Raw genomic sequence first — 43,463 nt, 5'->3', positions numbered from 1 at the left:
TTTGAAAATGATTGAGTATAAAAAAACAGCTTGCAGGTAGAACTGTAGGCGAGAGCCTAGTAGGTCAGGAATTGCCAGACCTACTCTTTTATTACAATTTAGGAAAGGTGTAACACAAAATGGATACTACAAAATTAACAGCATTTGCGCAGGCAGTGGGGGAAGATAACAAAAAGGTAAACGAAGAGCTGAAAACGAAAGTCAGCACGTCTGACATGAACCAAGCAATCTCTCAAGCTAAATCAGAGGTCAAGGCTGAAATCTTGGGTGAAGGAACGCCTGAGAATTTGGACACACTGAAAGAAATCGCGGAAAAAATCACAAGTATGGGACAAGATGAAAATAGCGCACTTCTTGGCAAAGTAACTGAAGTCAGCGGACGTGTAGACCAGATTGCCAATGTTGACTTGGTCGCAACCTATAACGCAGCGAAAGCGTGAGTGCTATGAGTAACCTTGAAAATCTAGCAAGAGCAATCGGTGAGGATGTCAAGGCTATCAAAGAAGACTCAGAGCTAAAGGATAGGGAGGTTAAGAAAAGACTGGACACCCTTGAGAGTAGACCGAAAGTCCATCCAGAAACCCTCGTTACAAAAGCGGAGCTGGAAGAGAAAGGCTACTTGACCTCCCACCAAGACTTGTCTACTTATGCCCAAAAATGGGAGTTGTACAATGATATCCCCATCAAGGCTAGGATTTCCGCCTTAGAAAATCGTCCATCATTCGATACGCTGACACCGACTCAACGGGATAGCTTAAAAGGGGATAATGGGCATAGTTTGAATGCCAGCGTTCGTATTGAGGGTTCTTATAAGAATGGCTCTACTAGCCGATTGAATTTGTTTGCGGATGTATTCTACGATGGCGAAGCAGTCACGAGCGGCTATACTCTTGATTATTACTACCGTGGTTTTGGCTATACAAACTGGCGTTCTTTGAGAAATCAGACCCCTGATTCAGCAGGAAAATTTGGCACATGGAGTGCTTCTCAGCGTTCTGGTGGTTGGTTTGAAGTTCGCATTGAAGTGAATTACAGAGGATTGAGAGCCTCTGCTTTTACCCATTTGGATAATGTCAACGATGGTGAACAAGGGCGAAGTGGAGTTCCAGGTCAGAACATTGTCAATCAGAACGGTTCGCAGGCACTCAACTATTGGGCCGGTACGCAAGAGCAGTACGATGCTATTACTACCAAAGACCCTCACACGATTTACGATATTTTTAAGTAGGTGAAGCTATGAGAGATAGAGTAAGAATCATGTTAGGAAGTAGAGAGATTGTCAAGCGCTATATTGGCGATAGGTTGGTGTGGTCGAGTGGACCGTCATTATTATTGGAAGTGTTAAACACAAGAATGTGGCAGTACTGGGGTGGGTACAATATTGATATTAAAGGTAATGATATTAAGGTTGCTGCTATACGATATGTACAACTCAATAATAGCAGATTAATAAGAATTCAGGCTGATATGTATAACCGAGGAGTCATATATCTAACTGGTACAAACTTAAGGGAGTATATAGGTACCGTTAATGTTAAGTTTTATAGAGAATAGAAAGGAAACAACACATGACACAATTTAATGAATTTATTATCGCTTTTGCGACAGGCTTTTTAGCGGTAGTCGCAGGCAGCATGGTAAAAACAGTAAAAGATTATCTTTTGCGAAAAGGCGGAGAGAAAGCGGTGATTATCGCTGAAATCCTAGCCAAGAATGCAGTGAATGCCGTGGAGCAGGTGGCTCAAGAGACAGGTTATAAAGGTGATGAAAAATTGGCACAGGCTCGCACTAAAATCCGGGCAGAGCTGACCAAATATAAGATCAGCATGACCGATAAGGACTTGGATACCTTTGTGGAGTCCGCAGTGAAGCAGATGAACGACGCTTGGAGGGAGTAGAGATGGATATCGATACAAGCAGACTACGTACAGGCTTGCCCCAGGTTGGGGTACAGCCTTACCGACAAGTACATGCCCACTCAACAGGCAACCGCAACTCAACCGCTCAAAATGAGGCAGACTACCACTACAGAAAGAACCCTGAGCTTGGTTTCTTCTCTCATGTGGTTGGTAACGGTCGTGTCCTGCAGGTCGGTCCTGTAAACAATGGTGCCTGGGACGTTGGGGGCGATTGGAATGCGGAAAGCTATGCGGCAGTTGAATTGATTGAAAGCCATTCAACTAAAGAAGAGTTCATGACAGACTACCGTCTCTATATCGAACTCTTACGCAATCTAGCAGATGAAGCAGGTTTGCCGAAAACGCTTGATACAAGCAGTTTGGAAGGTATCAAAACGCATGAATACTGTACCAATAACCAACCTAATAACAACTCAGACCATGTTGACCCGTATCCTTATCTAGCCAAATGGGGCATTAGCCGTGAACAGTTCAAGCAGGATATTGAAAGTGGCTTGACAATTGAAACAGGTTGGAAGAAGAACGATATAGGCTATTGGTATGTACACTCAGACGGCTCTTATCCAAAAGATAAGTTTGAGAAAATCAATGGAACCTGGTATTACTTCGACGGCTCAGGCTACATGCTTGCGAACCGCTGGAAGCAGCACACAGACGGTAACTGGTACTGGTTTGACAATTCAGGCGAAATGGCTACAGGCTGGAAGAAAATCGCTGAGAAGTGGTATTATTTCGACGTAGAGGGCGCTATGAAGACAGGCTGGGTCAAGTATAAGGACACCTGGTATTATCTTGATAGTAAAGAAGGTGCCATGGTTTCAAATGCCTTCGTCCAGTCCGCAGACGGAACAGGATGGTACTACCTCAATGCAGACGGAACAATGGCAGACAAGCCAGAGTTCACAGTAGAGCCAGACGGCTTGATTACGACTAAATAGAAAGGCTTCAAAATAGATTACACCAACCGCAGGCTCAGGCTTGCGGTTTTTTTATTGTGCAAAAACACATATTTTGAACGATTAGAAAGCAAAATCACAATCCTATTGTTCAAAAAAGCGTTTACATGAAGAATATGGAGAGGAAATCGTGGTGTATTATTGTCAAAAACGGTGTTTTGTTAAAAATAAAAAACAGTGACCGAAATCACTGCTTATCAGTTGTAGCAAATTCATAAAGTTTTTCCGCTGTGAGAAGTGCCATTTTGTCCATGCTTGTTTTTCCTTTTCTGAGATCAGAAACAGTAGTCCATGGAACTCCAGCACCTTGCGAAATAGTAGATGTAGACATCGAACTGTCTAGCAATTCTTGAATAACTTTTCTCATCTTATTTGTCCTTTTTGTTTTTTAGATAAATATATACATTGATTGCAATTATAAAAATAGCTATTGCGCTGACCATTGCATTTCCTCTTTTCATTTGATAAAATAGAGGTGTGAGGGGCTTTCGCCCCAACCTCTTAGCGTTTACCTTTTTCTTTGACGGGATTTCGGTTTACGCTTTTTGTTTTGCCTTGCGACCGTTATTGCGGTCACTAGACTTGCGATAGCAGTTACCGTTTCAGGAATATTGTCTATTGCCTTTTCAAGTAACCTAAGCCAATCTTCTTTGTTCAATTTCATCACCCCCTTTCCTTATCTTGATTATATTATATCACGGTATACCGAGAAAGTCAAGAGTTTTGATGAAGTTTTTTAAAAAACAGGGGGCAAAAAAGGGGCAAAAGTGTCGTAAATCTCTGTAAAATGATGTAAAAACATTTATTTAAAAGCTCAAAATATAGCTATTTTAAAAGGTATTGTAAGATATAGTAAAACGATGTAAAGGTATTTGTAAAGCCGATGAATTATAAAACCACGCATCCTATGTGACTCGTGGTTCTTTTTTATAAACTAGTAGAGTGTTTTGGTTGTACTTTTTGTTCAGGGTCTATGTAGTTGATAGCATTATTGACAGCAGTTGGAGCTTCTCCGAGACCTGTCGCAATCAAGTCAATTTTTCCGTCATAGTAGCAGCAGTCACCAATAGCATAGATACCTGCTTGGCTGGATTCCTGTTTGCTGTTGACGATAATCTTGTGTCGGTTGAGTTCCAACCCCCAGTTTTTAAGATTACCGACAGAAGATTTGAAACCATAGTTGACAAAGAGGTGATCTAAGTCAATCGTTTCGGTTTCATCAGATTTGACTTTTGTGATTTCAAGTTTATCAATCGTGTTTCCATCTCCAAGGAGTTGGCTAGGGACGAATGGTGTCTTGATGGTCACAGATGATTCTTGCAAGGCTTGAACGCTGTGTTCCAAGGCACGGAAATTATCTCTGCGGTGAACAAGGGTAGTTGGTGCGATTTTTTCAAAAGCCAAAGTCCAATCCACAGCCGAATCTCCCCCACCAAGAATGGTCACTTTCTTACCAGCGTATTGCTGAATGTTAGAAACGTGGTAGTGGATATTTTCATAGCTCTCAACCCCTTCAAGTTCCAGCGGACGTGGTTTGAAGGCACCGCCACCCATAGCGATGATAACTGTTTTAGTCAGGTGACTTCCTTTAGAAGTTGTGATGGCAAATTCTTCTTCTTGTTTGTCAATCTCAAGAACCGTTTCATTGAGATGAATAGGGGTATCAAAGCTGTTTAGCTGTTCAATCAAGCGGTTAGTCAACTCTTCTCCAGTCAGGTTTGGGAAGCCTGGTACGTCTAGGATTTCCTTTTCAGGGTAGAGAATAGCAGGTTGTCCACCTAGCTGGGGAAGAGAGTCGATGATTTGAACCTTGGCTTGGCGTAGGTGGGCATAAAAGGCTGCAAAAAGCCCGACAGGACCACCACCCACAATGGTAATATCATAGAGTTGAGACATAGTTTCTCCTTTGTTTTTTCTAGTCAGTTTATTTTATCATATTTTTGTTCAATGTAAAATGGACTAGGATAGGGAAAAAAATGCCAGAAAATGGTATAATAGGATGAAAGTGTTTTGATAGGGAGGATATCAGGGATGAATTTTCAACAATTATCCAATCTGCAATATTGGACCAGTTTGTTTGCAAGTCCATGGACGATAGCTATCAATCTGATTGATATTTTGATTGTTGCTTATATTTTATACCATTTTACAAAAGCTATTGCAGGAACCAAGATTATGATTTTGGTACGTGGAGTTTTGGTGTTTATTTTAGCTCAAATCCTTGCAAATATGATTGGTTTGACTACGATTTCTTGGTTAATCAATCAAATTATTACTTATGGGGTTATTGCGGCGGTTGTTATCTTCTCTCCAGAGATTCGGACTGGTTTGGAACGTTTGGGAAGAGCGACAGATTTCTTTTCCAATGCCCCTATTAGTGCTGAGGAACAGATGATTCGTGCCTTTGTTAAGTCTGTTGAATACATGAGTCCTCGTAAAATCGGGGCCTTGGTTGCTATTCAGCGTGTACGTACCTTGCAGGAGTATATTTCGACAGGAATTCCCTTGGATGCTAAGATTTCTGCAGAACTTCTCATTAACATTTTTATTCCCAACACTCCCCTACATGATGGTGCGGTGATTATCAAAGAAGAACGTATTGCTGTGACGTCTGCCTATCTGCCCTTGACAAAAAACACAGGGATTTCCAAGGAATTTGGGACCAGACACCGGGCGGCTATCGGTTTATCAGAAGTCTCAGATGCCTTGACTTTTGTCGTATCAGAGGAAACGGGAGGAATTTCGATAACCTATAATGGAAGCTTTAAGCACAACCTAACACTTGATGAATTTGAAACAGAATTACGTGAAATCTTACTTCCAAAAGAGGAAGCGGGTCTTAGTTTTAAAGAACGATTGCTAGGAGGATGGAAACATGAAAAAAAATAGTTTATATATCATATCCTCACTCTTTTTTGCTTGTGTCTTATTTGTCTATGCTACGGCGACGAATTTTCAAAACAGTACCAGTGCTAGGCAGGTAAAAACGGAAACCTATACGAATACAGTAACAAATGTTCCTATTGACATACGCTATAATAGTGATGAGTATTTTATTAGCGGTTTTGCTTCAGAAGTCTCAGTGGTCTTGACTGGTGCAAATCGCCTATCGCTAGCTAGTGAAATGCAAGAAAGCACACGTAAATTCAAGGTTACTGCTGACCTAACAGATGCCAGTGTTGGAACGATTGAAGTTCCTTTGAGCATTGAAGATTTACCCAATGGGCTGACCGCTGTGGCGACTCCGCAAAAAATTACAGTCAAGATTGGGAAGAAGGCTCAGAAGGATAAGGTAAAGGTTGTACCAGAGATTGACCCTAGTCAAATTGATAGTCGGGTACAGATTGAAAATGTCACGGTGTCAGATGAAGAAGTGTCGATTACGAGTGATCAAGAGACATTGGATAGAATTGATAAGATTATCGCTGTCTTGCCAACTAGCGAACACATAACAGGTAATTACAGTGGTTCAGTACCTTTGCAGGCAATCGACCGCAATGGTGTTGTCTTACCGACAGTTATCACTCCCTTTGATACAACAATGAAGGTAACTACAAAACCAGCAGCACCAAGTTCAAGCACATCAAATTCAACTACAAGCAGTTCATCGGAGACATCTTCGTCAACGAAAGCAACTAGTTCAAAAACGAATTAAAAATAGAAAAAGGATTTTATAAAAATGGGTAAATATTTTGGGACTGATGGAGTCCGTGGAGAAGCTAATGTGGAACTTACTCCAGAATTAGCTTTTAAGCTAGGACGTTTTGGAGGCTATGTTCTTAGTCAACATGAAACGGAAGCACCGAAAGTCTTTATAGGACGTGACACACGTATTTCAGGGGAAATGCTAGAATCTGCCTTGGTAGCTGGTCTTCTATCTGTAGGAATTCACGTATACAAACTAGGTGTTCTGGCGACACCAGCAGTAGCTTACTTGGTAAAAACTGAGGGAGCAAGCGCCGGTGTCATGATTTCTGCTAGCCACAACCCAGCCCTTGATAATGGAATCAAGTTCTTTGGCGGTGATGGCTTCAAACTAGATGACGAAAAAGAAGCAGAAATTGAAGCCTTGCTAGATGCTGCGGAAGACACTCTTCCTCGTCCAAGTGCAGAAGGCTTGGGAACCTTGGTAGATTATCCAGAAGGCTTGCGTAAGTATGAAGGCTACCTTGTTTCAACTGGAACTCCTCTTGAAGGAATGAAGGTTGCCTTGGATACAGCTAATGGTGCAGCTTCTACAAGTGCCCGTCAAATCTTTGCAGACCTTGGTGCTCAGTTGACTGTTATAGGGGAAACACCAGATGGTCTTAACATCAACCTTAATGTTGGTTCAACCCACCCAGAAACCCTTCAAGAAGTGGTCAAAGAAAGCGGCTCAGCTATTGGTTTGGCCTTTGATGGAGACAGTGACCGTTTGATTGCTGTTGATGAAAATGGCGACATCGTCGATGGTGACAAGATTATGTACATCATTGGGAAATACCTTTCTGAAAAAGGACAATTGGCTCAAAATACAATTGTGACAACTGTTATGTCTAACATTGGTTTCCACAAGGCCTTGGATCGCGAAGGTATTAACAAGGTAGTCACTGCAGTTGGCGACCGCTACGTTGTTGAAGAAATGCGAAAATCAGGCTACAACCTCGGTGGTGAACAATCTGGGCACGTTATCTTGATGGACTACAATACAACAGGTGATGGTCAATTATCCGCTGTCCAATTGACAAAAATCATGAAGGAAACTGGTAAGAGCTTGTCAGAGTTGGCAGCAGAAGTAACCATCTATCCACAAAAATTAGTCAATATCCGAGTGGAAAATGCCGTGAAGGAAAAGGCTATGGAAGTGCCAGCTATCAAGGCTATCATCGAGAAGATGGAAGAAGAAATGGCAGGGAATGGTCGTATCTTAGTACGCCCAAGTGGAACAGAGCCCCTCTTGCGTGTTATGGCAGAAGCGCCTACCACAGAAGAAGTTGACTACTATGTTGATACCATCGCAGACGTAGTTCGAGCTGAAATTGAGATGGACTAAAACTTAGAAAACTAGATGAAAATAAAAAATTATGGTACAATAGCTTATAATATTGTAGCCGAGGGAGAAAGATATGAATCTTAAACGTGAACAAGAATTTGTTAGTCAGTATCATTTTGATGCGCGTAATTTTGAATGGGAAAATGAAAATGGAGCTCCTGAAACTAAGGTGGATGTGAACTTCCAATTGCTCCAACATAATCAAGAAAATCAAGTGACTTCCTTGATTGTCATCTTGACATTTATGATTGTATTTGATAAGTTTGTCATCAGTGGAACCATTTCACAGGTAAATCATATCGATGGCCGTATTGTCAATGAACCAAGTGAATTGAGCCAAGAAGAAGTGGAAACTTTGGCTCGTCCATGTTTGAATATGCTCAACCGTTTGACTTACGAAGTAACTGAAATTGCATTAGACTTACCAGGAATCAATTTGGAGTTCTAATATGAAACTAGCTGTTATCACAGATTCTTCTGCCTATCTCAGTGCAGAGACCTTGCAAAGAGAAGATTTGTATGTCTTGGATATTCCTGTCAATATTGATGGTGAGGAGTATGTCGAAGGCATCAATCTGACTGCTGAGGAATTTTACCCAAAAATGGCTCAGGCTTCTGAATTGCCTAAGACCAGTCAACCAAGTATTGCCAAGTTAGATGAGATCTTAACTTCGCTCAAAGAACAAGGTTATACACATGCCTTGGGGCTGTTCCTATCTTCTGGAATTTCAGGTTTTTACCAAAATATTCAGTATATGGTGGATGACTATGAAGGTTTAACCATTGCTTTCCCAGACACTTTGATTACAAGCGCTCCCCTAGGCATCATGGTTGAAAGCGTCTTTAACTGGCGAGATCAGGGCGATGATTTTGCTATCATTCAGGATAAGCTAGCTATTCAAATCAGCCGTACGTCAGCTTTTATCATGGTAGATGACCTGGATCATTTGGTAAAAGGTGGGCGCCTTTCAAATGGGGCTGCCATTTTGGGCAATTTGCTTAGCATTAAGCCAATCCTTTATTTTAACGATCAAGGTGTGATTGAAGTTTACGAAAAAGTTCGTACGGAAAAGAAAGCAACCAAGCGCTTGATTGAAATCATCAAGGAAACAACGGCTTCAGGCCAATATCGGGTCATTGTCATTCATGGGAATGCTCCTGAAAAGGCTGAAGAATTGCGTCAGCACTTGATTGAATCTGGATTAAGTTCAGATGTTTCGCTTGCTACATTCGGTAGTGTCATTGGAACCCACCTAGGAGCAGGAAGTATTGCTCTGGGTTATATTCCAGTGATTTAGTTGGCACTTTTAGGCTAGTTAAGATGCCTTGTATCTTAGCAATTGAACACGGACTACCTGCCTCTTGAAAAAAGATGCCTGTCTTGCCTTTCGTGGCAAGTCAGCGTCATTCCCTATTTTTCATGGGCAGCTAAGGTCCTTTGTATCTTGATAATTGAACACGCCTGGGACCCTGTGTGAAAAAGATAGTTCTTCCAAGGAGTAGACACTTCTTGATCAGAATTCCTATTTTCACTTTGTGTTCTTACAGGCCTTGTATCTTAGACAGGAGTAGAGATGAGTATTCGAGTAATTATTGCTGGTTTTAAGGGAAAGATGGGTCAAGCTGCTTGTCAGATGGTCTTGGCTGATCCAGACTTGGACTTGGTAGCAGTTTTGGATCCTTTTGAGTCTGAGTCAGAATGGCAGGGAATTCCTGTTTTCAAGGATAAGGCTGATTTAGCAGGCTTTGAAGCGGATGTTTGGGTAGATTTTACAACTCCAGCTGTTGCCTATGAAAATACACGCTTTGCTCTTGAAAATGGCTTTGCTCCAGTAGTTGGAACGACTGGTTTCACGAGTGAAGAAATTACAGAGCTAAAAGTATTTTCTCGTGCCCAAGATTTGGGTGGCTTGATCGCTCCAAATTTTGCCTTGGGTGCTGTCTTGCTTATGCAATTTGCAAGGCAGGCTGCTAAATATTTCCCCAATGTGGAGATTATCGAGCTCCATCATGACAAGAAAAAGGATGCTCCGAGTGGAACAGCTATTAAAACGGCTGAGTTAATGGCAGAAGTTCGAGAGTCTATTCAGCAAGGTGCGCCTGATGAGGAAGAATTGATTGCAGGTGCCCGTGGTGCTGACTTTGATGGCATGCGGATTCACTCAGTTCGTTTACCAGGCTTGGTAGCCCATCAGGAAGTCATCTTTGGCAATCAGGGAGAAGGATTGACGCTCCGTCATGACTCCTATGATCGCAGCTCCTTCATGACAGGGGTGAATTTGGGAATTAAAGAAGTTGTCAAGCGTCATGAGCTTGTCTATGGATTAGAACACTTATTATGAGATTAACGCAAATGCCTTCTGAATTTCAGAAGGCTTTACCAGTATTAGAAAAAATTAAAGAAGCAGGTTTTGAGGCCTATTTTGTTGGAGGTTCTGTTCGAGATGCCCTTCTCAATCGCCCTATCCATGATGTGGATATTGCGACGTCTTCTTATCCAGAAGAGACCAAGCAGATTTTTCCGCGAACAGCCGATATCGGAATCGAGCATGGAACCGTCTTGGTCTTAGATGGGGATGAGGAGTATGAGGTAACCACCTTTCGGACAGAGGATGTCTATGTGGACTATCGCAGACCCAGTGCGGTTTCTTTTGTTCGCTCGCTAGAAGAAGACCTTAAGCGCCGTGATTTTACAGTCAATGCCTTTGCCTTGGACGAGACAGGGGAAATCATTGACTTGTTTCATGGTTTAGAAGATTTGGAAAAGCAAGTCTTACGAGCGGTTGGAGTGGCTAGTGAGCGTTTCAACGAAGATGCTCTACGAATTATGCGTGGTTTCCGTTTTCAGGCTAGTCTTGGCTTTGAACTTGAGCCAGAAACCTTTAAAGCTATGAAGACATTGACGCCACTTTTGGAGAAAATTTCTGTGGAGCGTATCTTCGTTGAGTTTGATAAACTCTTGCTGGCTCCATTTTGGAGAAGGGGCTTGGCTTCCATGATTGAGAGTCAAGCTTATGACTATCTCCCTGATCTGGCATCTAGCCAAGACAAACTTAACAGACTGTTTGACTTAGAGACTGATTTCACCTTTGAATCTTCAGAGCAAGCTTGGGCGGCTCTACTGTGGGCTTTGGAGATTGAAAATGCGCAGCCATTTTTGAAAGCTTGGAAGACCTCACGTCAGTTTGCCAAGCAAGTTCAGGATTTGCTGACTATTTTGGCCTTGCGTGAAAAGGGAGAATTGAGCAAGCGCGATTGTTATCGCTTTGACTTGGAGTTGCTTTTACAGGCTGAAAATCTTCGTCAGACCCAGGGAAAACCAGTCAACCCACAAGTCATAACAGAAACCTATCAGAGTTTGACCATTCATGACAAGAAAGAAATTCAGATTAATGGTGGCATTTTGATCAAGGAATATGGTTATCAGCCGGGACCAGACTTGGGAGAGATTTTAACAGAGATTGAGTATGCCATTGTCGATGGAGAATTGGAAAATGACCGACAAGCCATCCATGCTTATCTGAGGGAGAAGAAATGAGTGATTTTATCGTTGAAAAACTAAGTAAATCTGTCGGTGATAAGACCGTTTTTAGGGATATTTCCTTTATCATCCATGACCTAGACAGAATTGGTTTGATTGGTGTCAATGGAACAGGGAAGACCACCCTTTTAGATGTTCTTTCTGGCGTTTCTGGCTTTGATGGGGATGTCAGTCCCTTTTCGGCTAAGAATGATTACCAGATTGGTTATTTGACTCAAAATCCTGATTTTGATGATAGCAAGACGGTCTTGGATACGGTTCTTTCCAGCGACCTCAAGGAAATCCAGCTCATTCGTGAGTATGAGTTGATCATGCTCAACTACAGTGAGGACAAGCAGGCTCGTTTGGAACGGGTCATGGCTGAAATGGACTCTCTCCAAGCTTGGGAAATCGAGAGTCAGGTCAAGACTGTTCTCAGCAAGCTGGGGATTCAGGACTTATCTACTCCTGTTGGGGAATTGTCAGGTGGTCTAAGAAGACGGGTCCAGTTGGCGCAAGTTCTTCTTGGTAATCACGACCTCTTGCTTTTGGATGAGCCGACCAACCATCTGGACATTGCGACCATCGAGTGGCTGACCCTCTTTTTGAAAAATTCTAAGAAGACCGTCCTTTTTATTACCCACGACCGTTATTTCCTAGACGCTTTGTCAACTCGGATTTTCGAGTTGGATCGAGCTGGATTGACCGAGTATCAAGGGAATTATCAGGACTATGTTCGCCTTAAGGCGGAACAGGACGAGCGCGATGCAGCTCTTCTCCACAAAAAAGAACAACTCTATAAGCAGGAATTGGCCTGGATGCGTAGACAACCGCAGGCGCGTGCAACCAAGCAACAAGCTCGTATCAATCGTTTCCACGACTTGAAGAAAGAAGTTTCAGGCAGTACTGCTGAGACAGACTTGACCATGAACTTTGAAACCAGTCGGATTGGGAAGAAAGTCATCGAGTTTCAGGATGTTTCCTTTGCCTATGATGATAAGCCAATTTTACAGAATTTTAATCTCTTGGTGCAGGCTAAAGATCGTATTGGAATTGTTGGGGACAACGGTGTTGGGAAATCGACCCTGCTCAACCTGATTGCAGGCAGTCTTGAGCCGACAACAGGACAAGTTGTGATTGGGGAAACTGTTCGCATTGCCTATTTCTCTCAGCAAATTGAGGGCTTGGATGAAAGCAAGCGAGTTATCAATTACTTGCAGGAAGTGGCAGAAGAGGTCAAGACCAGCGGTGGTTCTACGACTTCGATTGCAGAGTTGCTGGAGCAGTTCCTTTTCCCACGTTCGACGCATGGAACCTTAATTGAGAAATTGTCTGGGGGAGAGAAAAAACGTCTTTATCTCCTCAAACTGCTTTTGGAGAAACCAAATGTTCTTCTCTTGGACGAACCGACTAATGATTTGGATATTGCAACCTTGACAGTTTTGGAGAATTTCTTGCAAGGCTTTGCTGGTCCAGTTTTGACTGTTAGTCACGACCGCTATTTCTTGGATAAGGTAGCGACTAAGATTCTCGCTTTTGAGGATGGCAAGATTCGTCCTTTCTTTGGTCATTATACCGATTATCTTGATGAAAAAGCCTTTGAAACAGATATGGCCAATCAAGTTCAAAAGTCTGAAAAGGAGAAGGTCGTCAAGGTCAGAGAAGACAAGAAGCGCATGACCTATCAAGAAAAGCAGGAGTGGGCAAGTATTGAAGGTGATATTGAAACCTTGGAAAACCGTATCGCTGCTATTGAAGAGGAAATGCAGGCTAACGGCTCTGACTTTGGTAAGCTGGCTACTCTCCAAAAAGAATTGGATGAGAAAAATGAAGCACTCCTTGAAAAATACGAACGCTATAAGTATCTCAGTGACTTTGATAGTTAGAAGAATAGAAAAAGCCCGTCTCATGACAGGATTTCTCTATTCTTTTTTTGTTTCCTGGTGGAAGACATTTTGCCAAGTTTCGTGGCGACGCCAGATACTGGTATGGACGATACCATCTAATTCATAGCAGATGAGTTTGGTCTTTTGACTGATGGAAGTGATTTGGATGTCCTTGATAGCTGAATTCAAGTCTTTTTCTGCTTTATAGGCCTCTTTATCCATCTGCTTTCCGTCTTGGCGAATATAGACAAAATCGTCAGCTAAGAGTTCTTCCAGTTGATTTCCTTGGTCAATCAATTGTTCACGCATGAGCAATTTTTTATAGACATTGTCTAAAATTTCATCCTCAGGGATAGGCGCTGGCTCAATATGGACATCGGTATCAAAAACCCCAAAACGTTCCTCCAGCATAGACTCGACCTGATCCGCGATTTCATGACTCTCAAAAACAGACAGGTCAGGGTTCATCTCTAGCGTAATATCCAGGTAGATGTTGCTACCGTAGGTACGACCTCTTTGGGACTTAACCTTGCTGATTTTGGGAATTTCCATGATGGCCTTTTGATAATCCTCAAGCAGACGGTCGTCAAAGCCATCCGAAAGGCTAAAGGAAGACTCGATGAAGATATCATAGGCAGTCTTTAAGATAAAGAAAGTGATGATGATAGCAACCAGTTTATCCACAATGGGATAATTGAAACTACTAGCTAGGATGGCAATGGTGGTTCCAAGTGAGGTGACAGCATCAGAAAGATTGTCCTTTGCTGCGGCCTTCAGTGCCTTGGAGTTGGATTTCTTACTGAGGCGAGTATTGTAGAGATAGACCACAAACATGATCGCTGCAGACATAATTCCTAGAGTTGCACCCAGAGGATCAATGACCGTTTCTTCACGACTGAGAATCTTTTGAATGGTATCCCTTAGAACATCAAAGCCAACATAGAACATGATGATGGAAGTGATTAAGCTAGCCAAATCCTCAATCTTCCAGTGGCCAAAACGGTGGTCTTGGTCAGCAGGCTGGCGTGCCATCCTGATTCCAATCAAGAGGGCCACATTTCCAATGATGTCCGACACGTTGTTGAAACCATCGGCCACCAAACTGGATGAATGAAGAAGATGGCCAGTAGCCAATTTCGCTGCAGACAAGAGCAGGTAGGTTGAAATACTGATAATGGCACCACGTTCAGCTAACTTGAGATTTGAGATAGATTGCTTCATTCAACTTCCTTTCTAGTCATATAGCATTCTACCATTATACTGGTTTTCAAGGGAAAATTCAAATAAGGTAGTTTTTACTCTTTTAAAACTACCCAAAATTTGGTATAATAGTACTACTCAAGGGAGTAGCTGGCAGAAACCTGTGATAGTGTCGTCATTCCGAATTTTATACTGAAAAGTATGTTTTCCGGCCCTATCTTAAATAGCGAGACTTGTTATGATTAACAGGTCTCTTTTTGTTTGTCGTGAAAAGATGCGATGAGGGAAAAGAGAGTCTGTTTTGCACACAATGTCAAGGAGGAGACACATGTCAAAAGAACAAGAACGCCAAGCGTTTTACACTCAGAGTCCTGAAGAGGTCTTGAAGGCTGTGGATGCGACCGAGCAAGGTTTGTCATCAAGTGAGGCGGAAAAGCGCCTTGCCGAATTTGGCCACAATGAACTCGAAGAAGGCGAGAAACGATCAATCCTGGTCAAATTCATCGAGCAATTTAAGGATTTGATGATTATCATCCTAGTTGCAGCAGCAATCTTGTCAGTCGTGACTTCTGGTGGGGAAGATATCGCAGATGCCATTATCATTTTAGCCGTGGTTATCATTAACGCTGCCTTTGGTGTTTACCAAGAAGGAAAAGCAGAAGAAGCTATCGAAGCCCTCAAATCCATGTCTAGTCCAGCTGCCCGCGTTCTGCGTGATGGGCACATGACTGAGATTGACTCTAAAGAATTGGTACCTGGAGATATCGTTGCCCTTGAAGCTGGTGACGTAGTACCAGCAGACCTACGTTTGCTAGAAGCCAACTCTCTTAAGATCGAAGAGGCTGCTCTGACAGGTGAGTCTGTACCGGTTGAAAAAGACTTGACAGTCGAGCTTGCGACAGATGCTGGTATTGGTGACCGTGTCAATATGGCCTTCCAAAACTCAAACGTAACCTACGGTCGTGGGATGGGAGTTGTTGTCAATACAGGTATGTACACGGAAGTTGGTCATATCGCGGGCATGCTTCAAGACGCTGATGAGACGGATACACCCCTCAAACAAAACTTGAACAACCTTTCTAAGGTCTTGACCTATGCAATCTTGGTCATTGCCCTTGTTACTTTTGTAGTGGGTGTCTTCATTCAAGGGAAGGATCCACTTGGTGAGTTGTTGACTTCTGTTGCCCTTGCCGTTGCAGCCATTCCAGAAGGACTTCCTGCTATCGTGACCATCGTTCTTTCCCTTGGTACTCAAGTTTTAGCCAAACGACATTCCATCGTTCGTAAGTTGCCAGCAGTTGAAACACTTGGTTCAACTGAAATCATCGCTTCTGATAAGACTGGTACGCTGACCATGAACAAGATGACAGTTGAAAAAATCTTCTACGATGCAGTCCTACATGACTCAGCTGATGACATTGAACTGGGTCTTGAAATGCCCCTCCTTCGTTCAGTTGTCTTGGCCAATGATACGAAAATCGATGTGGAAGGCAACCTGATTGGTGATCCAACCGAAACAGCCTTTATCCAGTATGCCTTGGACAAGGGCTACGATGTCAAAGAATTTTTAGACAAATATCCTCGTATGGCGGAGTTGCCATTTGACTCTGACCGTAAGCTCATGTCAACAGTTCATCCACTTGCAGATGGACGCTTCCTCGTAGCTGTTAAAGGTGCGCCAGACCAACTCTTGAAACGTTGTGTTCTTCGTGATAAGGCTGGGGATATTGCTCCGATTGATGAGAAGGTCACAAACCTCATTCATACAAACAATTCTGAAATGGCCCACCAAGCCTTGCGTGTCCTTGCAGGTGCGTATAAGATTATCGATAGCATTCCAGAAAACCTCACTTCTGAAGAGCTGGAAAATAATTTAATCTTCACTGGTTTGATTGGGATGATTGATCCTGAACGTCCTGAAGCCGCTGAGGCTGTTCGTGTGGCTAAGGAAGCTGGAATTCGTCCAATCATGATTACAGGTGACCACCAAGACACCGCAGAAGCTATTGCCAAACGTTTGGGAATCATTGATGCAAACGATACAGAAGACCACGTTTTAACTGGTGCTGAGCTCAACGAATTATCTGATGAAGACTTTGAAAAAGTTGTTGGTCAATACTCTGTTTATGCCCGTGTGTCTCCAGAGCACAAGGTTCGTATCGTCAAGGCTTGGCAAAAACAAGGTAAGGTCGTTGCCATGACAGGTGACGGTGTCAATGATGCCCCAGCTCTGAAAACAGCAGACATCGGTATTGGTATGGGAATCACTGGTACAGAGGTTTCTAAGGGGGCTTCTGATATGATTCTTGCAGATGATAACTTTGCGACTATTATCGTCGCAGTGGAAGAAGGACGTAAGGTCTTCTCAAACATTCAAAAGACTATTCAGTACCTACTTTCTGCCAATACTGCTGAAGTATTAACCATCTTCCTATCAACCTTGTTTGGTTGGGATGTCTTACAGCCGGTTCATCTTTTGTGGATCAACTTGGTAACGGATACCTTCCCAGCTATCGCTCTTGGTGTTGAACCTGCGGAGCCTGGTGTCATGAATCATAAACCACGTGGACGCAAGGCAAGCTTCTTCTCAGGTGGTGTTTTGAGTTCTATCATTTATCAAGGTGTACTCCAAGCAGCTCTTGTTATGAGTGTTTATGGCCTTGCGATTGCTTACCCAGTTCATGTGGGTGACAATCATGCTATTCATGCAGATGCCCTAACGATGGCCTTTGCAACCCTTGGTTTGATTCAGCTCTTCCATGCCTACAATGTCAAGTCTGTCTACCAATCCATCTTGACAGTTGGCCCATTCAAGTCTAAGACCTTTAACTGGTCCATCTTGGTATCCTTTATCCTTCTCATGGCAACAATCGTTGTAGAACCGCTTGAAGGAATCTTCCACGTAACCAAACTAGACTTGTCACAATGGGGAATTGTTATGGCTGGAAGCTTCTCAATGATTATCATCGTCGAAATCGTTAAGTTTATTCAACGCAAACTCGGTTTTGACAAGAATGCGATTTAAGGGAGGTTTCGGATGTCAGCATATCAATTACCGACCGTATGGCAGGATGAAGCTAGTAATCAAGGAGCCTTTACGGGCTTAAATAAACCAACAGCAGGTGCCCGTTTCGAACAAAACTTGCCAAAAGGAGAACAAGCTTTTCAGCTTTATTCACTGGGAACACCAAATGGTGTGAAGGTCACTATCTTATTGGAAGAATTACTAGAGGCTGGTTTTAAGGAAACGGCTTACGACTTGTATAAGATTGCTATCATGGATGGGGATCAATTTGGTTCAGACTTCGTAAAGCTCAATCCAAATTCCAAGATTCCAGCCTTGTTGGACCAGTCAGGAACTGAAGAAGTAAGAGTCTTTGAATCTGCTCATATTCTCCTTTATCTTGCTGAGAAATTTGGAGCCTTTCTACCAAGTAATCCTGTGGAAAAGGTAGAAGTTTTGAATTGGCTATTCTGGCAAGCTGGGGCTGCACCTTTTCTAGGTGGGGGATTTGGACATTTCTTTAATTATGCCCCTGAAAAATTGGAATATCCTATTAACCGTTTTACGATGGAAGTGAAACGCCAGTTGGATTTATTGGATAAGGAATTGACTCAGAAACCTTATATTGCAGGCAATGACTATACGATTGCAGATATTGCCATCTGGTCTTGGTATGGACAGTTAGTTCAAGGAAAACTTTACCAAGGTTCTGCAAAATTCTTGGATGCCTCAAGTTACCAGAATTTAGTAAAATGGGCAGAAAAAATTGCCAATCGTCCAGCTGTTAAGCGTGGGATGGAAGTAATTTATAAAGAAATTAATACTCTTTGAAAATCTCTTCAAACCACGTCAGCGTCGCCTNNAGTGTTTTGAGCAACCTGTGCTAGCTTCCTAGTTTGCTTTTTGATTTTCATTGAGTATAAGTAGCAAAAAAGTCATCTTCGGATGGCTTTTTGCTACAGTTGAGGGAAAGGGCTTGCAGTTATCGGCTTTTGTGCTATAATTGTTATAATATAGTAAAAAACAAGAGGAGTGTGAGGAAGTGGAAAAGAAAATTGTAAAAGATATTTTGTTTTTATCTCAGGTATCTCAGCCGGCAAGTCAGGAAGACCTTTATCTTGCCAGAGATTTGCAGGATACACTCTTAGCAAATCGTGAGACCTGCATTGGTCTAGCTGCCAATATGATTGGGGTGCAAAAGCGCGTGATTATCTTTAATCTTGGCTTGGTTCCCGTGGTCATGTTTAACCCAGTGCTTCTGTCCTTTGAAGGATCCTATGAGGCAGAAGAAGGCTGTTTGTCCTTGGTAGGTGTGAGATCAACTAAGCGTTATGAAACCATAAGGCTTGCCTATCGTGACAGCAAGTGGCAGGAACAGACCATTACCTTGACAGGCTTCCCAGCTCAGATTTGCCAGCATGAGCTGGATCACTTGGAAGGACGAATCATTTAGGAGGAAAGCAAATGAAACGAATAGTCTTTGAACTTATTTTTATCGCAACGACCTGGTATATCTTTTTACCGCCCCTTAACCTGACCAGCTGGGAATTTCTCTTCTTCCTCTGTGGGCATTTGTTAGTTGTGGCAATCTTATTTGGCTTTGGCAAGGGGATAAACCTTGTCAAAACGGTTCATGTGCGCCACGGTAAGGCGGAAGCTGCCTTAAATCTTGAGGGTTTCAAAATCAATCGGTTAGGGAAAATTCTGTTAGCTTCGATTGGAGGAATTCTTCTCTTGGCAGCTTTGGTTTCCTTGGTAACTTCCAGCATGTTTCAGGCTAAAAATTATGCCAATGTAGTCACGGTTACGGAAAAAGACTTTACTGAATTTCCTAAGAGTGACACCAGTAAGGTTCCTATCTTAGATAGAAGTACTGCTGAAAAAATTGGTGACCGCTACTTGGGTTCCCTAACAGATAAGGTGTCGCAGTACGTAGCGGCAGATACCTATACCCAATTGACAATTGATGGGAAACCTTATCGAGTGACGCCACTAGAATACGCAGACCCTATCAAGTGGTTTAACAATCAAGCTAAGGGAATCGGTGAGTATATCAAGGTGGACATGGTAACTGGAAATGCGGATTTGGTGGACTTGAAGACACCAATCAAGTATTCAGACTCGGAGTATTTTAACCGTGATGTCAAACGTCACCTGCGCTTGAAGTACCCGACCAAAATCTTTAAAACTCCATCTTTTGAGGTGGACGATGAGGGCAATCCTTTCTATGTAGCAACGGTTTACCAAAAGCAATTTGGACTTGCGGTTCCTCGTCCTGCTTCAGTCATTATCTTGGATGCTACAAATGGAGAAACCAAGGAATACAGCTTATCAGATGTTCCAGAATGGGTGGATAGGATCTATCCAGCAGAGGAAACCATTGAGCAAATCAACTACAACGGCAAGTACAAGGACGGTTTCTTGAATGCCATGATTTCCAAGAAAAATGTGACCCAGACTACCAATGGCTATAATTACTTGTCTATCGGTAATGACATCTATCTCTACACAGGTGTGACGTCGGCTAATGCGGATGAGAGTAATCTTGGTTTCATCCTTGAAAATATGCGAACAGGAGAAATTACTAAGTATAGCTTGGCTTCTGCGACAGAAGAATCAGCCCGTGAATCAGCAGAAGGTGCTGTTCAGGAGAAATCCTACAAAGCAACCTTCCCAATCCTCATCAACCTCAATGACAAGCCTTTCTACATCATGGGTTTGAAGGACAATGCTGGCTTGGTCAAAGAGTATGCTCTAGTAGACGCAGTCGAGTACCAAAATGTTATCGTAGCTACTACAGTGGAAGAGATGCTCAGCAAGTATGCCAATAAAAACGACCTTGAAATTGACAATGCAACGACAGAAAGCATCAAGGGAGTAGTAGCAGACCTCAAATCAGCTGTTATCAAGGGCGACACCGTCTACTTCTTTAAAGTTGATGGCAAGATTTACAAGGTTAAGGCCTCAGTATCAGATGACCTTCCTTACCTTGAAAATGGTAGAACCTTCGAAGGTCAAGTAGGAAAAGACAGCTATCTCAAGACCTTTAAAGTACAGTAATACTCTGCGAAAATCTCTTCAAACCACGTCAACTTTATCTGCAACCTCAAAGCTGTGCTTTGAGCAACCTGCGGCTAGTTTCCTAGTTTGTTCTTTGATTTTCATTGAGTATAAAAAAGGTTTATTTAAGAAATATATGTTATAATAAAATAAATTAAGACTAATGGAGGACAAAGAAATGGGTTTTTATTTGATGCTTGCTTCAATGCTACTTGGACTGCTCGCTTTGAAGATAGGTTTTTCTCAGTTCAAGGAGAAAAAAGATAAATTCTTATCTATCTTAACAAGTTTAGCTGGCGCAGCCCTTGTTCTCGTGGCTATCTGGTTAGGATGGCCCAAATAAATAGAGAAGCCTCGGTCAAACCGAGGTTTTTCATACTCTTCGAAAATCTCTTCAAACCGCGTCAGCTTCACCTTGCCGTACTCAAGTACAGCCTGCGGCTAGCTTCCTAGTTTGCTCTTTGATTTTCATTGAGTATCAAATCTGTCTTTTCCCTCTTTTATGATATAATAGAAACATGAACTTAAAAACTACTTTGGGCCTTCTTGCTGGACGTTCTTCCCACTTCGTTTTAAGCCGTCTTGGACGTGGAAGTACGCTTCCAGGAAAAGTCGCCCTTCAATTTGATAAAGATATTTTACAAAACCTAGCTAAGAACTACGAGATTGTCGTGGTCACTGGAACAAATGGAAAAACCCTGACAACTGCCCTCACTGTCGGCATTTTAAAAGAGGTTTATGGTCAAGTTCTAACCAACCCAAGCGGTGCCAACATGATTACAGGAATTGCAACAACCTTCCTAACAGCCAAATCTTCAAAAACTGGGAAAAATATTGCCGTCCTCGAAATTGACGAAGCCAGTCTATCTCGTATCTGTGACTATATCCAGCCTAGTCTTTTTGTCATTACTAATATCTTCCGTGATCAGATGGACCGTTTCGGTGAAATCTATACTACCTATAACATGATATTGGATGCCATTCGGAAAGTTCCAACTGCTACTGTTCTCCTTAACGGAGACAGCCCACTTTTCTACAAACCATCTTTCCCAAATCCTATACAGTATTTTGGTTTTGACTTGGAAAAAGGACCAGCCCAACTGGCTCACTACAATACCGAAGGGATTCTCTGTCCTGACTGCCAAGGCATCCTCAAATATGAGCATAATACCTATGCAAACTTGGGTGCCTATATCTGTGAAGGTTGTGGATGTAAACGTCCTGATCTCGACTATCGTTTGACAAAACTGGTTGAGTTGACCAACAATCGCTCTCGCTTTGTCATAGATGGCCAAGAATACGGTATCCAAATCGGCGGGCTCTATAATATCTATAACGCCCTAGCTGCTGTGGCCATCGCCCGTTTCCTCGGCGCAGATTCCCAACTCATCAAACAGGGATTTGACAAGAGCCGTGCTGTCTTTGGACGCCAAGAAACCTTTCATATCGGTGACAAGGAATGTACCCTTGTCTTGATTAAAAATCCAGTCGGTGCAACCCAAGCTATCGAAATGATCAAACTAGCACCTTATCCATTTAGCCTATCTGTCCTCCTTAATGCCAACTATGCAGATGGAATTGACACTAGCTGGATCTGGGATGCAGACTTTGAGCAAATCACTGACATGGACATTCCTGAAATCAACGCTGGCGGTGTTCGTCATTCTGAAATCGCTCGTCGCCTCCGAGTGACTGGCTATCCAGCTGAGAAAATCACTGAAACGAGTAATCTGGAGCAAGTTCTCAAGACCATTGAGAATCAAGACTGCAAGCATGCCTATATTCTGGCAACTTATACTGCCATGCTGGAATTTCGTGAACTGCTGGCTAGTCGTCAGATTGTTAGAAAGGAGATGAACTAATGGTTTATACTTCACTTTCCTCAAAAGCTGGCAATTACCCCTATCAGCTCAACATTGCCCACCTCTACGGAAATCTCATGAATACCTACGGGGACAATGGAAACATCCTCATGCTCAAGTATGTTGCTGAAAAACTGGGAGCCCATGTGACCGTTGACATCGTTTCTCTCCATGATGATTTTGATGAAAATCACTACAACATCGCCTTTTTCGGAGGCGGTCAAGACTTTGAACAAAGTATCATTGCAGACGACCTACCTGCTAAAAAAGAGAGCATTGACAACTACATCAAAAACGACGGTGTGGTTCTCGCTATCTGCGGTGGTTTTCAACTATTGGGTCAATATTATGTTGAAGCTTCAGGCAAACGCATCGAAGGACTAGGGGTCATGGGCCACTACACTCTCAACCAGACCAATAACCGTTTTATCGGGGACATCAAGATTCACAATGAAGATTTCAATGAAACCTACTATGGATTTGAAAATCACCAGGGACGTACCTTCCTCTCTGATGACCAAAAACCACTGGGACAGGTTGTCTATGGAAATGGAAACAACGAAGAAAAGGTCGGCGAAGGGGTTCATTATAAGAATGTCTTTGGTTCCTACTTCCACGGGCCTATCCTCTCTCGTAATGCCAATCTGGCTTATCGCCTAGTCACTACAGCCCTCAAGAAGAAATATGGTCAGGACATCCAACTCCCTGCCTATGAAGATATTCTCAGCCAAGAAATCGCTGAAGAATACAGTGATGTCAAAAGCAAGGCTGACTTTTCTTAAACAAAGTGAAACTATATCAAAGAACTCCGTTATCTTGTCGGAGTTTTTTTGTCTTTTCTTTTACCCTTCTCCCTTGCATTTTCTCTCTTTTTTTGCCAAAATAGAGGGGTAGAAAGAAGGTAGCATATGTCTAAATTACAACAAATCGTAACATATCTTGAATCAGAAAAACTAGACGTCGCTGTCGTATCTGACCCCGTCACAATCAATTACCTCACTGGTTTTTACAGTGATCCCCATGAACGCCAAATGTTCCTCTTTGTCCTAGCGGATCAGGAACCTCTCCTCTTTGTCCCAGCTCTTGAAGTAGAACGTGCAAGTAGCACCGTTTCCTTCCCAGTAGTGGGCTATGTCGATTCTGAAAATCCATGGCAAAAAATCAAACATGCTCTTCCACAACTTGACTTCAAACGTGTCGCTGTTGAGTTTGACAATCTCATCTTGACCAAATACCATGGTTTGAAAACAGTTTTTGAGACTGCTGAGTTTGACAACCTCACTCCTCGTATCCAACGCATGCGCCTCATCAAATCAGCTGATGAAGTGCAAAAAATGATGGTTGCAGGTCTTTATGCTGACAAGGCTGTTCATGTTGGTTTTGACAATATTTCTCTTGATAAGACTGAGACAGATATCATCGCACAAATTGACTTTGCCATGAAACGTGAAGGTTACGAAATGAGCTTTGATACCATGGTCTTGACTGGTGATAATGCTGCGAATCCACACGGCATTCCAGCAGCTAATAAGGTTGAAAATGATGCTCTTCTCCTCTTTGACCTGGGTGTTCTGGTCAATGGCTATGCGTCAGATATGACTCGTACAGTCGCTGTCGGCAAACCAGACCAATTCAAGAAAGATATTTACAACTTGACTCTTGAAGCCCAACAAGCTGCTCTTGACTTTATCAAGCCAGGTGTGACTGCTCATGAAGTGGACCGCGCTGCCCGTGAGGTCATCGAAAAAGCTGGTTATGGTGAGTACTTCAACCACCGTCTCGGGCATGGTATCGGTATGGATGTCCATGAATTCCCATCTATCATGGAAGGAAACGACATGGTCATCGAAGAAGGCATGTGCTTCTCTGTTGAACCAGGTATCTATATCCCTGGTAAAGTCGGTGTTCGTATTGAAGACTGCGGTGTTGTTACCAAGGATGGCTTTGACCTCTTTACAAGTACCAGCAAAGACTTGCTTTATTTTGATTAAGATAGCAACAAACCCTAGTTAGACAAGAAGAATCACTTCTGTTTTATGACGTCCATTCTGAATGAAATTCTTCATTGTTCCCCTATGATTGGTTACAAGTCTCTCAATATTTTTAAGCCCCCATCCCTCTGTCTGACGTTCCTTTCGTATTACCAATTCATTCTCATCAAATGAATTCTCGATAGCAATAAAGAGTTTCTTCTGAAAATATCGTATTCCTAAGATCAAGACCCTATCTTCTTTATTACTCAAGCGCATACAGGCTTCAAGACTATTGTCCAACAAATTACCAAGTAAAACCGCTAAAATATCTGGATTGATTTCTAATCGTTGAGGTACAAAACAATCAATTTCCAATTGTATGTCCTCTACCTTATCCTGTAATTTTTGATTGAGTAAAAAGTTAATTGTTGTATTCTTGGAGTAACAGACAGTTTGGTTCTCTATACTATTTGTCATGCTTTGGAGATAAGACTTCGCTTGTTCAGGATCTTCTTTTAAAAGTGCAAGGAGGATTAAATGTTGATTTTTCAAATCGTGTTGAATCCTTTGAATCCTCCTATAATCTTTTTTAGATTGTTTCATTTCTCTCAGTTGAAAGGTCATCTGTTCCGTCTCTAGTATGCTTTGATAATACCTCTGTTGTTGCTGAGAAAGATATAGGGTGAAATAGAGAGAAGAGAACGTTAACACAATGAGGGCTAATACAGAAACAAAAGAAAGATAATCCTTCTCAAACACTTGCCCTTGAATCGCTGATACTGTAAAAGCAAAACAAATGGACAAAAATGGTACAATAAACTGGTATAACCAAGTCCCTTTAGAAACAGTATAAACTAACTTTTGATGTGCACGAAAAAGTTGTCGAAGAACCAGGGTCACTAGCAATGATAAAAGAAAAGCTACAGCGAGATAAAAAAGCATGGCTATTAGATTTTCTGAAATGACTGATAAAGGGGAAAATAGTTGCACTGCTTGATTGAGTATAGTACCAGCTAGTAAAGTTAGACTCATCTGACAAAAAATCCAAAACGAAGATTCTTGAACAGCATATCCAAAATAAAGACCTAAAAAATAATACTCTGCGATACTGAGAATAAGATTCCCTACTAAGAAAAGATTAGCTCCTGAAAATAATATCGTCAACAAGGCATGGAAAAATAAAAGGAGAGAAGTAAAGATACAAATTCTCCTAGACTTTTCTTTTTGGGACAGAGGTCTATAAAAGAAAATAATTCCCAAAAATAAATCAAACAGAATACTCACAATCCGCAAACTGACTAACATTAAAAATTCCTCTCACTCAGATAATAATAATACTTTTCTCTAAAAGACGTTTGAAATTTTCGGCTAATTGGAAGGTGATTTTCATCCATTCCATTTAAAATTGTGACTATTTGCGAATCAAACTCTGTCACATATCTAGGATTGATAATATAGGAAGAATGAATTTGAATAAAGTAATCAGGTAATTTCTCTAAAATATCTTTCGTTTTAAGCAAAGCTTTGTAAGTCTGATCTTTAGTGTAAATAAAGACAGCACGCTTATCCTTTTCAAAAAATACAATGTCATTTAAAGGCAGTGAATAATGCTGCTTTCCAAAAGTAAACGTAAATACAGCTTGCCCTAAATTCAAAAAACGTACCACTCTATCCAGAGTTTTATATAATTTTTTAGAAGTCACTGGTTTAAGTAAATAATCAAAAGTCTGCACTTCAAAAACCTGCTCCATATAATCTCGATAACTGGTAACAAAGATAATCGGGATAAAAGGGTTTACCTTACGGATTTTTTGTGCCATATCAATTCCTGTTATCTGTGGCATCTCGATATCCAAAAAAACACAACTGTACTTCTCTGTCAATTGTTCTAATAGTTTTTGGGGATTCGTATAAACACTCGTTTCTATTTTGATGTCCTTATAAGATAAGAGTAAGTTTTCTAGCTGACTACCATCCCTATTAGAATCATCACAAATCGCAATTTTTAACATCAAATTCCTCACTACAAGCATGATTTTGCCAATTATAACGTCAAATACGTCAATTATGACATGCTGATAAAAAAATCGTTAATTTATTATACAATATTCTTATCAAATATGAAAGGAGTTACAAAAATGAAAAATATTCAAGTGCGTAAAGTTATTGCTAAAACTGATATTAGCTGGGGTGTTTTCTAAATTTTGGGCACCTCTAAAAACTACCGGTTTTCTATGTTTAGTAACCAGAAAAGGTTGAAAAATTAGCATTTTAAAATTGAGTTTTTAGAGGAGTTCTTTTCTATTTATTCCTACTGTTGGAATTGAGTAGATAGGTTCACCATTTTCTTTCTACTTATTTCCATTTGTAATAGGAACTGGGAGTTGCAAGACGAGGATATATGATTTATAATCACCTCGTCTTCCTTTTTTAATAAAATAGTGAGGTTAAAATGAAATTCTATCATCCAAGAATAAAAGAAATATATCCTGTTTATAAACTTCATAAAAATTTATTTAGGATTGGGCTACAAATTGGTATAACCACAGAAATTAAGGATGATAATAATAAAATGTGGAATTTAGTCAATATTTTGGACGGACGTCCTTTTCAAGATATTCTCAATATCATACTAACAAAATATGATGATTTAACTGAAGAAGACATCACAGGCGCTCTTGAACTCTTAGATAATGAGGGGGTTCTCGAAGAAGCGGGCGAAATTCAGGATATTAAAGAACGTTATCATTCAAATATATATTATTTCAGTCGCTATTTAAATAGCTTCCAAGATAGTATTGCAACACAGAAAAAAATTCATCAGTCTACTATCCTTTTACTAGGTCTTGGTGGTGGGGGTTCTAACATACTGACATTACTAGCAGGCTTGGGACCTAAAAAGATAAAAATAGTGGATTTTGACATTGTTGAGCAAAGTAATCTAGGAAGACAATTTCTATACAAGGAAGATGATATTGGCTTATCTAAAGTTCAAATTGCCCATAGAGAAGTTACAAAAATGAATTCCGATATTGAAGTAGAAACCCATAATATACGTATCACCTCTGTAAGTGACTTGATTCCTTTACTTGATGATGTTGATATTACGATATGTGTGATTGATGAACCTCAATATGATATTCAACGTATCGTAAATAAAGCAATCGTTACAAAAAATATTCCCTGTATATTTGGCGCCAGTCAAGTTAGTCGTGGTCGTGTCTATTCAGTTATCCCTTACCAAACAGGCTGTTTTGATTGTTTAAATATTTATTATACAAAAATTGACACTCTATTCCTTGAACAATTCCACGGTGTTCGTACGATTACAAAAACAATCCCTACAATAGCCTATGGTCCAGCAATATTTCAACTGACTTCTGCCATTGTTGATGAAACTATCCGATTATTAACTCAATATACGGAACCAATTAGCCTTAACCATCAATACGAAATCAATTATGAAAACGGAGCCTCATTCACACACGATTCTTGGGGACGCTATCTTGATGAATGTCCAACATGCGGCACAGGTAAAGAAGACGATTGGGAAATTTTTTCTAAGTACGGAGAATTAAAGTTATGACAACTGCAAAACTCGTAATTGATAATTTGACTAAATCTTTTGATGGTCAGCACTTAGCCAATAATCATATTTCCTTAGAAATATCACCAGCAAAAATCACGGCTTTTTTGGGACACAATGGAGCTGGAAAATCTACTCTATTGAATCAAATGATTGGTTTTACTAAACCTGACCAAGGAGATATTTTGTATGGTGATATTTCTTTTATATACAATCGTAAACAAGCACGTACCTTAATTAGTTATATGTCTCAACAATATGCCCCACTCGACAAATTAACCGTAGAACAAAATTTAGAAATACTTGGAAAAATGCGAGGATTGAGTTCCCAAGAACTAGAAAAAACAATCAGCCAGCTTCTCACTGATTTAGAAATTGAAGACTATCGTTACAAAAAAGGTAAGGATCTTTCGGGCGGTCTCAAAAGACTAACTTCCTTCGCTATGACACTAATCGGTAGCTCAGACATCATTCTTCTTGACGAACCAACAAATGATGTTGACCCCATTCGTCGTGAAAAGCAATGGCAATTATTGCAAAAGTTAGCTAGCAAGGGGCATACCATTATTATCGTTACTCATAATCTTCTGGAGGTTGAAAAATATGCAGATAATTACGCCCTCTTTAATAATGGTAGATTGCTCAAATCAGGAAAGGTTAAGCAAATCATCCATGACAAACTGTATCAGATAAGCTTTGATTTTAAGACTAAAAGTATATTAGACAAAATAGAAGATTATACAATTATCAATAGTGTTAGTTGTCAATTAGAGATTGAGGAAAGAAGTCTAGCTCCATTGATAGCACAACTGACAGAAGAACTTGGTCAAAAAACAATTTCCAATCTCTCTCTTCATCAAAAAACATTGACTATTTCTGACCTTTATAGAGAGGAGCTAACCAACTAATATGACTCAATTTTTTTACTTACTTCATTGGAACTACTTGCGCCAAAAAGAGCTTTTCATCCTTTTTACACTAGCACAGCTCCTCTTATCCATTTCTCTTCTTTTTGGCTACCCTCTAGTTATTGGCGATATCGATTCGACTACTGCCTACTATCTTTCGTCTGGTTCTGTTTTAATTGGAATTATCTCCATGGGTTGTACAATTTCCTCCCCTGTTATAGCAAATGATAAGTTGGAAGGGCATTTTGATTATATTCGTGCCTTACCCATCCCTAGGATATTCATTTCTCTCGCTGACTTGTGGATGTGGTTAATTGCCATTTTGCCGGGAGTTTTTATTTCTATTCTACTTGGGTATGTCCGTTTTTCTGTTCGTCTCCATCCATCTTTTCTTGGTGTTTTTATTGTGCTTCTGATTTGTCTTACTATGATTAGTCTGGGATTTGCTATAGCCTACACCTTTTCTCCAAATACAGTAACCCTTATGTCGCAGCTAATTCTTATGATTGGACTCATGTTCTCACCACTCATGTATCCTGCAGATCGACTACCTGAGTGGGTAAACCATCTTTACCGTGCCCTCCCTTTCGTCCCTTCCTCAAATCTTCTGCGAGCCAGCCTTTACGACTACGGAAATGTTTCTCTATTGGACATGAGTATTCTCATTCTTTGGATTATGTCAACACAGTTAATTATTTTAAGAACTCTTCATAAAGAAAAATGATTGCCCCTAAAGCTTTTCTTATAGACTAAGCCAATAAAAAGAACCTTCATGACTATTCGAAAAGCTAAACAAGAAGATATTCCTAAATTACTCGATTTATTACAACAAATCCTTACGCTTCACCACCAAGCTCGACCAGATATTTTTAAGCAAACTGGGACTAAATATAGTTCCTCTGAGTTGCAAAATATTCTCTCTCAAGAACATACCCCTATTTTTGTTTTTGAAGATAAGAAGGGACAAGTTCTCGAACACCTATTTTGTACCATAAAAGATAAAACAGATAATCCTGTTCTCCAAGAAATCAAAACCCTTTTTATCGAAGATTTATGTGTAAGCTCAAAATGCTCGTGGTCAAAAAATTGGTAATCAACTCTGTCAATTCGCTCTCAATTATGCTAAAGAAATTGGCTGCAATAATCTAACCCTAAGTGTCTGGAATGATAACGAGGGTGCTCTCCGCTTTTATCAAAGACAAGGGATGAAACCCCAAGAAACAACAATGGAAATGATAATTGATTAAGAAGTAATCTATAAAAAGATGTTAGAAAAAGTTTAATTTCACTAGAAAATGAGGAAAATCTTCCCACAATAAAACGCATAGTATCAAGGTTTCAACACCTGATACTATGCGTTTTTTCTAATTCTTAGGACTTTCTCCACAGCCTCTTTACTTAATCTTCTTGATACTTTGACTAAGGATAAATCCTACAATCATCCCTACCATATTTTGTATGAAATTTGGTAGGATTTCTGGTAGAGCTGCAGCCCAGCCATTCATCAATGTAGAACCCAAGGCGTAACCCCCTACCATGGCAATCGTTGCCAAAACGAGGCCTAACCACTGAGTTTTTCCTTTAAATCCTGCGAAAAATCCCTGTAAGCCATGGTTGACCAAGCTAAAGAACATCCACTGAGGATAGCCTGATAAGAGGTCAATCAAGAAACCTGCTAGTCCTCCGACTACAGCTCCTTCACGACTACCAAAGTAAAAGGCCGCAAAGAAGACACCCGCATCTAAAAGAGTTAGGATGCCTGTCGGTGTTGGGATTTTTAAGAAATAACCTAGAACCACAGAAAGGGCGGTTAATAGGGATACAAGGGCGATTTTAGTTGTTTTGGTTTGCTTCATATTGTCTTACTCCATACTGATCTGCTTGTGCAATAGCACGATAAACGAAAGCCTTAGAGCTTTCTACTGCTGGCAAAAGTTTATCACCTTTAACCAAGTGACTGGCAATGCTGGAAGCAAAGGTACAACCTGCACCAGCATTTTGCCCTTGAATGACAGGATTTTCTAGAACTGTAAAGTTTTGTCCATCATAAAAGACATCCACAGCCTTGTCCTGACTAAGGCGATTGCCTCCCTTAATAATGACTGCTGGCGCTCCTAAATCATGCAATTTCTGCGCTGCAGTTTTCATGTCTTCCAAGGTTTTGATTTCTTGACCAGCTAATAATTCTGCTTCTGGGAGGTTAGGCGTAATCACACTGACATAAGGGAAAAAGCGAATCAACTCTTGGCAAAGTTCACTAACTGCTACGTCGTGCGTTTCCTTGCAGACCAAGACAGGGTCCAATACCACAGGCACTCCTGGGCGTTTCTTGATAAAGTCCAATGCCTTCTCAGCCACACTGACAGTAGGGAGAAGACCAATCTTAATTCCCCCAAACTCCACATCACGCAAGCTATCCAATTCATGTTGAAAAATGGTATCGTCAGTTGGAAAGACTTCAAATCCTTTTTCTGTCAAGGCTGTCAAACAAGTCACTGCTACAACGCCATGCAAGCCGTTCAAAGTATAGGTAGCCAAATCAGCTGACAGGCCACCACCACTAAAAATATCATTTCCAGAAAGTGCTAAAATACGATTATTCTTCATAACGAATCTCCTTTAAATATAAACCATTTGGTGCTGCAGTGGGACCTGCAAGCTGCCTGTCCTTTTTCTCCAAGATGAGGTCAATCTGCTCTACTGGCATACGCTTGTTGCCGATTTTGAGCAGTGTCCCCACCATATTGCGAATCTGTTTATACAAGAAACCATTTCCTGAAAAGGTAAAAGTCAAAAACTGGCCTGTCTCATCAACCCTAAGACTGGCTTCTGTAATAGTGCGAACCTTATCCTCTACACTAGTCCCAGAGGCTGTAAAGCCAGTGAAATCATGGGTTCCTTCTAGCTTTTTGACGGCCTCCTGCATCCTCTCCACATCAAGTGGGTAAGGGAAGTGGGTGGCATAGTGACGGCGCATGGGATTTTTGGGACGTCCTCTATCCACGATAAACTCATAGGTCTTGCTATGCTTAGCATAACGGCAATGAAAATCATCCGCTACCAGATCAATCGAAATCACATCAATATCTTCAGGGGACTGGGTGTCCAAGGCAAAGCGAAGTTTTTCCTCATCCATTTGATAGGGCAAGTCAAAATGAAGCACCTGTCCCAGAGCATGAACCCCACTATCTGTCCTACCAGCACCGTGAACAGTAATAGCTTGCCCTTTATTTAACCTGGTCAAGGTTTTTTCAATTTCTTCCTGAACGCTACGCGCATGAGGCTGGCGCTGAAAGCCAGCAAAGGCATAACCATCATAGGAAATAGTTGCTTTATATCTCGTCATAACCTCTATTTTATCAAGAAATTAGTCTGTAAACAAGGACCTAAAACAAATATTGTATGGGTATAAAAATCTCATACTCTTCGAAAATCTCTTCAAACTACGTCAGTTTCCATCTGCAACCTCAACACACTATTTTGAGCAACCTGCGGCTAGCTTTCTATAGTAGATTGAAATAAGATATGAATAATTCTATTAGGAAAGTCAAATTAATTTCTAGAAATATTTTAGCAGCTACAGCGTACTATTCCAAACTCAATCAACTATGCTCTTTGATTTTCATTGAGTATCAAAAGAAAAACTTAGGAATCAATCCTAAGCTCTCTTCTGAAGTAGGTACATGACAAAGATAGAGATTACAATCAACCAACCTCCTAAGATACTAAAGACCAACATCCCATTGTGAGTTAGTAAGCCAATTGCACCTAGAACGAATGGGGTCGTAAAGGCTCCGAAACTACAGCCTAATACAGCAAATGAAGTTGCTTGATTGAGGAGTTTAGCTGGAATTCGTTCAGAGACAAGTTGAAAGACCGTCGTCAAGACTACACTATAGGCAAATCCAGCCAGAACACTTCCTGCTACTACCACCCACAAGGATGGAGACAAGGCAATCACGATTTGCCCCAAGCCAAATGTAATACCAGACCAGAGGAGCAGTTTCTCTTTAAAGATAGAAATCAAGAAAGAAAAACTCACTCCAGCCACAATCCCGATTAACTGCATGAGACTAAGAACAAAACTAGATAACTGGGCATCCCCCAATCCTCTTTCCACCATCAAACTTGGAATACGGATGGTAATAGCTGTATTGGTACAAACTACAGCTGCCGCTTCGATAGCTAGGGTAAAAATCAAGCCTTTCATTTCTCGAGTTAAACGACTTGCTTCCTTCGCTCTTTTCTTGACTTCTTTCTTTGATTTTCCATAAGGGACAAAGAGCAGATAAAGGGGCAGCACCAAAAATCCAGCACTATAGGCTAGAAAGATAGCTGTCCAACCAAAGGCCAACAACTGACCGACGGCCAAGGTAATGAGAGAAGCTCCAACGACCTCTGCAGAAGCGCGTAGCCCTAACATCTGAATTCGCCTTTTTCCTTGATAGCGTTCACTGATAATAGAAATGGCCTTGGCATTGATCATCCCAACACCTAAACCAAAAAGAAGCCGTGTTCCAAAGACAAAGGAATAGGCTTGGTACCAGAAGGGAGCTGTACCGCTCAATGATAAAATCAGCAAGCCCAAACTAATCTGTAAGCGCTCAGGAAATATTTTTTCTAAGAAACCATTTAGCAGTAACATCATCATGATTCCAAAGGAAGGCAAGCTCACCAAGAACTCAATTTGTTCCTTAGAATAACCCTGATAATAGTCAAACATGGCTGGTAGGGCACTCGAAATGGAAAAGGAGGTAATCAAAACGAGGGAGAGAGCCAAAATGCTGGCCCGTTCTAAAAATTGTTTCATGAAATCTCTTTCTATATTTCTCTTAATCTTCTACTTTTTTGATAGTTATCAAAAAAGCAAGAAAAGAAGAAGCCTCATTGGTACACAGACTCCTTCTCAAACTCGAAAATGAATCCCTTGTGTCTTATACTCAATGAAAATCAAAGAGCAAACTAGGAAGCTAGCCGCAGGCTGCTCAAAACAGTGTGTTGAGGTTGCAGATGGAAACTGACGTGGTTTGAAGAGATTTTCGAAGAGTATTAGAATGACTTTCTCTTGATTTGCTTAATAAAGTAGAAGATAAATCCTGCTACCATATAGGCAACAAAGATAATCAGACACCACTTGAATACGACATCCCAACCCTTGTTCACATTTAAAAAGAAGTAAGGGAAAGGATTATCCTTGGCATTTGGAATATTGAGTTTTAGAACCAAGCCATTAAAAAGAGCAAACATCATATACAGCAAGGGTAAAATGGTCCACACTGCTGGATCCCAAATCTTATATTGACCCTGTTTGTCAAAAAAGAGGGTATCCGCTAAAAACCAGATGGGAACGATATAGTGGCAAAGGAAATTTTCTAGGGTATAGAAATTAGTCGCAATGGGCGCCAAGAGGAAATGGTAAATCACACAGGTAATCATGATACTCATGGTGACCCCACCTTTTAAGCGCAAGAGACTTGGCCTTTGCCAATTTTCACCTACACGGCTCATAACCTTTAGAAGATAAAGGGTAAAAATAGTTACCAAGAGGTTGGACAGAACCGTGTAATAGAGAAGCATCCCAAAACCACCATGCTTAGTAATTTCAAGATAAACTCCCGTAAAAGCCGCTAGAAACAAGAAGATACGGCTATAAAATACAAGTTTATAGTGTTTTGACATGCTTAAATCTTCCTCACAAACTCTGATTTAAGTTTCATGGCACCAAAACCATCAATCTTACAGTCGATATTGTGGTCGCCTTCTACGATGCGGATATTTTTCACGCGCGTCCCTTGTTTCAAATCTTTTGGCGCACCTTTTACTTTCAAGTCCTTGATGAGAGTTACTGTATCACCATCAGTCAATTTATTTCCGTTGGCATCGATAGCGACAAGACCTTCTTCTACTTCTGCAACTTCAGCAGGATTCCACTCATGAGCACACTCTGGGCAAACCAGTAGAGCACCGTCTTCGTAGACATACTCTGAGTTACATTTTGGACAATTTGGTAAATTGTTCATGGTTTCTCCTTATCATCATTCACTATTCTTTGAAAATCAAAATTTCTCGAACAGCAACTATTATACCCTAAAATCAGCATTTTGACAAATTTAGAAAAAAACCGATATCAATCTATCGGCTTTTCTACATTTACATTCTTTTTTCAGCTTCTGCTTTGATTTTTTCAACTACTTCTTGAATGTTCAAACCAGTTGTATCAAGGTAGACAGCATCCTCTGCTTGTTTGAGAGGAGAAGTCTCACGATGACTATCCTTGTAGTCACGCGCAGCAATTTCCTTTTTTAGGGTTTCAAGGTCTGTTTCAATTCCCTTGGCAATATTTTCCTTGTAACGACGCTCTGCTCTCTCATCAACAGAAGCTACTAGGAAAATTTTCAATTCTGCTTGTGGCAATACAACAGTTCCAATATCGCGACCATCCATGACAATCCCGCCTTGCTGGGCAATTTCTTGTTGGAGAGAAACCAGTTTCTCACGCACTTCAGGAATTGCTGCAATAGCAGAAACATGATTGGTCACTTCATTTTCACGGATAGGATGGGTAATATCCACATCTCCTACAAAAACAAGCTGGTCTCCAGTTTCTGAACGTCCAAAGCTGATTGGATGCTGGTCCAACAAGGCTAGAAGGGCTTCGACTTCTTCAACTCCTAATTGGTTCTTAAGAGCCATATAGGTCGCTGCACGATACATAGCTCCTGTATCAAGGTAGGTGAATCCAAAATCCTTAGCAATAATCTTTGCGACCGTACTCTTACCGCTGGAAGCAGGACCATCAATAGCAATTTGAATTGTTTTCATATCGGCTCCTATTTTATTTTTATAACATCACCTGGATTAGCAAACCAAGATCCTGTAGCCATGTGCCCAGGATTCAAGGCCTCTAACTGAGCAATGGAGATTCCTGCACGAGCGGCAATAGCTGCTTCCCCTTCTCCTGCGAGAACTTTAATCGTTCCTTCAGGATTAGCAGCTTCTTCTGAACTACTAGAAGTAGATTCTGGCTCTGAACTCTGCTCAGGCTGAGAACTGCTTGAAGATGAGATTTGTACTACACTTGCATCAGAATCATGAAAGTCTTTTAAGGCTGCTGTGCGATTACTTCCCCCCGATGATAGATAGATGAGAACGATGACCATCACCACCACAATTACAAAGAAAATACTAGCTAGGATCGTCAAAATACGATTAGCCATCCTATCAGCCCCTCCGTGGTTTCGATGCCGACGCTCTGCTCTTGCTTCTTCTTGATCATAAATATCTTCTTGCCACGGTTCTTTTGCCATACCTTACTCCTTGTTTTTTTTTACTTTTCTTATTACAATATAAATATGAACATGAAAATCACACTTATACCTGAACGATGCATCGCCTGTGGGCTTTGCCAAACTTATTCTGACTTATTTGATTACCACGATAATGGAATCGTGCGTTTTTACGATAATCCTGACCAACTGGAAAAAGAAATTTCTCCTAGTCAGGATGTCTTAGAGGCTGTTAGAAACTGTCCGACACGTGCCTTGATTAAAGATCAACACTAATCTCTCATAGTAAATTGACAAGAACGTTTCACTCTTTCTAGTTTAGCATATTTCCATGTAAAATTATAGTCTTTTCACTTTATTTTTTTCTGTAAAATCAGGAAGATCACTTTTTTCTTTAACGAGATAAAGTGGTCTTTTTTTAGTCTCCAAATAAATCTTACTGCAACTTATAATCTAAATTCCTCAATGAGAATAGACTTCTACCATTCTATTTCCTTTACCCTTTTTACAAATTCATTCCACTCTCGTCTACAATCTTTAGATAGGCATATATCCGTATAATTGAACGATAAATCTTTAATATTCTTCCACCAATCAAAAGAATTTCCCGCTTCTTCTGTTTCTATTCTTTTGTTAACTACTTCAACAATTGTATTATCTATCTCTTCCTTGTCATCTAAACTTAGAAATCTCCATTCAATTCCATTTGTATAAATTACTTTTTTATAGCATAAAATGTCTCCAATAAGTTGTCCCATCTCTCTAGTTAAATGTTCAAAACTGTTCGATAAGGTTGATTTGATTTCTTCCTCTGTAATTAAACGATGATTTAAATTCTTAACTTCCACGCACCCTCGAAGTTTTTTCCATTCTTTAATTTTTATACTTTTTCTGGATTTGTTTTCATAAGTCTTATCTAAAATAACTATATCAGGAAAATTACTTAGACCATAATATATTTGTCCCATATTACTCTTTCTTCTTCCGAAAACATATCTTTTTGATAAACTATCTTTTAAAGTTGGCTTAATTATATCAGCAATTATAGGATACAATTCAGCTTCTACATAATTTTGTTTCTCAATAAGTCCGATTTCTTCAATATAATCCTCTTTACTTAGCATAAAATAACCCTCCTGAATTTTTTATTTATTAAGTTATCGTCTTTGCAGTAAATTTATTCCACATAGTTCATTTATATCATGTCAAATCCCTAATTTTTTTAAAAATCACTCAAGTTCCAGACCAAAAGAATTATAATTACAAAAAAGTGACTGCGCCAGATAATTCCTACTTTTTCATGATCTATGATAACTTTTTTCTTTGATAAGATAAAGTGGTCTTTTTTTAGTCTCCAAATAAATCTTACTGATATATTTACCGAGAATCCCAATGGTCAAGAGTTGAATGCCTCCAAGAAAGAGAATAACAGCCATCAGAGAGGTCCAACCAGATGTCGGATTGCCCAAAATGAGGGTCCGAACCACAACAAAAAAGGTCATCAGCAGAGAAAGAAAACAAGATAGGAGACCAGCTACAAAGGCTATAGTCAAAGGGAAATCTGAAAAATTAACAATCCCTTCAATGGAGTAAAAAAAGAGTTGCCTAAAACTCCAACTGGTCTTGCCGGCCTGCCTTTCGACATTAGGATAGTCCAGATAGTAGGTTTTAAAACCGACCCAGGCAAAAAGTCCTTTAGAAAAACGATTGAACTCAGTCAAACTTAAAATGGCATCGACTACAGACCGTCTCATCATGCGAAAATCACGGACACCTGATGGCAGGGCTACTGGACTAATTTTTTGCATAAGGCGGTAAAAGAGATTAGCACAAAAACTGCGAAAGAAGGGTTCTCCCTCCCGACTAGTTCTCCGTGTTCCAACACAGTCCAAATCTGCATTCTGGTCTAGTAAGTTTTTCATCTCAAGCAACATACTAGGAGGATCTTGGAGGTCTGCATCCATCACCACCACCAAATCTCCTGTCGCATATTGCAAGCCTGCATAAAGGGCTGCTTCTTTGCCAAAATTTCGAGAGAAAGAAAGATAATGCACTGCCGGATTTTGCTCCCGATAGGCCTTTAAAAGTTCCAAGGTTCCATCGTTCGATCCATCCTCGACAAAGACATACTCGATTTCTGTTTCCAAATCTGGAATCAAATCTTCCAGAGCCTGATAAAAAAGAGGAAGTACTTCCTCTTCGTTTAAGCAGGGGACAATGATTGACATCACCATCTTAGTCTTCAAATCCATTTGGATGCTTGCTTTGCCAACGCCATGTATCTTCACACATTTGGGTGATGCCGAGTTCTGCTTCCCAGCCCAGTTCTGCTTTGGCTTTTGCAGGATCTGAATAGCAGGCTGCGATATCCCCTGGGCGACGGTCTACGATGCGGTAAGGAATTGGGCGTCCCACTGCTTTTTCCATATTTTGGATAATTTCAAGAACTGAGTAGCCTTTACCTGTTCCAAGGTTATAAACGTTTAGGCCTGAACCTTTTTGGATTTTTTTCAGAGCTGCGACGTGACCTTTAGCCAAATCGACAACGTGGATATAGTCACGAACACCAGTTCCATCTTCGGTATCGTAATCGTCTCCAAACACTTGCACTTGCTCTAATTTCCCAACAGCTACTTGAGTCACATATGGCAAGAGGTTGTTTGGAATACCGTTTGGATTTTCTCCTAGGTCTCCACTTTCATGGGCTCCGATTGGGTTGAAATAACGAAGCAAGACCACATTCCATTCTGAGTCTGCCTTGTAGATATCTATCAAAACTTCCTCTAGCATGAGCTTGGTACGACCGTATGGATTGGTCACTGAAAGTGGGAAATCTTCCAGGATTGGCACTGTATGAGGATCCCCGTAAACTGTCGCAGAAGAACTGAAAATGATGTTCTTACAGTTGGCTTCTTCCATAGCTTTCAAAAGGCTAAGAGTTCCTGCGATATTGTTGTCATAGTAGGCAAGAGGAATACGAGTAGATTCACCGACAGCCTTCAAGCCAGCAAAGTGAATGACCCCTGTTGGTTCTTCTTGTTTGAAAATGTCACGAAGAGTATCTATATCACGGATATCTGCCTCATAGAAAGGTACTTCAACTCCTGTAATTCTCTCAACAACTTCTAAACTTTTGCGATTGCTGTTGACAAGGTTATCCACCACAACAACCTGATGACCTGCTTGGATTAACTCAATAACAGTGTGGGTTCCGATAAAACCTGCTCCACCCGTTAGCAAAATCTTTTCTTGCATCTTAATTCCTCGATTCTCGGATTATTTTTTCTTATTTTACCATTTTTGATAGGGAATGTCATTTGCCATCCTAGAGGGTAAGATAAAATTTCAGTAAAATGCTTATACTCTTCGAAAATCTCTTCAAACAACGTCAGCTTCGCCTTGCCATGGGTATGGTTACTGACTTCGTCAGTTCCATCCACAACCTCAAAACAGTGTTTTGAGCAGCCCGCTGCTAGTTTCCTAGTTTGTTTTTTGATTTTCATTGAGTATTATTCGCTTTTTACCGGTTTGACATAGTTTTCAATTGGGTAGTTTTCAGGGTTCAAAGTCAACTCCTTGCCTTTGACCAATTGAGCTAGGTGGTAACCAATAATAGGACCAGTTGTGAGGCCTGATGAACCTAGTCCACTAGCAGCGTAGACACCTGCCAATTCTGGCACTTGCCCAAAGAAAGGAGAGAAATCACTAGTATAGGCACGGATTCCCACACGCTCAGCCCTTGAAGTCGCTCTAGCTAAAACTGGATAGTGAGGTAAGGCTGCCTCCTCCATTTGCTGGAGCAAGATTTCATCTACCGTCAAATCAAATCCCATATCATTTTCATGGGTAGCACCTAGGGACAATTTACCACCTGCAAAAGGAATCAAATCCCATTCCCCTTCTGGCATGACAACAGGGTAAAATTCCATGTCTTGGGCCAGCTGATAATCTCGGAGCTGTCCTTTCTGAGGACGGACATCCACAGCATAACCCAAGGGTTCTAACATATCCCCCAACCAAGCTCCCGTCGCCAAAATAACCTGCTCAAACTCCTCTTCACCAATCTGGTAGCCTGATGCTAACGGTGTCAGAGTCACTTTTTCTTTGACCAGCTTGACATGACTGGATTCCAGCAAACGAGTCACTAAAAGTTGGCCATCTACTCTCGCTCCACCAGAAGCATAGAGCAGACGGTCAAATCCCTGCAAACCAGGGAATAATTCATTAGATGATGCTTGGTCCAGAATGGCTAATTGCCCTATCAAGGGAGATTCTTCTCTGCGCTGGAGGGCTAATTCATAGAGTTCTTCCAACTTGGATTCATCCTTTTTCAGGAGAAAGACTCCCGAACGATGGTAAAAGTCGATTTCTTGCCCTGATTTCTCTAAATCAGCTAATAAATCCACATAAAAATCAGCCCCCAAGCGCGCCATTTTGTACCAAGCTTTATTGCGGCGTTTGGAAAACCAAGGACTGATAATTCCTGCTGCAGCCTTGGTAGCCTGACCTTGTCCATGGTCAAAGACGGCTACCTCTAGGTCACTTTCTTTCGAGAGGTAGTAGGCAGCTGTTGTCCCCACAATTCCTGCTCCAATAATGGCAACTTTTTTCATTGTTATAATTTATTCCTTTTGTTTCACTCAAGGCACAACACAGAATAAAAAAGTTTTGTGCCCTTTATTTTGTTTTATACTAGACCTCCATACTATCTTATTCTTTCCAATAATTATCTATCTAAGAGATTATCCTATTCTTAATTGTCAATAAGTTCACCCAGTCCTCTGGAAGACCGTAGTGTCTCAAATCAACTTGTTCTCTACTTCCTTCTTCTAGTAAATTTTGTATTTTTTATTCCAAAAATTCTGGGTTTCTAGGGACATGGACAAAATAAGATGTCTCATTGCTATAAAATAAATAAATAAATAATGTCTTATCATCATTCTCTGAGTTTGTCTCCAATAACTCCTTATCAGAATGATGAAGAGCAGGTAAGGTATGGTGTAAGCGTTCATATAATCTGCCATTATATGAGCATATATTTCTAAGATATCGAAGTGCATTACACCAGGACAATAAGATTTTAGCTGGAATTTTATCATCCTTATACAAGAGCAAACTAATATAAGCAGCAACCTTATTTCGATAACCTGGTTGTAAGGCGACAAGAAATGATGATATATTTCCAAATGTCATTAAACGAAAAACAGTCCAAGGCAACACAACACCATATTGTCTAATCTGATTCTTTACTATGGAATCATCTTGTTTTTCAAAAATAAACCGCGATAAATGATACTTTGTTTTCAAGACAGTATCCTGACGTTTAGGGTTATCCTTGCAGTATTTAGATTGTTCAGAAAAATATAAATCATCGTCTTCAAAAATATAAATAGTTTTTTGGTATCCAAGCGTCAGAGCATCAGCGGTACTCTTTTTCAAAAAGACTTCAATTCTCTCCAATATTTCTTGAAGGAAATTTCTAAGGTAACTATCAAATAAGTAGGCTTACTTAGCTAAAATATACTGACGATTAACCAATTTACCATAAATCTACGCAATCCTTTTTATAAAATTCATCATCAACATTATATGAAAAATCCCAATGAGATTTATCTTTCATATGTTGATACAATTCTTCTTCTGTCAGTGCAGGTTCAATCGCCATTTTTAACGTAGTAGGTGCTAACACAGGATTATAAACTAATCGTATTTTATCAACTATATCAATATTTCAAGGAATATATTCCTTGAAATTTGTTAATTCAAATATGGCAACATTCATTCTAACAGTCTCCACTATATGAAAAAAGGTCACCTAGTTATACATTGCTGCACCTTTGATGACTTCTAATCTACCTAGATTATACCACAATAATCCCTATTAATCAATAGAAATATTTTTTAAGTGTAGTATATTGAGCCTAGAATAGTAGGCTACGGATTCTAAAATATTTCTAGAAATTAATTTGACTTTCTCAATCTCTTTGTTCATATCTTATTTCAATCTACTATATATGATATACGTATGGTTGGTTATGGAGAGCACAATCATCTGACAAAACCAAGTGATAGAGAGCGCTTACATCAACTCCTAAAGAAAGATGGATAGAAAGACGCTTTTCAACTTCTTTCTATCCATTACTTCCTTCAAGAGTCCACACCAGCAATTTTCAGTTCCATTTCATGAACTATCTTACTTGTTTCGTGTTTCTTCTTTATCTTACTCTACCATCAAAGACTTCTACTTGTACTAGAGGAGGAAGCATTCCCATTTAAAAGACGGTGTCCTGTTCCCAGAACCACTTCCCCACTAGAAGCTGGTATATTCCCACTACAGGTTTGCGACTAACTTTTCCTATCGTCATTATCCAGCAATGTAGTAACTTCTATGGTCGCCTGCGATATTTCAACATGTCGCTTATCTTAGCTGAGCAAGAATCGCTTTGAGTTTCTCAATCAACTCGTCTTCTGTGTGGTCAGACTCTTTCTCATTGGCTAGGAAAGCAACTGCTTGAGCGAGAGCTTCTCGTGCTTGGTCGAGAACTTTCGTATCCACATTTGTAGAATCCAATTCTGCTTCAAGCTTGCTTAGTTCCTTGACCAATTTCTTGAGTTCTGACTCTTTCTTACGACGCGCGATGAGGAAGAGAAGGAGCCCAAGAAGGGCAAGTAGACTGCCAATCATTACTACATATGAAAATTCAGTAGTTGTCTGACTATCGTCTTTCATCTGATCTTTTTCTTGATTTTGCTGGTCTTCTTTCACACCTTTTAAGGAGTCTATTACCTCTCTCACTCTTCTAACAATATCACGCAAATCGGACTCTGTCAAACTTTCGTCATTAAGAGCTTGTTTAATCTCTGTAAGAAGAGCTTTAGCTGACTCAAGCGTTGTACTATCTATATCATCCAAATCTTTCAAACGACTTTCCAATCCTTCAACCAATCGAGCAAGCTCAGACTTGTCAACAGGACGAGTCTCGTTAGGAGTCACTGTAGTTCCTGAATTGTTTGGAGTGCTTGTAGAAACTGGCGTTTCTTGAGTCGAAGTGCTTGCTTGTGCCTGTCCAACAGTAGACGATGGAGTAGTAAGGGTCGTATTGCTACTATTGTCAGTTGTCACACCAGGGGCTGGAGTATTGCCTCTGTTATCTGGTGTCACACTGTTGCTATTGCTGCCAGCAGGGTTGGTAGTAGCTCCATTGTTGGTGTTGCCACTGTTGCTAGTATCAGTACTATTATTACCAGATTTTTTCTCTACGGTTTCTGTC

Annotated in this window: 44 protein-coding genes and 4 pseudogenes; 25 read left to right on the top strand and 23 right to left on the bottom strand. The window is 40.6% G+C overall.

The genetic code is table 11. From position 1 onward, the window contains the following. Nucleotides 1-119 precede the first annotated feature (119 nt). From HT691_RS08275 to HT691_RS08260, 4 genes are all read left to right on the top strand, one after another. Nucleotides 120-440 carry a hypothetical protein gene (locus HT691_RS08275; protein ID WP_050207561.1) on the top strand — a complete coding sequence of 107 codons (321 nt, stop codon included), beginning with the start codon at nt 120-122 and terminating at the stop codon, nt 438-440. A gap of 5 nt (nt 441-445) precedes the next feature. Beyond that, entirely contained in the window at nt 446-1,228 is a 783-nt protein-coding gene (locus tag HT691_RS08270) for a hypothetical protein (RefSeq protein ID WP_000067166.1), read from the top strand. Between the two features lie 340 nt (nt 1,229-1,568). Further along, nucleotides 1,569-1,898 carry a phage holin gene (locus HT691_RS08265; protein WP_138701019.1) on the top strand — a complete coding sequence of 110 codons (330 nt, stop codon included), beginning with the start codon at nt 1,569-1,571 and terminating at the stop codon, nt 1,896-1,898. Nucleotides 1,899-1,900: 2 nt separating this feature from the next. Next, the gene (locus tag HT691_RS08260) at nt 1,901-2,857 is read left to right on the top strand and encodes an N-acetylmuramoyl-L-alanine amidase family protein (protein ID WP_138701020.1); all 957 of its coding nucleotides are present in this window, start codon (nt 1,901-1,903) and stop codon (nt 2,855-2,857) included. 205 nt (nt 2,858-3,062) lie between these two features. On the opposite strand, the gene HT691_RS08255 is transcribed toward HT691_RS08260, so the two are convergent. The 3 genes from HT691_RS08255 to HT691_RS08245 all read right to left on the bottom strand — a co-directional run bounded on the left by HT691_RS08255 (nt 3,063) and on the right by HT691_RS08245 (nt 4,771). Beyond that, complete coding sequence (locus HT691_RS08255) at nt 3,063-3,242, bottom strand: hypothetical protein (RefSeq protein ID WP_001233346.1); 180 nt, start codon at nt 3,240-3,242, stop codon at nt 3,063-3,065. Nucleotides 3,243-3,383: 141 nt separating this feature from the next. Continuing rightward, nucleotides 3,384-3,533 carry a hypothetical protein gene (locus tag HT691_RS08250; RefSeq protein WP_001030863.1) on the bottom strand — a complete coding sequence of 50 codons (150 nt, stop codon included), beginning with the start codon at nt 3,531-3,533 and terminating at the stop codon, nt 3,384-3,386. Between the two features lie 269 nt (nt 3,534-3,802). Next, nucleotides 3,803-4,771 carry an NAD(P)/FAD-dependent oxidoreductase gene (locus HT691_RS08245; RefSeq protein ID WP_000081020.1) on the bottom strand — a complete coding sequence of 323 codons (969 nt, stop codon included), beginning with the start codon at nt 4,769-4,771 and terminating at the stop codon, nt 3,803-3,805. Between the two features lie 135 nt (nt 4,772-4,906). Here HT691_RS08245 and cdaA point away from each other — a divergent pair, with 135 nt between their 5' ends. The 8 genes from cdaA (at nt 4,907) to HT691_RS08205 (ending at nt 13,313) form a co-directional block, all read left to right on the top strand. After that, on the top strand, nt 4,907-5,764 hold the full coding sequence (cdaA, locus tag HT691_RS08240; RefSeq protein WP_001011065.1) for a diadenylate cyclase CdaA: 858 nt from the start codon (nt 4,907-4,909) through the stop codon (nt 5,762-5,764). Beyond that, nucleotides 5,751-6,530 (top strand): CdaR family protein, encoded by a 780-nt coding sequence (locus HT691_RS08235; RefSeq protein WP_000742288.1) that lies wholly within the window; start codon nt 5,751-5,753, stop codon nt 6,528-6,530. The genes cdaA and HT691_RS08235 overlap by 14 nt, the downstream gene beginning before the upstream one ends. A gap of 24 nt (nt 6,531-6,554) precedes the next feature. Continuing rightward, nucleotides 6,555-7,907: a phosphoglucosamine mutase gene (gene glmM / locus HT691_RS08230; RefSeq protein ID WP_023933190.1), complete on the top strand. Its 1,353-nt coding sequence runs from the start codon at nt 6,555-6,557 to the stop codon at nt 7,905-7,907. A gap of 73 nt (nt 7,908-7,980) precedes the next feature. Continuing rightward, nucleotides 7,981-8,355, top strand: coding sequence for a DUF1149 family protein (locus HT691_RS08225; RefSeq protein WP_001050094.1), 375 nt, complete (start codon nt 7,981-7,983; stop codon nt 8,353-8,355). 1 nt (nt 8,356) lies between these two features. Then, nucleotides 8,357-9,205, top strand: a complete 849-nt coding sequence (locus HT691_RS08220) for a DegV family protein (RefSeq protein ID WP_023933188.1) — start codon at nt 8,357-8,359, stop codon at nt 9,203-9,205. 276 nt (nt 9,206-9,481) lie between these two features. Continuing rightward, nucleotides 9,482-10,249 (top strand): 4-hydroxy-tetrahydrodipicolinate reductase, encoded by a 768-nt coding sequence (dapB, locus tag HT691_RS08215; RefSeq protein ID WP_000027869.1) that lies wholly within the window; start codon nt 9,482-9,484, stop codon nt 10,247-10,249. Beyond that, entirely contained in the window at nt 10,246-11,445 is a 1,200-nt protein-coding gene (locus HT691_RS08210) for a CCA tRNA nucleotidyltransferase (RefSeq protein ID WP_078374274.1), read from the top strand. Before dapB ends, HT691_RS08210 begins: the two co-directional genes overlap by 4 nt. Further along, the gene (locus HT691_RS08205) at nt 11,442-13,313 is read left to right on the top strand and encodes an ABC-F family ATP-binding cassette domain-containing protein (protein ID WP_023933186.1); all 1,872 of its coding nucleotides are present in this window, start codon (nt 11,442-11,444) and stop codon (nt 13,311-13,313) included. The genes HT691_RS08210 and HT691_RS08205 overlap by 4 nt, the downstream gene beginning before the upstream one ends. 36 nt (nt 13,314-13,349) lie before the next feature. Here HT691_RS08205 and mntE read toward each other — a convergent pair whose 3' ends face one another. Next, nucleotides 13,350-14,534 carry a CDF family manganese efflux transporter MntE gene (mntE, locus tag HT691_RS08200; protein WP_023933184.1) on the bottom strand — a complete coding sequence of 395 codons (1,185 nt, stop codon included), beginning with the start codon at nt 14,532-14,534 and terminating at the stop codon, nt 13,350-13,352. Nucleotides 14,535-14,841: 307 nt separating this feature from the next. On the opposite strand from mntE, the gene HT691_RS08195 reads away from it, so the two are divergent. The 8 genes from HT691_RS08195 (at nt 14,842) to HT691_RS08160 (ending at nt 24,430) form a co-directional block, all read left to right on the top strand. Further along, complete coding sequence (locus tag HT691_RS08195; protein ID WP_023933182.1) at nt 14,842-17,538, top strand: cation-translocating P-type ATPase; 2,697 nt, start codon at nt 14,842-14,844, stop codon at nt 17,536-17,538. A 12-nt stretch (nt 17,539-17,550) separates the two neighbouring features. Continuing rightward, entirely contained in the window at nt 17,551-18,348 is a 798-nt protein-coding gene (yghU, locus tag HT691_RS08190; protein WP_001277397.1) for a glutathione-dependent disulfide-bond oxidoreductase, read from the top strand. Nucleotides 18,349-18,559: 211 nt separating this feature from the next. Then, nucleotides 18,560-18,970, top strand: coding sequence for a peptide deformylase (locus tag HT691_RS08185; protein ID WP_000412227.1), 411 nt, complete (start codon nt 18,560-18,562; stop codon nt 18,968-18,970). Between the two features lie 11 nt (nt 18,971-18,981). Further along, nucleotides 18,982-20,577, top strand: coding sequence for a hypothetical protein (locus HT691_RS08180; protein ID WP_000822860.1), 1,596 nt, complete (start codon nt 18,982-18,984; stop codon nt 20,575-20,577). Between the two features lie 178 nt (nt 20,578-20,755). Further along, nucleotides 20,756-20,920: a YczI family protein gene (locus HT691_RS08175; protein WP_000508264.1), complete on the top strand. Its 165-nt coding sequence runs from the start codon at nt 20,756-20,758 to the stop codon at nt 20,918-20,920. 175 nt (nt 20,921-21,095) lie between these two features. Further along, the gene (murT, locus tag HT691_RS08170) at nt 21,096-22,439 is read left to right on the top strand and encodes a lipid II isoglutaminyl synthase subunit MurT (protein WP_138706042.1); all 1,344 of its coding nucleotides are present in this window, start codon (nt 21,096-21,098) and stop codon (nt 22,437-22,439) included. Continuing rightward, on the top strand, nt 22,439-23,221 hold the full coding sequence (gene gatD / locus HT691_RS08165; RefSeq protein WP_138706043.1) for a lipid II isoglutaminyl synthase subunit GatD: 783 nt from the start codon (nt 22,439-22,441) through the stop codon (nt 23,219-23,221). Before murT ends, gatD begins: the two co-directional genes overlap by 1 nt. Nucleotides 23,222-23,347: 126 nt before the next feature. Continuing rightward, entirely contained in the window at nt 23,348-24,430 is a 1,083-nt protein-coding gene (locus HT691_RS08160) for a Xaa-Pro peptidase family protein (RefSeq protein WP_050207914.1), read from the top strand. 18 nt (nt 24,431-24,448) lie between these two features. Here the strand turns inward: HT691_RS08160 and HT691_RS08155 are convergent, their stop codons facing one another. Further along, on the bottom strand, nt 24,449-25,717 hold the full coding sequence (locus HT691_RS08155) for a GHKL domain-containing protein (protein ID WP_000961370.1): 1,269 nt from the start codon (nt 25,715-25,717) through the stop codon (nt 24,449-24,451). After that, on the bottom strand, nt 25,717-26,424 hold the full coding sequence (locus tag HT691_RS08150) for a LytTR family DNA-binding domain-containing protein (RefSeq protein ID WP_000912214.1): 708 nt from the start codon (nt 26,422-26,424) through the stop codon (nt 25,717-25,719). The genes HT691_RS08155 and HT691_RS08150 overlap by 1 nt, the downstream gene beginning before the upstream one ends. Before the next feature lie 440 nt (nt 26,425-26,864). On the opposite strand from HT691_RS08150, the gene HT691_RS08145 reads away from it, so the two are divergent. The 4 genes and pseudogenes from HT691_RS08145 (at nt 26,865) to HT691_RS08130 (ending at nt 30,153) form a co-directional block, all read left to right on the top strand. After that, nucleotides 26,865-27,998 (top strand): ThiF family adenylyltransferase, encoded by a 1,134-nt coding sequence (locus tag HT691_RS08145; protein ID WP_000675233.1) that lies wholly within the window; start codon nt 26,865-26,867, stop codon nt 27,996-27,998. Further along, on the top strand, nt 27,995-28,906 hold the full coding sequence (locus tag HT691_RS08140; protein WP_023933917.1) for an ABC transporter ATP-binding protein: 912 nt from the start codon (nt 27,995-27,997) through the stop codon (nt 28,904-28,906). Before HT691_RS08145 ends, HT691_RS08140 begins: the two co-directional genes overlap by 4 nt. Nucleotide 28,907: 1 nt before the next feature. Next, the gene (locus HT691_RS08135; protein ID WP_000191422.1) at nt 28,908-29,630 is read left to right on the top strand and encodes an ABC transporter permease; all 723 of its coding nucleotides are present in this window, start codon (nt 28,908-28,910) and stop codon (nt 29,628-29,630) included. Nucleotides 29,631-29,678: 48 nt separating this feature from the next. Further along, a pseudogene (locus HT691_RS08130) lies at nt 29,679-30,153 on the top strand (GNAT family N-acetyltransferase). 147 nt (nt 30,154-30,300) lie between these two features. Here the strand turns inward: HT691_RS08130 and HT691_RS08120 are convergent. The 8 genes from HT691_RS08120 to HT691_RS08085 all read right to left on the bottom strand — a co-directional run bounded on the left by HT691_RS08120 (nt 30,301) and on the right by HT691_RS08085 (nt 36,213). Next, a complete protein-coding gene (locus HT691_RS08120; protein WP_023934120.1) occupies nt 30,301-30,762 on the bottom strand; it encodes an ECF transporter S component in 462 nt (153 codons plus the stop codon). Beyond that, entirely contained in the window at nt 30,740-31,513 is a 774-nt protein-coding gene (locus tag HT691_RS08115) for a bifunctional hydroxymethylpyrimidine kinase/phosphomethylpyrimidine kinase (RefSeq protein WP_023934118.1), read from the bottom strand. The genes HT691_RS08120 and HT691_RS08115 overlap by 23 nt, the downstream gene beginning before the upstream one ends. Beyond that, nucleotides 31,503-32,252, bottom strand: a complete 750-nt coding sequence (gene truA / locus HT691_RS08110; RefSeq protein WP_000199190.1) for a tRNA pseudouridine(38-40) synthase TruA — start codon at nt 32,250-32,252, stop codon at nt 31,503-31,505. The genes HT691_RS08115 and truA overlap by 11 nt, the downstream gene beginning before the upstream one ends. A gap of 312 nt (nt 32,253-32,564) precedes the next feature. Continuing rightward, nucleotides 32,565-33,716 (bottom strand): MFS transporter, encoded by a 1,152-nt coding sequence (locus tag HT691_RS08105; RefSeq protein ID WP_000808704.1) that lies wholly within the window; start codon nt 33,714-33,716, stop codon nt 32,565-32,567. A 239-nt stretch (nt 33,717-33,955) separates the two neighbouring features. After that, nucleotides 33,956-34,585 carry a Pr6Pr family membrane protein gene (locus tag HT691_RS08100; RefSeq protein ID WP_000033949.1) on the bottom strand — a complete coding sequence of 210 codons (630 nt, stop codon included), beginning with the start codon at nt 34,583-34,585 and terminating at the stop codon, nt 33,956-33,958. Nucleotides 34,586-34,587: 2 nt separating this feature from the next. After that, nucleotides 34,588-34,926, bottom strand: coding sequence for a zinc ribbon domain-containing protein YjdM (locus HT691_RS08095; RefSeq protein WP_001061594.1), 339 nt, complete (start codon nt 34,924-34,926; stop codon nt 34,588-34,590). 130 nt (nt 34,927-35,056) lie between these two features. Then, complete coding sequence (cmk, locus tag HT691_RS08090) at nt 35,057-35,728, bottom strand: (d)CMP kinase (RefSeq protein ID WP_000849378.1); 672 nt, start codon at nt 35,726-35,728, stop codon at nt 35,057-35,059. Nucleotides 35,729-35,736: 8 nt separating this feature from the next. Beyond that, nucleotides 35,737-36,213, bottom strand: coding sequence for an SAG1386/EF1546 family surface-associated protein (locus tag HT691_RS08085; protein ID WP_001040899.1), 477 nt, complete (start codon nt 36,211-36,213; stop codon nt 35,737-35,739). 51 nt (nt 36,214-36,264) lie between these two features. Here HT691_RS08085 and HT691_RS08080 point away from each other — a divergent pair, with 51 nt between their 5' ends. Continuing rightward, nucleotides 36,265-36,468, top strand: coding sequence for a ferredoxin (locus HT691_RS08080; RefSeq protein WP_161802646.1), 204 nt, complete (start codon nt 36,265-36,267; stop codon nt 36,466-36,468). Between the two features lie 63 nt (nt 36,469-36,531). Here HT691_RS08080 and HT691_RS08075 read toward each other — a convergent pair. From HT691_RS08075 to HT691_RS08035, 9 genes and pseudogenes are all read right to left on the bottom strand, one after another. Beyond that, nucleotides 36,532-36,633 (bottom strand): annotated as a pseudogene (locus HT691_RS08075) (group 2 glycosyl transferase); the annotation flags it as partial. A 38-nt stretch (nt 36,634-36,671) separates the two neighbouring features. Beyond that, on the bottom strand, nt 36,672-37,316 hold the full coding sequence (locus HT691_RS08070) for a hypothetical protein (RefSeq protein ID WP_172925326.1): 645 nt from the start codon (nt 37,314-37,316) through the stop codon (nt 36,672-36,674). A gap of 174 nt (nt 37,317-37,490) precedes the next feature. Next, nucleotides 37,491-37,682, bottom strand: a pseudogene (locus tag HT691_RS11685) (glycosyltransferase); the annotation flags it as partial. 195 nt (nt 37,683-37,877) lie between these two features. Further along, nucleotides 37,878-38,420, bottom strand: a pseudogene (locus HT691_RS11680) (glycosyltransferase family 2 protein); the annotation flags it as partial. A 7-nt stretch (nt 38,421-38,427) separates the two neighbouring features. Beyond that, nucleotides 38,428-39,447, bottom strand: a complete 1,020-nt coding sequence (gene galE / locus HT691_RS08060; RefSeq protein ID WP_101514716.1) for a UDP-glucose 4-epimerase GalE — start codon at nt 39,445-39,447, stop codon at nt 38,428-38,430. After that, nucleotides 39,426-39,695 carry a hypothetical protein gene (locus tag HT691_RS08055; protein WP_000694299.1) on the bottom strand — a complete coding sequence of 90 codons (270 nt, stop codon included), beginning with the start codon at nt 39,693-39,695 and terminating at the stop codon, nt 39,426-39,428. The genes galE and HT691_RS08055 overlap by 22 nt, the downstream gene beginning before the upstream one ends. Nucleotides 39,696-39,701: 6 nt before the next feature. After that, nucleotides 39,702-40,805, bottom strand: coding sequence for an FAD-dependent oxidoreductase (locus HT691_RS08050; RefSeq protein ID WP_000754685.1), 1,104 nt, complete (start codon nt 40,803-40,805; stop codon nt 39,702-39,704). Nucleotides 40,806-41,040: 235 nt separating this feature from the next. Next, nucleotides 41,041-41,652 (bottom strand): Abi family protein, encoded by a 612-nt coding sequence (locus HT691_RS08045; protein WP_050207918.1) that lies wholly within the window; start codon nt 41,650-41,652, stop codon nt 41,041-41,043. A gap of 958 nt (nt 41,653-42,610) precedes the next feature. Beyond that, nucleotides 42,611-43,463: hypothetical protein (locus HT691_RS08035; RefSeq protein WP_188110821.1), on the bottom strand; the 853-nt coding region annotated here is incomplete at its 5' end.

It is taken from the genome of Streptococcus sp. 477 (genome assembly GCF_013277295.1).
Classification (GTDB): Bacteria; Bacillota; Bacilli; order Lactobacillales; family Streptococcaceae; genus Streptococcus; species Streptococcus pseudopneumoniae.
The sequence above is the reverse complement of the archived record's forward strand: the minus strand, read 5'-3'. Positions and strand labels throughout refer to the sequence as shown.

Excerpts from the sequence above, each read along its gene's own strand:
- HT691_RS08155 (WP_000961370.1), bottom strand. The coding sequence starts at position 25,717 with ATGTTAGTCAGTTTGCGGATTGTGAGTATTCTGTTTGATTTATTTTTG.
- HT691_RS08105 (WP_000808704.1), bottom strand. The coding sequence starts at position 33,716 with ATGAAACAATTTTTAGAACGGGCCAGCATTTTGGCTCTCTCCCTCGTT.
- HT691_RS08210 (WP_078374274.1), top strand. The coding sequence starts at position 10,246 with ATGAGATTAACGCAAATGCCTTCTGAATTTCAGAAGGCTTTACCAGTA.
- dapB (WP_000027869.1), top strand. The coding sequence starts at position 9,482 with ATGAGTATTCGAGTAATTATTGCTGGTTTTAAGGGAAAGATGGGTCAA.
- cmk (WP_000849378.1), bottom strand. The coding sequence starts at position 35,728 with ATGAAAACAATTCAAATTGCTATTGATGGTCCTGCTTCCAGCGGTAAG.
- gatD (WP_138706043.1), top strand. The coding sequence starts at position 22,439 with ATGGTTTATACTTCACTTTCCTCAAAAGCTGGCAATTACCCCTATCAG.
- HT691_RS08050 (WP_000754685.1), bottom strand. The coding sequence starts at position 40,805 with ATGAAAAAAGTTGCCATTATTGGAGCAGGAATTGTGGGGACAACAGCT.
- HT691_RS08055 (WP_000694299.1), bottom strand. The coding sequence starts at position 39,695 with ATGAAAATCAAAAAACAAACTAGGAAACTAGCAGCGGGCTGCTCAAAA.
- HT691_RS08265 (WP_138701019.1), top strand. The coding sequence starts at position 1,569 with ATGACACAATTTAATGAATTTATTATCGCTTTTGCGACAGGCTTTTTA.
- HT691_RS08070 (WP_172925326.1), bottom strand. The coding sequence starts at position 37,316 with ATGCTAAGTAAAGAGGATTATATTGAAGAAATCGGACTTATTGAGAAA.
- HT691_RS08085 (WP_001040899.1), bottom strand. The coding sequence starts at position 36,213 with ATGGCAAAAGAACCGTGGCAAGAAGATATTTATGATCAAGAAGAAGCA.
- HT691_RS08080 (WP_161802646.1), top strand. The coding sequence starts at position 36,265 with ATGAAAATCACACTTATACCTGAACGATGCATCGCCTGTGGGCTTTGC.
- HT691_RS08150 (WP_000912214.1), bottom strand. The coding sequence starts at position 26,424 with ATGTTAAAAATTGCGATTTGTGATGATTCTAATAGGGATGGTAGTCAG.
- HT691_RS08195 (WP_023933182.1), top strand. The coding sequence starts at position 14,842 with ATGTCAAAAGAACAAGAACGCCAAGCGTTTTACACTCAGAGTCCTGAA.
- HT691_RS08095 (WP_001061594.1), bottom strand. The coding sequence starts at position 34,926 with ATGAACAATTTACCAAATTGTCCAAAATGTAACTCAGAGTATGTCTAC.
- HT691_RS08145 (WP_000675233.1), top strand. The coding sequence starts at position 26,865 with ATGAAATTCTATCATCCAAGAATAAAAGAAATATATCCTGTTTATAAA.
- HT691_RS08160 (WP_050207914.1), top strand. The coding sequence starts at position 23,348 with ATGTCTAAATTACAACAAATCGTAACATATCTTGAATCAGAAAAACTA.
- HT691_RS08275 (WP_050207561.1), top strand. The coding sequence starts at position 120 with ATGGATACTACAAAATTAACAGCATTTGCGCAGGCAGTGGGGGAAGAT.
- galE (WP_101514716.1), bottom strand. The coding sequence starts at position 39,447 with ATGCAAGAAAAGATTTTGCTAACGGGTGGAGCAGGTTTTATCGGAACC.
- HT691_RS08270 (WP_000067166.1), top strand. The coding sequence starts at position 446 with ATGAGTAACCTTGAAAATCTAGCAAGAGCAATCGGTGAGGATGTCAAG.
- mntE (WP_023933184.1), bottom strand. The coding sequence starts at position 14,534 with ATGAAGCAATCTATCTCAAATCTCAAGTTAGCTGAACGTGGTGCCATT.
- HT691_RS08100 (WP_000033949.1), bottom strand. The coding sequence starts at position 34,585 with ATGTCAAAACACTATAAACTTGTATTTTATAGCCGTATCTTCTTGTTT.
- yghU (WP_001277397.1), top strand. The coding sequence starts at position 17,551 with ATGTCAGCATATCAATTACCGACCGTATGGCAGGATGAAGCTAGTAAT.
- murT (WP_138706042.1), top strand. The coding sequence starts at position 21,096 with ATGAACTTAAAAACTACTTTGGGCCTTCTTGCTGGACGTTCTTCCCAC.
- HT691_RS08180 (WP_000822860.1), top strand. The coding sequence starts at position 18,982 with ATGAAACGAATAGTCTTTGAACTTATTTTTATCGCAACGACCTGGTAT.
- HT691_RS08255 (WP_001233346.1), bottom strand. The coding sequence starts at position 3,242 with ATGAGAAAAGTTATTCAAGAATTGCTAGACAGTTCGATGTCTACATCT.
- glmM (WP_023933190.1), top strand. The coding sequence starts at position 6,555 with ATGGGTAAATATTTTGGGACTGATGGAGTCCGTGGAGAAGCTAATGTG.
- HT691_RS08245 (WP_000081020.1), bottom strand. The coding sequence starts at position 4,771 with ATGTCTCAACTCTATGATATTACCATTGTGGGTGGTGGTCCTGTCGGG.
- HT691_RS08140 (WP_023933917.1), top strand. The coding sequence starts at position 27,995 with ATGACAACTGCAAAACTCGTAATTGATAATTTGACTAAATCTTTTGAT.
- HT691_RS08235 (WP_000742288.1), top strand. The coding sequence starts at position 5,751 with ATGAAAAAAAATAGTTTATATATCATATCCTCACTCTTTTTTGCTTGT.
- cdaA (WP_001011065.1), top strand. The coding sequence starts at position 4,907 with ATGAATTTTCAACAATTATCCAATCTGCAATATTGGACCAGTTTGTTT.
- HT691_RS08175 (WP_000508264.1), top strand. The coding sequence starts at position 20,756 with ATGGGTTTTTATTTGATGCTTGCTTCAATGCTACTTGGACTGCTCGCT.
- HT691_RS08115 (WP_023934118.1), bottom strand. The coding sequence starts at position 31,513 with ATGAAGAATAATCGTATTTTAGCACTTTCTGGAAATGATATTTTTAGT.
- HT691_RS08205 (WP_023933186.1), top strand. The coding sequence starts at position 11,442 with ATGAGTGATTTTATCGTTGAAAAACTAAGTAAATCTGTCGGTGATAAG.
- HT691_RS08225 (WP_001050094.1), top strand. The coding sequence starts at position 7,981 with ATGAATCTTAAACGTGAACAAGAATTTGTTAGTCAGTATCATTTTGAT.
- truA (WP_000199190.1), bottom strand. The coding sequence starts at position 32,252 with ATGACGAGATATAAAGCAACTATTTCCTATGATGGTTATGCCTTTGCT.
- HT691_RS08260 (WP_138701020.1), top strand. The coding sequence starts at position 1,901 with ATGGATATCGATACAAGCAGACTACGTACAGGCTTGCCCCAGGTTGGG.
- HT691_RS08135 (WP_000191422.1), top strand. The coding sequence starts at position 28,908 with ATGACTCAATTTTTTTACTTACTTCATTGGAACTACTTGCGCCAAAAA.
- HT691_RS08120 (WP_023934120.1), bottom strand. The coding sequence starts at position 30,762 with ATGAAGCAAACCAAAACAACTAAAATCGCCCTTGTATCCCTATTAACC.
- HT691_RS08220 (WP_023933188.1), top strand. The coding sequence starts at position 8,357 with ATGAAACTAGCTGTTATCACAGATTCTTCTGCCTATCTCAGTGCAGAG.